This window comes from Pseudomonas morbosilactucae, from assembly GCF_023241665.1.
GTDB classification, from domain to species: Bacteria; Pseudomonadota; Gammaproteobacteria; order Pseudomonadales; family Pseudomonadaceae; genus Aquipseudomonas; species Aquipseudomonas morbosilactucae.
Window position 1 is genome coordinate 509,121 of sequence record NZ_JALQCX010000011.1, and the last position, 56,806, is coordinate 565,926.

The window sequence follows — 56,806 nt, forward strand, 5'->3', positions numbered from 1 at the left end:
GCCCAGAACGCCTTGGGGGATGTGGTGTTTGTGCAACTGCCTGAACTGCAACGCTACGAAAAGGGCGCAGAAGCCGCCACTGTGGAGTCAGTGAAAGCCGCCAGCGGTGTGTACATGCCTTTGGACGGCGAAGTGGTCGCCACCAACCCGGCCCTGGAAGACAGCCCCGAGCTGGTCAATGAAGCACCACTGGGGGAAGGCTGGTTCTTCCGCTTCATCCCTGCGGACGCCGCCGCTGTCGGCCAACTGCTGGATCAAGACGCCTACGACCGTCTGATCAAAGCCAACGCCGACGCCTGAGGAGCCGCCATGACGATTAATCTGAGCACCGCCAACGAATTCATCGCACGCCACATCGGCCCGCGCCAGGGCGACGAGCAGGCCATGCTCAACAGCCTCGGCTTCGACTCCCTGGAAGCCTTGAGCGCCAGCGTCATCCCCGAGAGCATCAAGGGCACCAGCGTGCTGGAGCTGGGTGCCGGGCAGAGCGAAGCCGATGCCCTGGCCGCGATCAAAGCCATCGCCGCCCACAACCAACTGTTCAAGACCTACATCGGCCAGGGCTACTACAGTTGCCACACGCCGTCGCCGATTCTGCGCAACCTCCTGGAAAACCCGGCCTGGTACACCGCCTACACCCCTTACCAGCCCGAAATTTCCCAAGGCCGCCTGGAAGCCCTGCTGAACTTCCAGACCCTGATCAGCGACCTCTCCGGCCTGCCGATTGCCAACGCTTCCCTGCTCGACGAGGCCACCGCGGCCGCCGAAGCCATGACGTTCTGCAAGCGCCTGAGCAAGAACAAAGGCAGCCACGCCTTCTTCGCTTCTGTGCATTGCCACCCGCAAACCCTGGACGTACTGCGTACCCGTGCCGAGCCTTTGGGCATTGATGTGGTGGTGGGCGATGAGCGTCAACTGACCGATGTCAGCCCGTTCTTCGGCGCCCTGCTGCAGTACCCGGCGAGTAACGGTGACCTGTTCGACTACCGCGAGCTGACGGAGCGCTTCCACACCGCCAACGCCTTGGTCGCGGTGGCCGCCGACCTGCTGGCCCTGACCCTGCTGACCCCACCGGGCGAGTTCGGCGCCGACGTGGCCATCGGCAGCGCACAACGCTTTGGTGTGCCCCTGGGCTTTGGCGGCCCGCACGCGGCGTACTTCTCTACCCGCGACGCCTTCAAGCGCGACATGCCCGGCCGCCTGGTAGGCGTCTCGGTGGACCGTTTCGGCAAGCCGGCCCTGCGCCTGGCCATGCAGACCCGCGAGCAGCACATCCGCCGCGAGAAGGCCACCAGCAACATCTGCACCGCCCAGGTCCTGCTGGCCAACATCGCCAGCATGTACGCCGTGTATCACGGTCCCAAGGGCCTGACCCAGATTGCCCAGCGCATTCATCACCTGACCGCGATCCTGGCCAAGGGCTTGAAGGACCTGGGGCTTTCGGTGGAACAGGCACACTTCTTCGACACCCTGAGCCTGTACACCGGTGCCCGCACCGCCACGCTGCACGACAAGGCTCGTGCCCAACGCATCAACCTGCGGGTCATCAACGCTGAGCGTCTGGGCCTGTCCCTGGACGAGACCAGCAGCCAGGCCGATGTTGAAGCCCTGTGGGGCTTGTTGACCGACGGCCAGGCGCTGCCGGATTTCGCCGCCCTCGCCGCCTCCGTGGCCAGCAGCATTCCGGCCACCCTGGTGCGTCAGTCGCCGATCCTCAGCCACCCGGTGTTCAATCGCTATCACTCGGAAACCGAGCTGATGCGCTACCTGCGCAAGCTGGCGGACAAGGATCTGGCCCTGGATCGCACCATGATCCCGCTGGGCTCCTGCACCATGAAACTCAACGCCGCCAGCGAAATGATCCCGGTGACCTGGGCCGAGTTCGGTGCCCTGCACCCGTTCGCGCCAGCCGAGCAAAGCGCCGGCTACCAGCAACTGACCGATGAACTGGAGGCGATGCTTTGCGCTGCCACCGGCTACGACGCCGTGTCACTGCAGCCCAACGCGGGCTCCCAGGGCGAATACGCCGGCCTGCTAGCCATCCGTGCCTATCACCAGAGCCGTGGCGATGACCGTCGCGACATTTGCCTGATCCCCTCCTCCGCCCACGGCACCAACCCGGCCACCGCCAACATGGCCGGCATGCGCGTGGTGGTCACTGCGTGCGACGCCCGTGGCAACGTGGATATCGAAGACCTGCGCGCCAAGGCCATCGAGCATCGCGAACACCTCGCCGCTCTGATGATCACCTACCCCTCGACCCATGGCGTGTTCGAAGAAGGCATCCGCGAAATCTGCGGGATCATTCACGACAACGGCGGCCAGGTGTACATCGATGGCGCCAACATGAACGCCATGGTCGGCCTCTGCGCCCCGGGCAAGTTCGGCGGCGACGTGTCCCACCTGAACCTGCACAAGACCTTCTGCATTCCCCACGGCGGTGGCGGTCCGGGCGTTGGCCCGATCGGTGTCAAATCCCACCTGGCGCCCTTCCTTCCTGGCCACGCGGCCATGGGACGCAAGGAAGGCGCGGTGTGTGCGGCACCGTTCGGCAGCGCGAGCATCTTGCCGATCACCTGGATGTACATCCGCATGATGGGCGGCGCCGGCCTCAAACGCGCCTCGCAGTTGGCAATCCTGAATGCCAACTACATTTCCCGGCGCCTGGAAGAGCACTACCCAGTGCTCTACAGCGGCAGCAACGGCCTGGTGGCCCACGAATGCATCCTCGACCTGCGTCCCCTGAAGGACAGCAGCGGCATCAGCGTTGATGACGTGGCCAAGCGCCTGATCGACTTTGGCTTCCACGCACCGACCATGTCATTCCCGGTGGCCGGCACCTTGATGATCGAGCCGACCGAGAGTGAGTCCAAAGAAGAACTGGATCGCTTCTGCGACGCCATGATTCGCATCCGCGAAGAAATCCGCGCGGTGGAAAGCGGCGCTCTGGACAAGGACGACAACCCACTGAAAAACGCGCCACACACGGCCGCCGAACTGGTGGGCGAATGGTCCCATCCGTACAGCCGCGAGCAGGCCGTCTACCCTGTGGCATCGCTGATCGAAGGCAAATACTGGCCGCCGGTTGGCCGGGTCGACAACGTGTTCGGCGACCGCAACCTGGTGTGTGCGTGCCCGTCGATCGAGAGTTACGTGTAAAGCAGTTGCAAGGGGCAAGTTTCAAGCTGCAAGTTAGAAGCCCAATGGCGCTTTCTTGCAGCTTGTCGCTTGCTGCCGCCCGCATAACAAGAAACCGGAGAACTCCCATGTCCCTGAGTGTGTTCGACCTGTTCAAGATTGGCATCGGCCCCTCCAGTTCCCACACCGTTGGCCCGATGCGCGCGGCGGCACGCTTTGCTGAAGGCTTGCCCCGGGACGGGCTGCTGGCCAGTACTCAGTGCATCAAAGTCGAGCTGTACGGCTCACTGGGCGCCACGGGCAAAGGCCACGGCAGCGACAAGGCCGTGCTGCTGGGGTTGGAAGGTGAACACCCGGACACCGTGAACACCGAAAACGTCGCCACCCGCCTGCTGGATATCCGCAGCAGCGGCCGCCTTAACCTGCTTGGTGAACACACCATTGTGTTCAACGAGAAAGAACATCTGGCAATGATCCGCAAGCCGCTGGCCTATCACCCCAACGGCATGATCTTTCGCGCTTTCGACGCCGCCGGCATCCAGGTCCGCAGCCGCGAGTACTACTCGGTTGGTGGCGGTTTTGTCGTGGATGAAGACGCCGCCGGCGCCGACCGCATCGTCGAAGACGCCACGCCCCTGACCTTCCCGTTCAAAAGCGCCAAGGACCTGTTGTTGCATTGCAGCACCTACGGGCTGTCCATCAGCCAGGTGATGCTGACCAATGAAAGTGCCTGGCGCCCGGAAGCACAAACCCGCGCCGGCCTGCTGCATATCTGGCAAGTCATGCAGGACTGTGTGGATGCAGGTTGTCGCAACGAGGGGATCCTGCCCGGTGGCCTCAAGGTCAAACGCCGCGCCGCAGCCCTGCACCGGCAATTGTGCAAGAACCCCGAGGCGGCGCTGCGCGATGCCTTGTCGGTGCTGGATTGGGTCAACCTCTATGCGCTGGCGGTCAATGAAGAAAACGCCAACGGCGGGCGCGTGGTCACCGCGCCCACCAATGGTGCAGCCGGCATCGTCCCGGCGGTGCTGCATTACTACATGCGTTTTATTCCCGGTGCCAATGAAGACGGTGTGGTGCGGTTTCTGCTCACCGCGGCCGCCATCGGGATTCTCTACAAGGAAAACGCCTCGATCTCCGGCGCCGAGGTCGGCTGCCAAGGGGAAGTGGGCGTTGCCTGTTCCATGGCCGCAGGCGCCCTTTGCGAAGTTCTGGGCGGCACTGTGCAACAAGTGGAAAACGCTGCCGAAATCGGCATGGAACACAACCTGGGCCTGACCTGCGACCCGATTGGCGGGCTGGTGCAGGTACCGTGCATCGAGCGCAACGCCATGGGCTCGGTCAAGGCGATCAACGCCGTGCGCATGGCATTGCGGGGCGACGGGCAGCATTTCGTCTCCCTGGACAAAGTCATCCGCACCATGCGCCAGACCGGCGCCGACATGAAAAGCAAATACAAGGAAACCGCCCGCGGCGGTTTGGCCGTCAACATTATCGAGTGCTGATGCGGGTAACGCCGGATCGCGCCTATTTTCAGGAGCTGAACATGTCCACCGAATCACTGTTGAAAACTCCGCTGCACGCCCTGCACCTTGAGCTGGGCGCCCGCATGGTGCCGTTCGCCGGCTACGACATGCCGGTGCAGTACCCACTGGGCGTGATGAAAGAACACCAGCACACCCGCGAGCACGCCGGGCTCTTCGACGTGTCCCACATGGGGCAGATCCGCCTGAGCGGCGCCAACGCCGCCCAGGCCCTGGAAACCCTTGTGCCGGTGGACATCATCGACCTGCCCGTGGGCATGCAGCGCTACGCCATGTTCACCAACGACCAGGGCGGCATTCTCGATGACCTGATGGTCGCCAACCTGGGGGACGATCAGCTGTTTTTGGTGGTCAACGCCGCCTGCAAGGATCAAGACCTGGCCCACCTGCGCCAGCACATCGGCGAGCAATGCGAGATTCAGCCACTGTTCGAAGAACGCGCCCTGCTGGCTCTGCAAGGCCCGGCAGCGGTCACGGTGCTGGCGCGCCTTGCCCCTGAAGTGGCAAGCATGACCTTTATGCAGTTCAAGCCGGTCAAGCTCCAGGGCATCGACTGTTTCGTCAGCCGTTCGGGCTACACCGGCGAAGATGGATTCGAAATCTCCGTACCCGCGGCCGCTGCCGAAGCCCTGGCCCGCACCCTGTTGGCTGAGCCGGAAGTCGCGGCCATTGGCCTGGGCGCCCGCGACTCCCTACGCCTGGAGGCCGGCCTATGCCTCTATGGCCACGATATGAATAGCGACACCACGCCGATCCAGGCCAGCCTGCTTTGGGCCATCTCCAAGGCACGTCGCGCCGATGGCACACGGGCAGGTGGCTTCCCTGGCGCCGAGACGATCTTTGCCCAGCAGCAAGCTGGCGTGGACCACAAACGTGTCGGCCTGTTGCCACAGGAGCGCACACCTGTGCGTGAAGGCGCAGAGATCGTCAACGAAGCAGGAACGGTGATTGGCCGTGTTTGCAGCGGCGGTTTCGGGCCGACACTGGGCAGCCCGTTGGCCATGGGTTACGTCGACAGCCAATACTCGGCACTTGATACGCCGGTTTGGGCAATTGTTCGTGGGAAAAAGGTATCAATGCTTGTAAGTAAAATGCCATTTGTAGCTCAACGCTACTATCGAGGCTGACGGACTGTTTCTATAAGTAACGCGACTGCGTTAAAAGTGCACTAATCTGTAACGCGGCCGCCATAAAACAGTGCATATTTTCACAATCGAACTGTACTTATAACAGTCCTATACAATTGAACGACGCTATCGAATAAGCCCCGCCCTCCAGCCCCGGCAAACCTCATCAAGCTGAGTAAAACCGGGGGGTTCGCGGGGCTTGTTTTTTCTCCTGTAGTTGGCGTAGAGTTTCCCCACTGTGTTTGCATGGGTCGCTTGGAATCGTGACCTGGGCAGTAGCCAACAAGTTTGCTACAACCCGTTCGACGTCTCTTACTTTCCTGCAACCCAGCCCAGTACTCTTTCATGAGAAAGAGACTGTCATTAATTTTTAGTGTCAAAGGAAATAAGAAATGTCCCAACGTCAGAGCGGTACCGTCAAGTGGTTTAACGACGAGAAAGGTTTTGGTTTTATCACTCCAGAAAGCGGTCCGGATCTGTTCGTGCACTTCCGCGCCATTCAGGGCAACGGCTTCAAAAGTCTGAAAGAAGGCCAGAAAGTGACCTTCATCGCTGTGCAGGGCCAAAAAGGCATGCAAGCAGACGAAGTACAAGCTGAAGCTTAATCGTCTGTAACGAAAAAGCCCCTGATGCTGACATCAGGGGCTTTTTTGTGCGCGCAATTCCGTAAAATGGCTTCTTTTTTCTCGAGAGCCCGTCATGCCGAAACCTCTGCTAAGCCCCCAAGGCGAGTTTCCTGCCGCCGGCCTGGGCCGTCGCCTGGCAGCGATGTTCTATGATTTTCTGCTGTGCACGGCCCTGCTGATCGTCACAGGCGGCGTCTACAAGCTGATTCAGATGCAGATCATCGGCGAAAGCAAAATGCGCGCACTGACCGAATCCGGCGCCCTGGACGGCGATCCGCTCTACTCCACCGTGCTACTGCTGGTGCTCTTTGGTTTTTTCGCCAAGTTCTGGACCCATTCCGGGCAGACCCTGGGCATGCAGGTCTGGGGCATTCGCGTACAGAACACCGATGGCAGCCCTATCAGCCTGTGGCAGGCGCTGCTGCGCTTTATGGTGTCGATGGCGTCGTGGCTGTGCGCGGGGCTGGGATTCTTCTGGGTCTTGGTGGACAAGCAACAGCGCGCCTGGCACGACATCTATTCCGACAGTCGAATCGTGCGTATCCCCAAACAGAAAAAATAACCCGCCGCTTACAAAAAACGCCCCGAACTGTCGGGGCGTTTTCATTGGTGCGGACAAAAACCGATCAGGCGTTGCCGGCCAGCTTCATCCGCGCGGCCTGAGTGAAGTCCAGCATGCGTTTGAGCGGGCGAATCGCCTGGGGAATCAGCGCCGGGTCGACGAAGATTTCATTGCTACCCTCACGCAGGCACTGCAGGGTGCGCTCCAGGGTGTTCATGGCCATCCAAGGGCAGTGGGCACAGCTACGGCACGCTGCGCCGTTACCCGCTGTAGGGGCCTCGATAAACACCTTGTCGGGGCACAGCTGCTGCATCTTGTAGAAAATGCCGCGGTCGGTGGCCACGATAAAGGTCTTGTTCGGCAGGCGTTGTGCCGCTGCGATCAATTGGCTGGTGGAACCCACCGCATCCGCCAATTCGATCACCGAAGTCGGAGACTCCGGGTGCACCAGAATCGCCGCATCCGGATAGAGCGCCTTCATGTCTTCCAATTGCTTGGACTTGAACTCCTCGTGAACGATGCAGGCACCGTCCCAGAGCAGCATGTCGGCGCCGGTCTGGCGCTGAATATAGGTGCCTAGGTGCTTGTCAGGGCCCCAGATGATGGTTTCGCCGTTATCCATCAGGCTTTCGACGATTTCCAGGGCACAGCTGGAGGTCACGACCCAATCGGCCCGCGCCTTGACCGCTGCGGAGGTGTTGGCATACACCACCACCGTGCGCTCGGGATGCTGGTCACAAAACGCCGAGAAGTCCTCCACCGGGCAACCCAGGTCCAGCGAACAGGTGGCCTCCAGCGTCGGCATCAACACACGCTTTTCCGGGTTGAGGATCTTGGCGGTCTCGCCCATGAAACGTACGCCGGCCACCACCACGGTCTTGGCCGGATGAGCGTTGCCGAAGCGGGCCATTTCCAGGGAATCGGAAACACAGCCACCGGTTTCTTCGGCCAGGGCCTGAATCACCGGATCGCAGTAGAAATGGGCAACCAGCACCGCATCCTGAGCCTTGAGCTCAGCAGCGATAGCCGCGCGTAAATGGGATTCTTCGGCCGCAGTCAGTGGTTTGGGCTGCTTGGCGTCGAGGTGGGCTTGAACCAGAAGGCGTTCAGAAATTTGCGTCATGTTCGCAAGACCTGCAGGCGCTAGGGGCGCGAAAGTCGAGTGTACCACCGGCTCCGGACCGTTCAGAGGCCCCGCCGGGAGAGTGAGTTCATCAGGCACGGACAGCATTGAAGCTGGGCAAGGCTACAGAATATACCCGTTAGGCAACAGTGCATTCTAAGCAGTACCCGCGGCACAGGCCCCCGAGTGAGACGCTACAAAAACTCGGGGCAAAAAAAAATCCGGAAATCCGCATTTTCATGGGCCTTCCAGACTTTTAAAACAGCTAAAAATGGTGGGTCGTGTGGGATTCGAACCTACGACCAATTGGTTAAAAGCCAACTGCTCTACCAACTGAGCTAACGACCCGCTGTGTGGTGGCGCGTATAATACTGATTTCTAACGGGAATTCAACACCCAATATGAAAAAAATCAGAAATAACGTGTTGGGTCACTGATTCCGGCCGCAGCGAAGCCTTCAGCACGCAGGCGGCAGCTGTCGCATTTACGGCACGCACGCCCTTGATCGTCCGCCTGATAGCAGGAAACTGTCAGGGCGTAATTGACCCCCAACCCTACCCCTGCCTTGACGATGTCGGCCTTGCTGAGGTTCTGCAGCGGTGCCTGAATGCGGAACCCCTGCCCTTCTACACCGGCCTTGGTCGCGAGGTTAGCCATACGCTCGAACGCCTCGACAAACTCAGGACGGCAATCCGGGTAGCCGGAATAATCCACGGCGTTCACGCCGATAAAGATGTCACGAGCCCCCAGGACCTCCGCCCAGCCCAGGGCCAGGGACAGGAACACGGTATTGCGAGCCGGTACATAAGTGACGGGAATGCCTTCGCTGGGCGCCTCAGGCACATCAATGGAGCTGTCCGTCAGGGCTGAACCGCCGATACCGTCCAGATTGAGACCAATGACCTTATGCTCGATCACGCCCAAATTTCGCGCTACACGCTCAGCAGCCTGCAACTCGGCACGATGGCGCTGACCGTAGTCAAAACTCATGGTGTAGCAGCTGAAGCCTTTGGCTCGGGCCATTGCAACCACCGTCGCCGAATCAAGGCCGCCAGATAGCAGGATCACTGCACGCTTTTCGCTCGTAGCTTGATGTGGTTGTTGATCTGTCATTTCAGCGCCCCGGCTCATCATTCCAAAGGTATTTATGCAGCTGCAATTGCAAGCGTACTGGCAAGTTGTCAGCGACCACCCAATCAGCCAGGTCACGAGCATTCAAGTCGTGATGGCTAGGCGAAAACAACACTTCGCCAGCCCGTTGCTCGAGGCCGAACTGGATCAGCTTGGAAACGGCCCAGTCATAGTCCTCACGGGAGCAGATCACAAACTTGACCTGGTCATTGGGCGTCAACAGCTCGATGTTCTCGTAGCGGTTGCGGTGCGCCTCTTTCGAACCCGGCGTCTTGAGATCCAGCACGCGGCTCACGCGAGGGTCCACCGCTGCAATATCCAGGGCGCCACTGGTCTCCAGCGACACCTCATAACCGGCATCACAGAGTTGTTTGAGCAAAGGAATGGCATTGGGTTGCGCCAGTGGCTCGCCACCGGTCACGCAAACGTAGCGCGGGCGGAAGCCGGCAACCTGCTCAAGGATGTCCTCAAGGGTACGGATAGTGCCGCCGCTGAACGCATAGGCACTGTCGCAGTATTGGCAACGCAACGGGCAACCGGTCAGGCGCACAAATACAGTGGGCAGGCCAGCGGTCCGAGTTTCACCCTGCAACGAGTAAAAAACTTCGGTAATTCTCAATGTGTCTTGCATAGTCGCCACGGGCGTAACAGCTAAACAGGCTGTCCGCCTCCGTCAGGCACTTCAAGAAACCCCGCCAACGCGCAGATCTCAGGAAGCGTGTTTCATAAAAAGGGCGTGGATTCTAACGAAAAAACCCGCGACAAGCGCAGGTTTCTTCAAAACGGCTCAAGCTCGGTTACATGCGTTGTAAATCGCGCTGAGCCAACTGAGCTGCGGAAGTACCCGGATATTGGGCTACCACCTGCTGCAGAATGCCTTTGACCCGGTCGGCATGACCCAGCCGGCGCTCTACATCAGCCAATTTGTACAGCGAGTCCGGCACCTTGGCGTGCTTAGGGTAAAGCTGGGAGACTTTGGCAAAGGCCTGGCCAGCACCTTGCAAGTCACCCTTGGCCAAGTTCACCTCACCCAACCAGTACTGGGCATTGCCCGCGTATTGGCTGTTGGGGTACTTGCGCAGGAAGGCCGAGAAAGCCTGGCTGGCCTTGTCGAAATCCTTGGCTTTGATCAGGTCGAAGGCAGCATCGTAATAGAGCTTTTCCTTCGCCGGGTCAGCCGGCTCGCTGCTCGCCGCTGGAGCCTGAGCAGGGGCTCCGGCAGCAGCACCGGCGGCGCTCATGTCGCCACCGGTTGAAGAATTATCAGGAGTGGCGGCAGGTGCAACACCGCTTCCAATGCGCCGATCAAGATCCTGGTAACGCTCCAGGTTTTCTTGCTTCATGCGCGAAACATCATTTTGCAGTACTTCGATCACACCTTGTTGCCGTGCGATTTGCTCCTGCATCTGCTGCAGTTGCTGGAACAGCTCGCCCTGTGCCGAGACAGGGGTCGAAACCCCTCCCCCGGCATAGGCGCCGTTCGTGCCATAACCCGCTGGCGGATAACTGCTCCCGCTATTGTTATAGCCGGAGTTGTTATCGACCACAGGAACCGCAGCCTGCGCCGCAAGCGGCGCGAGGCTGAGAGCCAAAATAGTTACAGCACGACGGCACGTTCGCATGACGAATTACTTACGCAGTTCGACGCGACGGTTTTGAGCCCAGGACTGCTCGTCGTTGCCGGTAGCAACTGGACGCTCTTCGCCGTAGGAAACCAGTTCCAGCTGAGCTGGGGAAACACCTTGCAGTACCAGGTAGCGCTGAACGGCTTTCGCACGACGCTCGCCCAGTGCCATGTTGTACTCACGAGTACCACGTTCGTCGGTGTTGCCTTCCAGAACAACGCGAGCGCCGTTTGCTTTCAGGTCTTTGGCGTGAACGTCCAGAGCGCGCATGGCTTCTGGCTTCAGGTCCGAGCTGTCGTATTCGAAGTAGAAAGTGGTGATAGCGCGCAGAGCAGCTTCTTCGCTCAGGGAGCCGTCAACAGCACCAGTGTTAGCGCCGTAACCGGCGTTTGGATCAACAGCGCCTTCGCCAGCGTTGTCGCCGCCTTTGGACGAGCAACCTACAGCTACAGCCATGGCCAGAGCCAGAGCAGCGAACTTACCAAACTTCAGCATTTCCATCGTGAAACTCCTAATGAACCCCAGTGTGTTAAGTAAAACGTGTAGCGCCGCCGCGTCAGTTCAGGTAAGGGGACCAGGAAGGTTCTCTGACTTCGCCTTGAGCGGTAGGAAGTGGGAGTCTCACTCGTCCATTGATAGAGACGAGCATCAAGACTCCCCGGCCTTGCTGGCGGGTGGCGTAGATTACCATGGTGCCGTTGGGCGCAACAGTAGGCGACTCATCAAGTGTGCTATCTGTAAGGATTTTTACGCTTCCACGTTGCAAATCCTGAGCCGCCACCTTGAAGTTAGTGAAGCCATCCTGCCGGTGAATCATCACCAAGGTCTTCTCGTCCGCCGAAAGTTTCGGGTTGGCGTTGTAGTTACCGATAAAGGTCACACGCTCCGCACCGCCGCCACCTGCGCTGGTTTTGTAGATCTGTGGCTTACCGCCACGGTCCGATGTGAAGTAGATGGTCGAGCCATCCTTGCCCCAGAACGGTTCGGTATTGATGCCCGGGCCGCTGGTCACGCGATTGATCTGGCGCGAACCTAGATTCATCACATAAATATCCGGATTACCGTCTTTGGACAGTACAAATGCCAGGCGCTGGCCATCTGGAGACCAGGCCGGAGCACCGTTCAGGCCTTCAAAGTTAGTGATCTGCTCACGACGACCAGTGTCGATGTGTTGAACGAAGATCCGCGGACGCTTCTGCTCGAACGACACATAGGCGATGCGCTTGCCATCCGGCGCGAAGCGCGGCGACAGGATCGGCTCACGGGATTGCAGCAGGGTCACGGCACGCGCACCGTCATAATCCGAACGCTGCAGGGTGTAACGAGTGTTTTTCTCGGAAAAACGCTCAGCCGTCACGTACAGCATGCGCGTCGAGAAGGCACCCTTGATGCCGGTGAGTTTCTCGAACGACTGGTCGGCAATGTAGTGCGACATGTCACGCAGTTGATCGGTGGTGCCCGACACGCTGCCGGTCAGCACTTGCTGCTCGGTGGCGACGTTGAACAGCGCGTATTGCACCTGCAGGCGACCGCCCGCTGGCACGATGCTGCCGACCATCACGTATTGCGCGCCCAAGGCCTTCCAGTCACGGAAAATGACTTCGCTGGCCTGAGTCGGCAGGCTGATCATGTTCTGCTTCGGAATCGGCGCGTAGTAGCCGGAGTTGCGCAGGTCATCACCGATGATCTGTGCCATGTCGTCTGGCAGCACGCTGCCGCCCTGCCAGCCGAAAGGCACAACGGCAATAGGCGTGGCTCGGTCACTGCCACTGGTGACCATAATGTTCTTTTCATCCGCTGCCGCTATCCCTGCCATACAGCAAATAACGACAAGCATTCCTCGAAGAAGGTTTCTCACAAGGCTAGATCCTCAGGTGTGAATGTCATCTTGAATGAACGATAGGGAGCGAAATCACTCGGTTTCATTCCCTGCATTTCTGTCAAACGCCCAATGTTCTTGACTGCCGCCACCGCCGAAGCGTCGAACGGACCATCACCACTAGGCTTGGCCACGGACACCGAAGTCACCGTGCCATCGGGCAACATGCCGATTTGCAACACGACCGTCATGCCTTTGCGTGCCGAAGGAGGACGTGCCCACCCTTCTGCCGCACGAGCACGAATCAGATCATCGAAACTGCCCGCGACTTCATCGCCCTGCTCATCGGCCAAGGCCTGCTGGCGCTGCGGCGTGTCGGAAAGCAAGTCAGCCAAGGCCTGGGCCTTTTTCTCTTCGGCTGATTTACGCGCGGCTTCCTGCGATTTTTTCTTCGCAGCATCGGCAGCGGCTTTCTTCTTCGCGTCTTCGGCGACTTTCTTCTTCGCCTCGTCAGCTTCAGCTTTCTTCTTGGCGTCTTCCGCGGCTTTTTTTCTTCGCGTCTTCTACGATCTTTTTCTTCGCGTCTTCAGCGGCCTTTTTCTTGGCCTCTTCTTCAGCGGCTTTCTTGGCTTCTTCTTCGGCCTTCTTCTTGGCTATATCAGCCAATTGTTTCTCTTCGGCCTTTTTCGCTTCCGCGGTCTTCTTGGCGTCCTCGGCTTTCTTGGCTTCATCAGCCTTTTTCGCTTCGTCCGCTTTCTTGGCCTCGTCAGCCTTTTTCGCTTCCTCGGCCTTTTGAGCCGACTCTTCTTTCTTTTGTTCCGCGGCCTTTATCGCTTCCTGCTCGACCTTCTTCTGCTCCATCTGCTCGACTTCGGTCTGGCGCGCGGCGGATTTCTTCGCCTCACCCGCAATCTTCTGATTGGTCTGGGTAGTCGCCTGACTTTTCGATTTCAGCTGATACAGGGTCGCCTGGACGATCGGCTTGGCCGGCGGCAACTCCGGGGTCATGGCAAAACTGACGAACAGCATGCCAAACACCAGGATGTGCAACGCTATCGCCCAGACACTAGGCCAGAAGTAGCTTTCCGAGGCGGACGGCTCTCGCTGTTGGTGCATCAGGGCGCCTCGGTAATCAGGCCAACGTTACCAACGCCGGCTTTCTGCAGGCCGCCCATGGCACCCATCACGGAGCCGTAGTCGACGGATTTGTCACCGCGAATGAACACCTGGGTGTGCTTGCCGCCTTCGTTACCGGCGCGAATGATCTTGGTCACCGCGTCAGTCATCTGGGGCAAGGTCATCGCCTTGTCCTGTTGCTTCTCGGTATCGACTTCGCTGCCAAGGTTCCAGTAATAGGTTTTGTCAGACTTGATCGAAATGGTCAGGACCTGGGTGTTGTTGTCCTGCGGCAAGGCTTCGCTGGAAACCTTGGGCAGATCGACTTTCACGCCCTGATTGAGCATCGGCGCGGTCACCATGAAGATAACCAGCAGTACCAACATCACGTCGATGTAGGGCACCACGTTCATCTCGGCAACCGGCTTGCGTTTTTGGCGAACTCGGGCCATGGGGTTTACCTGCTCACTCTTCGCTGGTGTGCACTTTACGGTGCAGGATCGCCTGGAACTCGTCGGCGAAGGTGTAGTAACGGCTGATCAGGGTCTCGCCACGCGCGGCAAAGCGGTTGTAGGCGATAACCGCAGGGATAGCGGCGAACAGGCCGATCGCCGTGGCGATCAGGGCTTCGGCGATACCCGGGGCCACGGTGGCCAGGGTGGCTTGTTGCGCCTGGGCCAGGCCGCGGAAGGAGTTCATGATCCCCCATACGGTACCGAACAGGCCGATGTACGGGCTGACCGAACCGACGGTGGCAAGGAATGGCAGGCTCTGCTCGAGCTTCTCTTCCTCGCGGGAGATGGCCACGCGCATGGCACGGGCCACGCCTTCCATGACCGCTTCCGGATCAACACCCGGCTGCTGGCGCAGGCGGGAGAATTCCTTGAAGCCGGCACGGAAGATCTGCTCTACGCCGGAATCCGGATCAGGGTTGCTGCCAGCCTGACGATAAAGCTTGGACAGGTCGATGCCGGACCAGAAGCGCTCTTCAAAGCTCTCCAGGGCACGTCGACCGGCACGCAGCAGGTTGCTGCGCTGAAAGATCATGATCCATGAAGTCACCGATGCGGCTACCAGGGTCAGCATTACCAACTGCACAACGACGCTGGCATTGCTGACCAAGCTCCACATGGAGGAATGGTCGACGACGTTAGCTTCCACGCTTTATCTCCTGCTCTGAGTGTGTACCCGCGTCGCTCTCGCCGGCAAAGGCCGTACGTAGAGCTTCTGGAATGGCGCGGGGTTTGAAATTGTCGGCGCGCACACAGGCCACCAAAAACTGCCCTTCGCAGAGCAGTGCATTGTCTGTCGAACGCCTGACCTGCTGGGTGAAACGCAGGCTGACGCGATTCAATTCGGTGACCTGGGCACTGACCAAAAGCTCGTCGTCCAGTCGCGCCGGCGCGTGGTAGCGCGCTTCGCTGGAATGCACGACGAACAACAGGTTCTCCCCTGCCAGCTGCGATTGGGCAAAGCCCAGGTCTCGTAGCCGCTCGGTTCGAGCCCGCTCCATAAACTTAAGGTAATTAACGTAATACACGATGCCGCCGGCATCGGTGTCCTCGTAATAAACGCGACAACGATGTGCGAACGACTCAAGCCCGTTTTGCGCGCGCATACTCTAGTGCTTACTCCTCAGGTTGCCAATCCAGCCAGGCAACTGTTTTTTCATTCTGGAACGACTTTCTTGCGAAACCTTGGCCATGCCAGCCCTAGGACAGCACAAACCGCGAATAAATCGGTTCAACAACAGGTCATTAATCGTCCACGGCATCAAGGAATTCGTCTACCACGGGCATCTCTCCCAATCGTGACGGGATGTTAAGACCGAAGTGCAGGTAAGCATGGCGGGTGACCACACGCCCGCGAGGCGTGCGCATGATGTAACCCTGCTGGATCAGGTAAGGCTCAAGCACGTCCTCGATGGTGTGACGCTCCTCACTGATGGCCGCCGCCAGGCTGTCCACGCCCACCGGGCCACCGTCGAATTTCTCGATCATGGTCAGCAGCAAGCGCCGGTCCTGATGGTCAAAACCCCGCTCATCCACATCCAGCAGGTTCAACGCCAGGTCGGCAATCGGCTTGGTGATATGGCCCTTGGCCCGGACTTCGGCGAAGTCCCTTACACGGCGCAACAGGCGATTGGCGATCCGAGGGGTGCCACGGGCACGCCGCGCCACTTCGAACGCGCCTTCAGGGTCCAGGGGCAGGCCGAGAATCGCCGCAGAACGACTGACGATCGTGGCCAGGTCTGCGGTGCTGTAGAACTCCAACCGCTGGACAATGCCGAAGCGGTCACGCAACGGATTGGTCAGCATGCCCGCGCGGGTGGTGGCGCCCACCAGGGTAAAGGGCGGAAGGTCGAGCTTGATCGAGCGCGCCGCCGGACCTTCGCCAATCATGATATCGAGCTGAAAGTCTTCCATCGCCGGGTACAACACTTCCTCGACGATCGGCGACAGCCGATGGATCTCGTCGATAAACAGCACATCATGGGGCTCGAGATTGGTCAGCAACGCCGCCAGGTCACCGGGGCGTTCCAGCACTGGGCCCGAGGTGCTCTTGATCGACACGCCCATTTCCTGAGCGATGATGTTGGCCAGGGTGGTCTTGCCCAGCCCCGGCGGGCCAAAGATCAGGGTGTGATCCAGGGACTCGTTACGCCCACGGGCAGCCTGGATAAACAGCTCCATCTGCTCACGCACGGTCGGCTGGCCAATGTATTCGGCCAGGCTGACGGGACGAATTGCCCGATCCTGGACTTCTTCGCGGTCACGGGGGCCCGTGGCGGCGATCAGACGATCAGCTTCAATCACTTAAATCATTCCCTTCAGGGCACGGCGGATCATGTCTTCGCTGCTCAAACCTTTTTCCTTGATGGCCGACACGGCTTTGCTGGCTTCCTGAGGCTTGTAGCCCAGGGAAATCAGCGCGCTGACCGCGTCCGACTCGGCACTGGCCACCGGCGCCGGTGCATCCGGCTGGTTTGGCACCAGGGCGAACATGCTCGGCACGGCTTCCCAGGCCTTGAAGCGGTCCTTGAGTTCTACCAACAGACGTTCGGCGGTCTTCTTGCCCACGCCCGGCACCTTGGTCAGGGCCGACGTATCCTGGGCCTGCACACAACGCACCAACTCATCCACCTCAAGACTCGACATCAGCGCCAGGGCCAACTTGGGCCCTACACCATTGAGACGGATCAACTCGCGAAAAAAGTCTCGCTCGCGCTTGGTGCTGAAGCCGTACAACAATTGGGCGTCTTCGCGCACCACCAAATGGGTGTGCAAGGTCAGGGGCTCGCCGACTGACGGCAAGCGATAAAGGGTGGTCATCGGCACTTCCACCTCATAACCCAGACCGTTTACATCAAGAATCAGGTGCGGCGGCTGTTTCTCAGCCAAGTTGCCGCGCAAGCGTCCAATCACGTTTCAGATCCTTAAACCTTGGCCAGATCAGGGCTGGCGGGTAACGGAGCGAGCGCGGCCGCGGACAAACAAGGCCAAAACGCTCAACTCGAAAAAAGACTGCGCTGATGCTATCAGAGACGCAGGCGACCGCCACGACTGCGTGCCGTGCCCAGGCCGTGGGGCAACAGGCTGGAGCGTGTATGTGCATGGCAAATGGCGATGGCCAGGGCATCGGAGGCGTCGATTTGCGGTTTGGCAGTGAGCCTGAGCATGTGCATGACCATCATCTGCACCTGCTCCTTGTTGGCTGCACCGGTGCCGACCACGGCCTGCTTGACTTGGGTGGCGGTGTATTCGGCGATCTCCAAGCCTTCCTCGGCGCCGGCAACGATCGCCGCGCCACGGGCCTGGCCCAGCTTGAGGGCCGAATCGGCGTTTTTCGCCATAAACACCTTTTCAATGCCCATGGTCACCGGACCGTAGGTCTGGATCACCTCACGCACGCCGCGGTAGACAATCTGCAGCCGCTCGGCCAACTCGCCGGCACCGGTACGGATGCAACCCGAGGCCACGTAGACACAGCCACGCGGGGTCTGTTGCACCACGCCAAAGCCGGTGATGCGCGAACCGGGGTCGATACCTAGGATTAAAGTCATAACGCCTGCAAGTAGGTGAAGAAGAGCCAGCATAAAACATGCAGGGCAACATGAACCCCTGTAGGAGCCGGGGTTGCCGGCGATGAGGCCCTAGAGGTCGCCATCGCCGGCAAGCCGGCTCTTACAGTGGGGCGGTGCTCTACTTAGGAGAGCTGTGCGGCTACGTCTTCTGGGATGTCAGCGTTCGAGTAAACGTTCTGCACATCGTCCAGGTCTTCCAGCATATCCAGCATCTTCAGCACCTTCTGCGCACCGTCCAGGTCCAGCTCCGCGCTGGTGGTCGGCAGCATGACGATTTCCGCGTCGATGCCCTTGAAGCCCGCAGCTTCCAGCGCGTTACGCACGGCATAGAACCCGGCGAACGAAGTAAACACGTCAATGGAGCCGTCTTCGTTGGTCACTACGTCGTCGGCATCCGCCTCCATCGCCGCTTCCATCAAGGCGTCTTCATCCACGCCCGGAGCAAAGGAAATCTGCCCCTTGCGCTCGAACAGATAGGCCACCGAACCGTCGGTCCCCAGGTTGCCACCGCACTTGCTGAACGCGTGGCGCACTGCTGCCGCCGTACGGTTGCGGTTGTCGGTCATGCACTCGACCATCACCGCCACGCCGCCCGGGCCATAGCCTTCGTAGGTCAGTTCGACCATGTCGTCGGTATCAGCCGCACCGGCTCCGCGGGCCACGGCCCGGTCGATGATGTCGCGGCTCATGTTGGCGCCCAGGGCCTTGTCCAGCGCCAGGCGCAGGCGCGGGTTGGAGCCCGGATCACCGCCACCCTGGCGAGCCGCAACCGTTAGCTCACGAATCCACTTGGTGAAAATCTTGCCTTTCTTGGCATCCTGACGCTCTTTGCGGTGCTTGATGTTCGCCCACTTGGAATGGCCAGCCATAACACAACTCCGAAATTCTTATAGAAACCTTTCAATCCCGCCCCAGGCAGGACTTCTCTCTTTAACACAACACCCTTGTTGAAACGCAAAGGCGCATCCGAAGATGCGCCTTTTAGACTGCGTACAACCTTAACGCGCTTTCACGCAGCAGCCTTACTCAGCCTTCGGCGTCTCGCGCAGACGGATGTGCAGCTCGCGCAGGGCCTTGGCATCCACCACACCTGGAGCCTGGGTCATGACGTCCGCAGCACTCTGGGTTTTTGGGAAGGCAATCACTTCACGGATCGATTGGGCACCGGTCATCAGCATCACCAGACGGTCAAGGCCGAAGGCCAGGCCACCGTGGGGCGGCGCGCCGTATTTCAGGGCGTCGAGCAGGAAGCCGAATTTCTCTTCCTGTTCCGCTTCGTTGATACCCAACAGGCGGAATACCGCTTGCTGCATTTCCTTGCGGTGGATACGGATCGAACCGCCACCCAGTTCAGTGCCGTTCAGCACCATGTCGTAGGCACGGGACAGAGCGCCAGCCGGGTTGGCTTCCAGCTCTTCGGGGGAGCACTTCGGCGCGGTGAACGGGTGGTGCAGCGCGGAGAAGCTACCGTCGTCATTCTCTTCGAACATCGGGAAGTCGACGACCCACATCGGCGCCCACTTGCAGGTCAGCAGGTTCAGGTCGTGGCCGAGCTTGATACGCAGCGCGCCCAAGGCTTCGCTGACGATCTTGGCTTTGTCTGCGCCGAAGAACACGATGTCGCCGTCAACTGCACCGACGCGATCAAGGATCACGTTCAGGTTGGCTTCCGGGATGTTCTTCACGATCGGCGATTGCAGACCGTCAACACCGGCAGCGCGCTCGTTGACCTTGATGTACGCCAGGCCCTTGGCACCGTAAATGCCGACGAACTTGGTGTAGTCGTCGATCTGCTTGCGCGGCATGCTCGCCCCGCCTGGAACGCGCAGAGCGGCGATACGGCATTTAGGGTCGTTGGCCGGGCCGCTGAACACCTTGAAATCAACTTCTTTCAGTTGGTCGGCAACGTCCACCAGTTCCAGCGGAATACGCAGGTCTGGCTTGTCGGAACCGTAGCGGCGCATGGCTTCTTCGAAAGTCATGTGGGGGAATTCGCCGAATTCCAGATCCAGCACTTCCTTGAACAGATTGCGGATCATTTGCTCGGTGAGGCCCATGATCTCTTTTTCATCGAGGAAGCTGGTCTCGATGTCGATCTGGGTGAATTCCGGCTGGCGGTCGGCGCGCAGGTCTTCGTCACGGAAGCACTTGGCGATCTGGTAGTAACGGTCGAAGCCGGCCACCATCAGCAGTTGCTTGAACAGCTGCGGCGATTGCGGCAGGGCAAAGAAGCTACCGGCGTGGGTGCGGCTAGGCACCAGGTAGTCACGGGCACCTTCCGGCGTGGCACGGGTCAGGATCGGCGTTTCAACGTCGAGGAAGCCGTTCTCGTCGAGGAAGCGACGGATGCTGGTGGTCATGCGCGAACGCAGACGCAGCTTCTCGGCCATTTCCGGGCGACGCAGGTCAAGGAAGCGATAACGCAGGCGGGTTTCTTCGCCAACGTCAGAGAACTCGTTGAGTGGGAACGGCGGGGTTTCCGACTCGTTCAGCACTTCGAGCTCGTAACCCAGCACTTCGATCATGCCCGACGCCATGTTGGCGTTGGTGGCACCGGCCGGACGCAGGCGAACCTTGCCAGTGATCTTCACGACGTACTCGCTACGCACGCGATCGGCGGCGGCGAAGCTCTCGGCACGGTCCGGATCGAACACCACCTGGGCCAGACCATCACGATCACGGATATCGAGGAAGATCACCCCGCCGTGGTCGCGGCGACGGTGAACCCATCCGCAAAGGGTGATTTCCTGACCTTCCAGGGTCTCGTTCAGTTGGCCGCAATAATGGCTGCGCATCATGGTAGTGGTTTCACTTCTCGTAATTCGAAATTCGATTGGAGGCCTTGCGCACCTCGAGGTGCCGGATAGTGCAAGAACTCGCGCGTGTCGTTCAACTTAGTCAGCTTTGTCGCCACCGGCCAAATTCTTCTTGGAGCCGGTCTTGAAGTCGGTCTCGTACCAACCGGTGCCGCTGAGGCGGAAACCCGGCATCGAGAGCATTTTTTTCAATTCAGGCGCCTGGCAGGCAGGGCAGTCGACCAGCGGCGCGGCGCTGATCTTTTGAATGGCTTCCAACTGATGACCACAGGAAGCGCATTGGTAGTCGTACATGGGCATGGTGGGGCGTCTCGGCGATCAGATTACTGCTTTAACTAAAGCCAGAGCCCACGCCAAAGCTCGGGCTACCTAGCAAAGAGCGGGATTATATCCATTAAATCGGCCCTGTGCAGCCGTATGACTCTATAGAAGAGGTTCGCCAGCAACAGGTCGCGATTCGGCCCATGCGCTGACGCTGCGCCGCAAGCACCGGGGCGCTTGCGGCGAACGATGGACCACGGAGGTGATAGCTTTCAGCGATCAGCGATTGTCCAGCAAGGAACGCAGCATCCAGGCGGTTTTTTCGTGGACTTGCATACGCTGGGTCAGCAGGTCGGCGGTCGGCTCGTCACTGACCTTGTCCAGCAGCGGGAATATGCCCCGGGCAGTGCGCGTCACGGCTTCCTGGCCACTGACCAATTGCTTGATCATTTCCTCAGCGCTGGGCACGCCCTCCTCTTCCTTGATCGAAGACAGACGGGCGTAGATGGAATAGGCGCCCGGCGCGGGGAAACCCAGGGCACGAATACGCTCAGCAATCAGATCAACGGCCAAGGCCAGCTCGTTGTATTGTTCCTCGAACATCAAATGCAGGGTACGAAACTGAGGACCGGTGACGTTCCAATGGAAGTTGTGGGTTTTCAGATACAGCACGTAGGTGTCCGAAAGCAGGCGAGAAAGGCCGTCTACGATGGATTTGCGGTCTTCTTCGCTGATACCGATATCAATAGCCATGTCTATCTCCATTAGCAGAATGAATTCACCCAACCCGGGCACTCTAGCAAGACTCCGGGGAGCTCGCTGCAACGAACACACGGGGGCACTGCGGTCGATTGTCCAACCCTACCCGCCCTCGCCACCCTGCCCGGGAGAGTTCTGACCTCACTGAAAAACAGGCGTTCCCATACAAAACCGGCGCCATCCGTCTAGATCAAGCCTTTGCACGATTCTCCGAAATTCCGCCACAACACCCGCTACTTTCCCTACGCAATCCAACACAGCGCTTGATTTGAGAAGGCTTGGGCTTTGCTGTTAAATAGAGCCCGTGTCGTTGTTGCCTATTTCTCGGTGACCGCGCATAGGCTGATACCGCGTACGTGCCTACCGCCTCACATTGTTCAGAAGCGAACCGTGCGTCATCAGCTCCTCCTTGTGATCCTTCTTAACGTGAGTTACTCAAAATGTTGAAAATCGTCCACCTGCTAACAGGCGCCGCAGCGTTGCTGCTGTCCTTTATCCCCAGTCTGAGATCCGAAGCCATCCCCTACCTGCAACAACCTGACGCGCTGTTCCTGGCATTTTTCGGCCTGCTCAACCTGATCCTGGCTCCGGTCATCCCCTACTGGAACAAAGGCCCGCGTCATCAACTGCAGAACTTGGTCAGTGCCCTGCTGGTACTGGCGGTGGTCTTGCAAACCCTCACCCTGCTTGCCCCCATGCCAGTGATTGGCGGCCAACCTGCGGTCTTGCTCAGCTTGCTGACGGCCATCCTTGCGGTTGCCCTGCACTTGGTCATCAACCTGTACAAGTCCTCACCCAACAGCTCGCCGTCGCAAAACTACGACATGAGCAACCGCGATACCGGCACCGTGAAGTGGTTCAACACCTCGAAAGGCTTCGGCTTTATTTCCCGTGATTCCGGCGACGACATTTTCGTGCACTTTCGTGCAATTCGCGGAGAAGGCCATCGCGTGCTGGTGGAAGGCCAACGTGTCGAGTTCTCGGTGATGAACCGCGACAAGGGCCTGCAAGCTGAAGACGTGATCGCCGCCCTGCCGCGCCGCTGATTCAGCCAAAAAAAAAACCGCGCCACGGCGCGGTTTTTTATTGTCCAGGAATAAGCAAACTCAGGCTCACCCTCAGTAATGGGGCGGTGGTGCCTCTTCCTCAAAAGACTCGAACTGCCCCACCATCTCTTCCTGACGCTTAAGCAGCGCCGCCATCTGCAGCTGCAGGCGATCGACGACCTTCTGCTGCGACACCAGCACATCGTTCAAGGCTTGAATGGTGTCGTCCTGAAAGGCCAGGCGGCTCTCCAGATCGGTCACACGCTCATCCAGACTCATGATTCAACCCTCCAGAAACTTGAAGTCATCGGCCAGTACCAGGCGCAGCCTTTCGCGAATGGCGGCAACTTGCTCGGCACTGTAAGGCTTCGCCGGATGTTTACCCCAAACCGGTGCGGGCCATGCAGCATCGTCGCGCTTACGCACAATGACGTGCATGTGCAATTGACTCACCACGTTGCCCAGAGTTGCCACGTTCAACTTGTCGGCGTCAAAGGAGTCCTTGAGCAACTCGGCAAGTGCCGTGGTCTCAAGCCACAACTGTTGTTGATCCGCCGCGTCCAGCTGGAAGAGTTCGCTTATATCCTCCCGCCGTGGCACGAGGATGAACCATGGATAGTTCGCATCATTGGATAGGAGTAACCGGCACAGTGGAAAATCACCGATGGGCAATGTGTCTTGTTGAAGCCGTGAATCTAAAGTGAACACCGCGTGCACTCCCCCTCAGTTCATCACATTTCAGCTTGGCGCCCAGCGCAACAGGCAATGGGCCAAACGACAGACGCGCAGCATACCTGCGAATGCCCGGCGGTTCATGACCCATGACCCTGCGTCGCACCGCTCGCAGAACGGGCGTACTGACAAGGGCCGGATGGCGCACCGCAAAAAACGCCCCACACACGGACATTTTCCAATGCGACGCACTGTTTACGGGCGCGCAACTCTCACCCCCTCAGAAACTGACCGGTCGACCGCTCAGCGATCAGTTCCCTGCTGGCCGGCCGCTGTGCGGAAACCGCACAGTGCTGCATTTTTTCTGCACCAAAACCGCACAGTAGGTCTACGCTAAGCACCTTAAGCATCCGTGCACTACTCACTGCAGGGTGTTAACCGGTAACGTTTTTGACCACAGGGGACGGATCGCCCCACGCACAACACGAGGGATACCGTGACGTCAAGCCAATCAAAACGCACTTAAAACTCAAGCCTTATGCGGTTTTTGCAGGCCCATAGGGTCGTCGAGAAAAAATATTCGGTTTTTTTCGATTTGTGCACGCTTGTTGCATTCTCCCCAACATCGTCTAAAAGACCCTCGTCGAAAGTGAGCGTCTTGAAGACAAATAATAATAGTGGCAAGGCTGCCCTTGGGTGATTTGAGTGCTTGTGTAGAGGTTGTTTCTACCTTTCTCGCACCGTCAAAGACAGCACTGAAGTTGTCGGGCGCGTTACAACCCGACTGCAAAATAGCGACATGAATCAAGCCATTTGCGACATGGTCGTAAAGAAGCTGAAAGGATAGATACTCAAGTATCGCCAACATTGTCAGCGTGATATAAGTTTGCGCCGACACAAAAAGAAAGAGCCGCCCAGATAATAAAACAGGTGGGACGGCAGTACTCTTCTAAAAACCAAAGGAGCAAATCACGATGCGCGTGATGAAGTGGAGCATGATCGCCCTGGCTGTTTCTGCAGGCACCTCGCAGTTCGCAATCGCGTCCTCTCAGGACGACGCAAAGGGCTTTATCGAAGACAGTACCCTGACCGCGAAAACCCGCGCGATGTACATGAACCGTGATTACAAAAGCGGTGCCGGCAACGTCGCTAAGAAAGATGGTAGCCCAGGCTTCGAAAGCGGCTATCGCCAAGACACCGGTGTCAGCGAACTGCTGAACTACCAGTCGGGCTTCACTCAAGGCACCGTTGGCTTCGGTATCGATGCCATGGCCATGGGTAGCGTCAAACTTGACGGTGGCTCGGGTCGTGCTGGCAACGGTCTGTTCGCTAAAGACTCGTCTGGTGATCCTGAAAAAACCCAATCCAAAGCGGCAGCCGCAGTCAAACTGCGCGTTTCCGACACCGTACTGAAGTACGGTAACCAATTCGTATCCAGCCCGGTTTTCACCACCGACGACGGCCGTCTGTTGCCTGAAGTCGCCACCGGCACCTTGATCACCAGCAACGAGATCAAAGGCCTGGAACTGACCGGCGGTCGCTTCACCGCAGTGAGCGGTCAGACCTCCATGGGTCGCGACACCATCAACGGCACAGGCCTGACTTCGGTGAACCTCGCCGGCGCCACCTACTCTGGCCTTGAGAACTTCGTATTCGCTTTCCACGCTTCCGACGTTGAAGACTACTGGAAGAAGCAATACGCCAACGTGAACTACACCCTGCCGTTGAGCGAGAAACAATCGCTGAACTTTGACTTCAACGCCTATCGCAGCAACGACGAGGGTAAAAAACTCGGCGGCGATCTGGATAACCGCGTATGGAGCCTGGCAGCAGCGTACAGCATCGACGCGCACAAATTCACCGTGGCGTACCAGCAGTCCTCGGGCGACACCGGCTACAAATACGGTGTTGACGGCGGCGGTACCGTTTACCTGGCCAACTCCGTGCAAATCTCCGACTTCGTCGGCGAAGACGAGAAGTCCTGGCAAGCTCGCTACGACATCAACATGGCCTCCTTCGGCGTACCAGGTCTGAGCTTCATGACCCGTTACACCTACGGTACCGACGCCACTGTTCGTAATGCCCTCGGCGCAATCACCACCGACGGCACCGAGCGCGAGTGGGACTTGGAAGCCAAGTACGTGCTGCAAGAAGGCCCGGCCAAAGACCTGTCCTTCCGTCTGCGTAACGCCATCTACCGTGGCAGCAACGCCGACTACCGTGCAACCAACTACGACAACCTGAACGACCTGCGTCTGATCGTGGAATACCCACTGAGCATCTTGTAATTCAGTGGTTGTCCGCAGGTAGAGCATTGCTCTAAAACAAAACCGCTCACCCTAATCCGGTGAGCGGTTTTTTTATGGGCGCCTTACAGCAATACAAAGGCAACGACTAATTAGGAAGCTAACAACTTAGCCAAACCGTCAGTTCTCGATGTAATAACTAACAACATCGGCTCCGGCAAAGATTCGGTATTTATTGAAAGTGACAGAAATAAAACAAGGGGCCTAAGCCCCCTGAATGAATCCCCCATACTTGACCGCTAGGGCAAGTTATTAGAGCGACTTACTGCGGTGCAGCTTCCTGGACAACACGGATGACCCGTTGTGGAAACGGGATATCAATTCCTGCAGCCCGCAGTCGATCACGGGACAGCTCGTTGAAGCGGAACATCACGTCCCAGTAGTCCGCAGTCTTTACCCAAACCCGCAGCGACAAGGTGATCGCACTGTCACCCAGGGTCGAGACCACTGCCACGGGCGCCGGATCGGCCAGTACTCGCTCATCCTGAGCCAGCTCCAGCAGGACTTCCCGAGCCTTTTGCAGGTCGGCGTCGTAATCCACGCCCACATCAAACACCACCTTGCGCGTCGGCTGACGGTTGTAGTTGGTGATGATGCCGTTGGACAGGTTGCCGTTAGGCACGATCACCGTCTTGTTGTCGCCGGTGCGCAACACAGTGTGGAAAATTTGAATGCTGTCGACCGTACCGCTGATGCCCTGGGCTTCGATCCAGTCACCGATACGGAACGGACGGAACAACAGAATCAGTACCCCGCCGGCGAAATTCGCCAGGCTACCTTGCAGGGCCAAGCCAATGGCCAGGCCTGCCGCACCGATTGCGGCCACAAAGGAGGTGGTCTCTACACCGATCATCGAGGCGACGCTGACAATCAGCAGCACCTTGAGAATGATGTTGGCCAGGCTGCTGATAAACCCCTGCAGGGCCAGGTCGGCATTGCGCAGCGCCAGCAACTGACCGACTTTATGGGTCAGCTTGTTGATCAGCCACCAACCGATGGCCAGGGTAATGACCGCCAGCAACACACGGCTGCCGTACTCCATGATCATTGGAATCCAGGCTTGGGAAGCCTTGACCAGGTGATCCACTTCAGCGTTCAAATCCATCTATTTCTCCTGATTCCCGGGGGCCCGGCGATATGTCTGATCGACAGAACGATCAAGTTCCAGGGAGCTTGATCGTTTCTGCCACTGCTCGGGCCTCGGACGCCAATAAGCCCTGGAGGTTCCCGCAAGCAGCCAATCAGTCGCGGAAGTTATTGAATTGCAGGGGCATACCAAACTCTTTGGCCCGCAGCGCCGCAATGGCCTCTTGCAGGTCATCGCGCTTCTTGCCGGTGACTCGGACCTGCTCGCCCTGGATCGCGGCCTGGACCTTGAGCTTGGCGTCCTTGATATGGGCGACGATTTTCTTCGCCAGCTCTTTATCGATGCCTTCCTTGAGGGTCGCCTCTTGCTTCATCAGCTTGCCCGAGGCGTAGGCGTCTTTGACTTCAAGGCACTGCACATCGATCTTGCGCTTGACCAGGGACAGCTTGAGGATCTCGATCATCGCCTCCAGCTGGAACTCGGCTTCGGCGGTGAGGTTGACGGTCAGTTCCTTTTCCTTGAACTCGAAGCTGCCTTTGCCCTTCAAGTCATAACGACGGTCCAGTTCCTTGACGGCGTTTTCCACCGCGTTGGTGACTTCGTGTTTGTCCAGTTCGGATACCACGTCGAACGACGGCATGTACTCTCTCCAAATAAAAAGGGGCGCTGCTCATGACATCGAGCACGCCCGGCTTGCGGTTAAAATCCGCGCTCATTATAACGGGTCTTTCCCCTCCTTCACTGCGAGCCGCCGATGCGCCTGCCAAACCGAGTAAAAAGCTGATGTCGACCACCTGGCACGTACTCGGCGCCGGCTGCCTTGGAACCCTATGGGCAACCCGCCTGGCCCGCGCCGGCCTGCCGGTGCGGCTGATCCTGCGCGACAGTAGCCGCCTGCTGGCCTATGAACACGCCGGCGGCCTGACCCTGGTGGAACAAGGTCGCGCCAGCCAGTACCCGATTCCCGGCACCACCCTGGACAGCCACGAGCCGATCAGCCGCCTGCTGGTGGCCTGCAAGGCCTATGACGCCCAGGCGGCGGTGGCGCAACTGGCCCCGCGACTTGTCCCTAATGCGGAAGTGATCCTGTTGCAAAACGGCCTCGGCAGCCAGGACGCCGTCGCGACCACCGTGCCTCAGGCTAGATGCATTGCCGCCTCCAGCACTGAAGGGGCCTTTCGTGAGGGCGATTGGCGAGTGGTCTTTGCCGGGCACGGTTACACCTGGCTCGGTGACGCCGCCCACCCCACCCCACCGATCTGGCTGGATGACCTCACTGCCGCCGGTATTCCCCATGAGTGGAGCACCGACATCCTCACCCGCCTGTGGCGCAAACTGGCGCTCAATTGCGCGATCAACCCCCTGACCGTGCTGTACCACTGCCGTAACGGGGAGCTGCAGCAGCATCACTGCGAGGTCGCCACCCTGTGCGCCGAACTCACGGAGTTGCTGGAATGCTGCGGCCAGCCTGCCGCCGCAGAGCAGTTGCAACAGGAGGTCGAACGGGTGATCCAGGCCACTGCGGCCAATTACTCCTCGATGTACCAGGATGTGGCCAATCAGCGCCGCACCGAAATCAGCTACCTGTTGGGCCACGCCTGCCAGAGCGCCGACCGTCATCAGTTGCAACTGCCCCATTTGCAGCAACTGCGACTGCGCCTGGTGCAGCACCTGCAACAGTGCGGATTGCCCAGCGACTGAGCAGCGGCTACGCTGCCCACTTGCTCCTTTCCTGCGATATAGCCGATGCCATTGCGCCAGCGTCTCGAAAATCTGCCGGTCGGCCAAAAACTCTTGGCCGCCCTGCTTGTTCTGCTGACCACCGTGCTGTTGGTCGCCAACCTGACCTTTATCAGCGCCGCTTACTGGATCTCCCAGGAAAGCATGGCCCCCCAGGCCTTGCAGACCATTGGCCGCCTCGTATCGAACCCAACCCTGGCCATCGAAGCCCTGGACTCGCCGCAGAACGCGGAAAAACTCCTCGATGAGCTCGACAGTTACACACCCCTGCGCGCCGCTGCCCTGTATGACGGCAAAGGCCTGCGCCTGGCTCAACTGCAACACGGCGAACACCTGAAGCTGCCGGAGCGCTACCGGCACATCGAAGCCTGGCAGTTGACCGAGTTTCGCAGCAACCAGGTGATTACCCTGCCCCGCCCCGGCCAGGCGCCGGGGCATCTGTTGCTGGTGGCCACCAGCGAGCTGCCCATGGCCTTCTACACCGGGACCCTCACTGCCAGCCTGGGCATCCTGATCTTCAGCGTACTGCTGTGGCTGCTGATCGCCCGCCAGATCAAACGCCTGATCACCCAGCCGATCCACCAGCTCGAAGTGTTGTCCCGGCAAGTGACCCGGGAAGAGAACTACGCGCTACGTGCATCGCGGGGCAACCATGACGAAATCGGCAGCCTGGCCGAGGCCTTCAACACCATGCTGTCGCGGATCGAAGCCCGAGAACAGCAGCTCAAACGCGCCCGTGACGATTCCCAGGCCGCGTATGACCAGGCCCAAGGGCTGGCGGAAGAAACGCGCCACACCAACCGCAAGCTGGAGCTGGAAGTTCAGGTGCGGAGCAAAATCGAGAAAAAACTCACCGGCTTTCAGAACTACCTCAACAGCATCATCGACTCCATGCCGTCGGCCCTGATCGCCCTGGATGAGCAGCTTTACGTCACCCAGTGGAACCAGGAAGCCAGCGCCCTGTCCGGCACCCGCCTCGACGAAGCCCTGAACCAGCCGATCTTCCTTGCCTTTGAACCGCTCAAGCCGTTCCTGCCCCAACTCAAGGAAACCGTGGAGCAGCACACCGTGACCAAGGTCGAGCGCGTGACCTGGTTCAAGGACGAAGAAGCCAAGCACTACGCCCTGACCTTCTACCCCTTGATGGGCGGCGCAGGGCGTGGGGTGGTGATCCGTATCGACGACATCACCCAACGCCTGTCCCTGGAAGAAATGATGGTGCAGTCAGAGAAAATGCTTTCGGTGGGTGGCCTGGCCGCTGGCATGGCCCATGAGATCAACAACCCCCTGGGCGCGATCCTGCACAACGTGCAGAACATTCGCCGACGCTTGTCACCAGAACTGCCGAAAAACCTCGAACATGCCGAACTGGTCGGCATCGAACTGGACAGCGTCAACCGCTACCTGGAGAGCCGGGAAGTGCCACAACTGCTCGACGGCATTCAGCAGGCCGGCGCTCGGGCAGCGAAGATCGTCACCCACATGCTCAGTTTCAGCCGGCGCAGCAATCGGCAAATGGCCCCTTGCGACCTGCCGGCGCTGATTGACCAGGCGGTGGAAATCGCCGGCAACGACTTCGACCTGGCCATCGGTTTCGACTTCAAGGGCCAAGCCATCGTGCGCCAGTTCGACCCACAACTGGGACCGGTGCCAGGAACGGCCAACGAACTGGAGCAGGTGCTGCTCAACCTGCTGAAAAACGCGGCCCAGGCCATTCACCAGCGCGAAGACGATCGCGAGCCCGGGCGCATCATCCTGCGCACCCGCCTGAACCCGCCCTGGGCGGAAATCCAGGTCGAGGACAACGGCATCGGCATGAATGAGAACGTGCGCAAACGCACCTTCGAACCCTTTTTCACCACCAAGGAAATCGGCCAGGGCACCGGCCTTGGCCTGTCCGTGTCCTACTTCATCATTACCAATAACCATAAGGGACAGATGGAAGTGCAATCGACTCGCGGCCAGGGCACCTGCTTCACTTTGCGCCTGCCGCTGGCCGGCGCCCATCCGCTGCCCCAAGCACCGCAACCACTGGAGGGCTAAACATGGGCTTTCGCTTGTCGAAAATTTATACCCGCACCGGCGACCAAGGCGAAACCGGGCTGGGCGACGGCCGCCGTGTGCCCAAGGACCACCCGCGGATCGAAGCCATTGGCGAGGTCGATACGCTGAACAGCCAGCTCGGGTTGTTGCTGGCAGGCCTGGCCGAACACAGCCGCGCTGCGGGTGATCTGGACGAAGTACTGGAGGTGTTGAGCCCTTGCCAGCACCGGCTGTTCGACCTGGGTGGCGAGTTGGCGATGCCGGAGTATCAGGCACTCAACGGAGCAGAAGTGGAACGACTGGAAGCGGCCATTGACCGCTGGAACGAGGAATTGGGGCCACTGGAAAACTTCATCCTGCCCGGCGGTTCGACGCTGATTGCCCAGGCCCACGTCTGCCGCAGCCTGGCTCGCAGTGCTGAACGCCGCTGCCAGCATTTGAATGCGCTGGAGCCTTTGCAAGGGGTTGGGCTGGCTTACATCAATCGCCTGTCGGACCTGCTGTTTGTCGCGGCACGCATGATCGCCAAGCGCCAGGGCATTGCCGAAATCCTCTGGCAAGCCGCCGCCAAACCCTAACCCCCGCCCTGTCGGACCTGCGGTGTGCCGCAGCACGCCTGATTGCCTGTAGAAGCCAGCGCAGTCAAAGCCAGCGCCGACAACATCAGTCTCGACGTTTTCTTCAGTCCTGGGGCCAGAAGGCGCGGATTCCGGCTACGCCTTGAGCGCCGGCTGCCCAGGCCTGCTGGCACTCGGCAGGTCCCACGCCGCCCAGCAGATACACCGGCTTGTTGAAGCCACTGATCAACTGTTCAGCCTGCTCCCAACCCAGGGGCTGGGCATCTGGGTGGGTCTGGGTCGGTTGCACGGGTGACAGGGTGACGAAGTCCACGTCCATCTGCTGCGCCAGGGCCAACTCCTCAGCGTTATGGCAGGAAGCCGCCAACCAGCGATCCTTGCCAAAGGGCCGGCCCGCGCTGGCGTACTTGCGCAACTGGGCGGAGGTGATGTGCCAGCCCGCCGACGGAAAATCCCCCAGCCACTCGAACGGCCCCTTGAGCATCAACTGCGCCTTCCCGGCGCACAGGCCCACGGCATCCACCGCCAAGTCACGGTACTTCGGGTCATAACCACCGGGAGCACGCAACTGAATCAGCTTGCTGCCCTGGGCAATGGCCTTCTGCATACCGCGCAACAAGGTCGGGGTTTCCAGGCCTTCCGGGGTAATCAGGTAATGCGCGGGTAAACGCGCGGCGGCGACAATCGGTTGATTGGCCGCTGGGAATTCATAGTCGGCCAGTTCACGAGGGCTGATCCAAGCCAGGGGTTGCCCCTCTGCGCCGTGGGGCTCGCCACTGAACGCCGAGACTTCCCAGACATCCAGCAACACCTGTTTGTCTGGGTAATCGTGTTGCACCTTAATCAGCGGGCGCGCCGTCTGCACGGCAATGCCCAACTCTTCCTGCAGCTCACGGGCGAGCGCCGCTTGTACCGCTTCTCCGGCCTCTACCTTGCCCCCGGGGAATTCCCACAGGCCACCTTGATGCTGGGTATCGGCACGCCGGGCAATCAGGATATTGCCGCTGGCGTCACGGATAACGGCCGCAGCCACATGTACTCGTTTCACCGCACTGTTTCCTCTGATCCGGCATGGGGCCCAGCCCTCACGGGCCAGGCGTTGATAGGTGCGCCTCGCCGGCAAGCCGGCTCCTACAGGGGTGGAGCGGCGTTGCCGGGGAGAGGCTTAAGTGCGGTATTCGGCGTTGATTTTCACGTATTCGTGGGACAGGTCGGTGGTCCAGATGGTTTCGCTGCATGCGCCACGACCGAGTTCGATACGAATGGTGATCTCTTCCTGCTGCATCACTGCCGCCCCTTGGGCTTCCGTGTAGCTGGCCGCTCGGGCACCGCGGCTGGCGATGCACACTTCACCAAGGAACACGTCGATCTTGCTCACGTCCAGGTCGGCCACGCCGGCACGACCAACGGCTGCCAGGATGCGCCCCCAGTTCGGGTCGGAGGCAAACAGCGCGGTCTTGATCAAGGGCGAGTGAGCCACGGTGTAACCCACGTCCAGGCATTCCTGGTGAGTGCCGCCGCCATTGACTTCAACGGTGACGAATTTGGTCGCGCCTTCGCCGTCGCGAACGATGGCCTGAGCCACTTCCATGCACACTTCGAACACCGCTTGTTTCAACGCAGCGAACAGCGGGCCGCTGGCTTCGGTGATTTCCGGCAACGCGGCCTGACCGGTGGCGATCAGCATGCAGCAATCGTTGGTGGAGGTGTCACCGTCGATGGTGATGCGGTTGAAGGACTTGTTGGCACCGTCCAGCAGCAGGTTCTGCAAGACATCACGGGAGACTTTGGCGTCGGTGGCGATATAGCCGAGCATGGTGGCCATGTTCGGACGGATCATGCCCGCGCCCTTGCTGATGCCGGTCACGGTGATGGTCACACCCTCCTGCTGGAACTGACGGCTGGCGCCCTTGGGTAGGGTGTCGGTGGTCATGATCCCGGTGGCCGCAGCCGCCCAGTTGTCCACGGACAGGTCGTCCAGCGCGGCTTGCAGGGCGCCTTCGATTTTCTCGACCGGCAGTGGCTCGCCGATCACACCCGTGGAGTAAGGCAGCACAGCGCTGGCGTCGACACCGGTCAGCTCGGCCAGCTTGGCGCAGGTGCGGGTGGCAGCAGCCAGGCCTGGCTCGCCGGTACCGGCGTTGGCATTGCCGGTGTTGGTCAGCAGGTAACGCACCGGACCTTGCACTCGTTGCTTGGCCAGGATCACCGGCGCGGCGCAGAACGCGTTGAGGGTGAACACGCCCGCCACGGTGGAGCCTTCGGCGCAGCGCATGACCACCACATCCTTGCGACCTGGGCGCTTGATGCCCGCCGAGGCGATACCGAGTTCAAAACCGGCAACCGGGTGCAACGTTGGCAAAGGACCAAGACCAACAGCCATGAATGCGCTCCTCTTAACGTGATGTCAGCACCGTCGTCACAAAAGACGGTGTCTGGAATGGAAAAACGCCGCGACGGCTTAAGCCGGTCGCGGCGCGGGTGTTTCAATGTCTGGCAGAAATCTTAGCTGATCTGACCGTGACAGTGTTTGTACTTCTTGCCCGAACCGCAGTAGCACAGTTCGTTGCGGCCCAGTTTCTGTTCATTGCGCACCGGTGCGGTAGCCAGGGCTACATCCACATCAACGCCTTCTTCCAAGGCTTGCGGCTGATCGAGGCTCGGCGCCTCGGCGTGCTCGAACTGCATGCGAGCGGCCAGGGCTTCAGCTTCCTGGCGCAGGCGCGCCTCTTCTTCGATCGGATCTTCGCGGCGTACCTGAACATGGGACAGCACACGGATCGAATCGCGCTTGATGGAATCCAGCAGCTCGGAGAACAGGGTGAAGGACTCGCGCTTGTACTCCTGCTTCGGGTTCTTCTGCGCGTAACCCCGCAGGTGAATACCGTGACGCAGGTGGTCCATGGTCGACAGGTGGTCTTTCCACAAGTCGTCCAGTACGCGCAGTACGATCTGCTTCTCGAAGGAGCGCAGCGCTTCAGCACCGGCCTGGTCTTCTTTCTCGTTGTACGCGGCGATCAGCTCGTTGAGCAGCTTCTCACGCAGGGTTTCTTCGTAAAGGTGATCGTCTTCATCAAGCCATTGCTGGATCGGCAAGCTGACACCGAAGTCGCTCTGGATGGTGGCTTCCAGACCGGCGACATCCCACTGCTCTGGCAGCGATTGCGGCGGAATGTGCGCACTGATGGTGGCGTTGAGCACGTCCTGGCGGAAGTCAGCGATGGTTTCGCCAATGTTGTCCGCAGCCAGCAACGTGTTGCGCATGTGATAGATCACTTTACGCTGCTCGTTGTTGACGTCGTCGAACTCCAGCAATTGCTTGCGGATGTCGAAGTTGCGCCCTTCTACCTTGCGCTGAGCCTTCTCGATGGCGTTGGTCACCATGCGGTGCTCGATCGCCTCGCCGGACTGCATGCCCAGGGCCTTCATGAAGTTCTTCACCCGGTCAGAGGCGAAGATGCGCATCAGGCTGTCTTCCAGGGACAGGTAGAAACGGCTGGAACCGGCGTCGCCTTGGCGACCGGCACGGCCACGCAGTTGGTTGTCGATACGACGGGATTCATGACGCTCGGAAGCAATCACCTGCAGGCCGCCCGATTCGAGCACTTGCTGGTGGCGCTTCTGCCAATCGGCCTTGATCTGGGCGATCTGCTCCGGAGTCGGGTCTTCCAGGGAAGCCACTTCCACTTCCCAGTTGCCGCCCAAGAGAATGTCCGTACCACGACCGGCCATGTTGGTGGCGATGGTCAGGGCGCCCGGACGACCGGCCTGGGCAATGATTTCAGCTTCTTTTTCGTGGAACTTGGCGTTCAGGACCTTGTGCTCGATGCCTTCCTGATTGAGCAGGTTGGACATGTGCTCGGAGGTTTCGATGGTCGCGGTGCCGACCAGCACCGGACGGCCCTGGGTCATGCATTCCTTGATGTCGTTGATGATCGCGGCGTATTTCTCGTCGGCGGTCAGGAACACCAGATCGTTGTAGTCCTTACGCGCCAACGGCTTGTTCGGCGGAATCACCATCACTTGCAGACCGTAGATCTGATGGAATTCGAAGGCTTCGGTGTCCGCAGTACCGGTCATGCCGGACAGCTTGGTGTAAAGACGGAAATAGTTCTGGAACGTGGTCGACGCCAAGGTCTGGCTTTCGGCCTGGATGTTCAGGTTTTCCTTGGCTTCGATGGCCTGGTGCAGGCCCTCGGACAAGCGACGACCCGGCATGGTACGACCGGTGTGTTCGTCCACCAGGACCACTTGGCCATCCTGCACGATGTATTCGACGTTGCGATGGAACAGCTTGTGGGCACGCAGGCCGGCATAAACGTGGGTCAGCAGGCCCAAGTTATGCGCCGAGTACAGGCTCTCGCCCTCGGCCAGCAGACCGACCTGGGTCAGCATCTCTTCGATGTACTGGTGACCGGCTTCGTTGAGTTCGACCTGGCGGGTCTTCTCGTCAACGCTGAAATGACCTTCTTTGGTCACAACGCCTTCCACTTCCTCGATGTGTTGCTCGAGGCGCGGGATCAGTTTGTTGATTTCGATGTACAGGCGCGAGCTGTCCTCGGCCTGGCCGGAAATAATCAGTGGCGTACGGGCTTCGTCGATCAGGATGGAGTCGACTTCGTCGATCACGGCGAAATTCAGTTCACGCTGGAATTTTTCTTCCATGCTGAACGCCATGTTGTCGCGCAGGTAGTCGAAACCGAATTCGTTGTTGGTGCCGTAGGTGATGTCGGCAGCATAGGCCGCGCGTTTTTCTTCCGGCGGCTGGAACGGCGTGACCACGCCGACCGTCAGGCCGAGGAATTCGTACAGTGGACGCATCCAGTTGGCGTCGCGGCGCGCCAGGTAGTCGTTCACGGTCACAACGTGCACGCCCTTGCCGGACAATGCGTTGAGGTAAACGCCCAGGGTGGCTACCAGCGTCTTGCCTTCACCGGTACGCATCTCGGCGATCTTGCCTTCGTGCAAGGTCATGCCACCGATCAGCTGTACGTCGAAGTGGCGCATACCCATGACGCGCTTACCGGCTTCGCGGGCAACCGCAAAGGCTTCGGGAAGCAGCTTGTCGAGGGTTTCACCTTTGGCTATGCGGTCCTTGAACTCTTGGGTCTTGGCACGCAATTGATCGTCCGAAAGGGCCACCATTTGCTCTTCGAAGGCATTGACGATCTGTACCGTCTTGAGCATGCGTTTGACTTCACGCTCGTTCTTGCTTCCAAAAAGTTTCTTTAACAAAGGCGCAAACATATCGGCAGGATCTTCCACACATAGGGTTGGAGGGCGGCCCCGTGAGTCGCCCGAGCAGCCCTCATGGCCGCATGCGAACGAGCATTCTACCCGGAAACGATGGTGAGGAAAGTGGCGTTATTCCACGATGCTGGCACAGCGCTGTGACGGGGCTCACCTAAAATAAGGTCTTTTGGCTGAACTTCAACCCCAACTTCCCTAGAAGTTGTGTATTGCCGCGCCCCTCAAGGTTCGACGCAAAAGCGATGGGCAAGGTGCAGCAGGCGCTTTCTGCTACCATGCGCGCTCTGTAACTTCAGGTTTCTGACTATGGCATTTCGCCCTCTTACGGCACGCGCACCCGCCGTTCTCCTTCGCGAAGCCAAGCCTCTTAAAGCCATACTCGGCCATGCCCAGCGCCTGGCGCATTTGCAGCGCTTGCTGGAAAGCCAGTTGCAACCGGCAGCTCGTGAGCATTGCCATGTAGCGTCCTGGCGTGAAGGCAGCCTGCTGCTGATCGTCACCGACGGCCATTGGGCGACCCGTCTGCGCTACCAGCAAAAACGCCTGCAACGGCAACTGGTGGAGTTTCAGGAGTTCGCCAGCCTGACCCGCATTCTGTTCAAGGTGCAACCGCCCACGGTGCAGCATGGCGCTGCCAGCCACACCATGGACTTGTCGAGTAGCGCCGCGCAAACCATCCAGGCCACCGCCGACGGCATCAGCGACCCCAACCTGCGGGCCGCGCTGGAACGACTGGCCAGCCACGCCAAGTCCAAAGCCTGAGGCCGCTGGCTCAGCGACGCTTACTGCCGCCCAATAAAGAGCCCATCAAGCCCCGCACCAATTGCCGCCCCAGTTGATTGGCGGCCTGGCGCATGGCCGACTTCAGCGCCTGGCCGGCGGCGGTGCCGAGAAACTCTCCGGCACGGTCAGCCAGGCTCGGCTCCTCGGCGACGGGCGTGCCCGGCTTGGCCTGCGCCTCGGCGTTCGGCGCCAGGTCCTTGCGCCCCATCAGCACTTCATAGGCAGACTCGCGGTCGATCGGCTTGTCATAACGCCCGAGCAATGGCGAACCCGCGATCAGCGCCGCCCGTTCAGCCTCGCTCAGCGGCCCGATCCGTGATTGCGGCGGTGCCACCAGCACCCGCTGCACCATCGCCGGCGTACCCTTGTCCTGCAACGTGCCCACCAGGGCCTCGCCGATCCCCAACTCGGTCAACACCGACAGGGCATCGAAGTCCGGATTGGGCCTGAAGCCATCGGCCACGGCCCGCAGGGATTTCTGCTCCTTGGCAGTGAATGCGCGCAAACCGTGCTGGACGCGCAAGCCCAACTGCGCCAGGACGTCGTCCGGCAAATCCCCCGGAGACTGAGTGACGAAATACACCCCGACGCCCTTGGAACGAATCAAACGCACCACTTGCTCCAGGCGCTCTTGCAGGGCTTTGGGCGTTCCAGCAAATAAAAGGTGGGCTTCGTCAAAAAACAATGCCAGCAAGGGCTTTTGTGCGTCGCCGCGCTCGGGCAACTGTTCGAACAGTTCAGCCAGCAGCCACAGCAGGAAGGTCGCGTACACCTTCGGTGCCTCATGCACCAGGCGGCTGGCATCAAGCAGATGGATCCGGCCACGGCCATCGGCCGCCGGTTGCAGGATGTCTTCCAATTGCAGGGCCGGCTCGCCGAACAGGGCTTCGGCGCCCTGCTGTTCGAGAATCGCCAGGCGCCGCAACAACGCCTGGCTGGAGCCAGTGGTCATCAAGGCCGCGTCATCGCCCAACAACTCGGGCTGCTCCTTGAGATGGTTGAGCAACGCCTTGAGGTCTTTCAGGTCCAGCAGCAACAGCCCTTCACGGTCCGCCACCTTGAACGCGGCATACAGCGCCGATTGCTGGCTGTCGGTCAGTTCCAGCAGGCTGCCCAGCAACAACGGCCCCATTTCACTCAAGGTGGTGCGCAACGGATGGCCGGATTGCCCATGGATATCCCACAGCGTCACCGGATACGCCTGGGGTTTGTGATTGAGCCAGGGCATGCCGGCAATCCGCTCGGCGATCTTGCCCTGGGGATTCCCTGCTGCCCCCAACCCGCACAGGTCGCCCTTGATATCTGCCGCGAACACCGCCACGCCGGCATCGCTGAAGGCCTCCGCCAGGCGTTGCAGGGTAACGGTCTTACCGGTCCCCGTAGCACCGGCCACCAGGCCATGGCGATTGGCCAGGCTCATGGCCTGGGCGATAGGTTGCCCCGCGAGGTCGGCACCAATAACGAGTTGAAATGAATCAGGCATTTTGTCACCCATGGTTAATCTTTAGCCCTGCACGGTCGATATGGATAAGCGATGGACCAGATATATCTGAACTCAAGGTCGGACAATCCTCTAGGGAAAGATGGAAATATCAGAGTACTTTCACCGGCGCCTATTTTGCGCGCTTTTCAGCCTTGCGCACCTTGGACCTTCAAGACCTTAGCGGACACCCCAAGCCATGAACAAGAATTTGCGTTTCAGTCACAAGATCCTGCTTGCCGCCTCGCTGATCGTCATCGCTGCTTTTGCCCTGTTCACGCTCTACAACGATTACCTGCAGCGCAACGCCATCCATAAAAACCTGGATAACTACCTGCAGGAAATGGGCGACGTCACAGCGAAGAACATCCAGACCTGGCTCGCCGGCCGCGGCCTGCTGGTGGAGAACCTGGCCCAAGCCGTTGCCCTGAATTCCGAGCCTGGCAACGTCAGCCAGTTGTTGGTGCAAAAAGCCATCAGCTCGACTTTTATGGGTGCCTACCTGGGCAGTCAGGACGGCAGCTTTATCATGCGTCCGGAAAGCAAGATGCCGGATGGCTATGATCCCCGTGCACGCGCCTGGTACAAGACCGCCGAAAGCACCAACGGCTCGGCCCTGACCGAACCCTATATCGACCTGGCCACCGGCCAGTTGGTGATTTCCATCGTCGACAGCGTGCTCAAGGGCGGGCAGAGAATCGGCGTGGTAGGGGGCGACCTGAGCCTGCAAGTGATCGCCGAAACCATCAATGCCCTGAACTTCAACGGCATGGGCTATGCGTTTCTGGTCAGCGCGGACGGCAAGATCCTGGTGCACCCGGACAAGAACCTGGTGATGAAAACCCTCAAGGACGTCTACCCCCAGGACACCCCACGCATCAGCAGCGATCTCAGTGAAATCCAGGTCGACGGCCAGTCGCGCATTGTCACCTTCACCCAGATCAAAGGCCTGTCCTCGGTCAACTGGTACATCGGCCTCTCCGTGGACAAGGACAAAGCCTACGCGGCGCTCAGCGAGTTCCGCACCTCAGCCATTATTGCCACCCTGATTGCAGTGGCCATCATCATTGCCCTGCTCGGCATGCTGATCCGCGTATTGATGCAGCCCCTGCACGTCATGACCCGCGCCATGCAGGACATCGCCGACGGCGAAGGCGACCTGACCCGGCGCCTGAGTATCCACAACCAAGACGAATTCGGCACCCTGGGTAACGCATTCAACCGCTTTGTCGAGCGCATCCACGGCTCGATCCGCGAAGTGTCTTCAGCCACCGAGCAGGTCAATGAAGTCGCCTTGCGGGTGGTCAGCGCCTCCAACTCCTCGATGCTCAACTCCGATGAGCAGGCCAGCCGCACCAACAGCGTGGCCGCCGCGATCAATCAACTGGGTGCCGCCGCCCAGGAAATTGCCCGCAACGCCGCCCAGGCCTCGCAACAGGCCAGCGACGCACGCAACCTCGCCGAAGATGGCCAGCAAGTGGTGGACCGCAGTATCCAGGCGATGCACCAGCTGTCGGAGATGATCAGTGCCTCCAGCAGCAATATCGAAACCCTGAACAGCAAAACGGTGAACATCGGGCAGATCCTCGAAGTGATCACCAGCATCTCCCAGCAAACCAACCTGCTGGCCCTCAACGCCGCGATCGAAGCGGCCCGGGCCGGTGAGGCCGGACGTGGCTTTGCGGTGGTGGCCGATGAAGTACGCAACCTGGCGCACCGCACCCAGGAATCGGCGCAGCAGGTGCAGACCATGATCGAAGAGTTGCAGGTCGGGGCTCGGGAATCGGTGGGCACCATGAGCACCAGCCAGCGCCACAGCCTGGACAGCGTAGAGATTGCCAATCAGGCGGGAGAGCGGTTGAACAGCGTGACCCAGCGCATTGGCGAGATCGACGGCATGAACCAATCGGTCGCGACGCCACCGAGGAACAGACCTCGGTGGTGGAATCCATCAACATGGACATCACCGAGATCAACACCCTCAACCAGGAAGGCGTGGAAAACCTGCAGTCCACCCTGCGGGCGTGCTCCGACCTGGAGCAGCAAGCATCGCGCTTGAAGCAACTGGTGGGCAGTTTCAGGATTTGAAGGAAGGGCCTCAGGGCCCTTTCGGCGGCAAGCCGGCTCCTACTGGCGGGGGCTCTTGCTGCAACTGCTCCCACAACTCGGCGGCGCCAGGAAACTCGGTGCCGTCGTCAGCATTCAGCTCATCCGGATCGTAACGGCTCAGGCAGCCCTCGCCGAGGGTGGCCGGGGCCTGGGAAGTGGCTTTATCCAATGGATCGGTCATAGGGCTGACCTCGTGACGTAAAAAACCAGGAACGGGATATTGAACCCCGCTCCTGGTTTTTTTCAATCAGAACACCTTCAATCAGAACACTACGGTCTTGTTGCCGTGTACCAGCACTCGGTCTTCCAGGTGATAACGCAGGCCGCGAGCCAGCACCATCTTCTCGACGTCACGGCCAAAACGCACCATGTCCTCGATGCTGTCGCTGTGGCTGACACGCACCACGTCCTGCTCGATGATCGGGCCGGCATCCAGCTCTTCCGTGACGTAGTGGCAAGTGGCGCCAATCAACTTCACGCCGCGCAACGATGCTTGGTGATAAGGCTTGGCACCGACGAACGACGGCAGGAAGCTGTGGTGGATGTTGATGACCTTGTGCGCGTACTCGCTGCACAGTTCCGGCGGCAGAATTTGCATGTAGCGGGCCAGGACCACCACCTCAGCATCGTGCTGCTTGACCAGGCGCGAGACTTCGGCGAACGCCGGCTCTTTGTCCTGTGGATTGACCGGCACGTGGTAGTACGGAATACCGTGCCACTCAACCATGCTGCGCAGATCGTTGTGGTTGGAAATCACACAGGAAATTTCGCAATCCAGTTCATCGCTGTGCCAACGGTGCAACAAGTCGGCCAGGCAATGGGATTCGCGGCTGGCCATCAACACCACGCGTTTTTTCTCGGCGGTGTCGGTAATACGCCAATCCATCGAAAACTCTTCGGCAATCGGCGCGAAGGCCTCGCGAAACGCTTCCAGACCGAACGGCAACGAATCGGCACGAATCTCGTGGCGCATGAAGAACCAACCACTGAGGTTGTCCGAGTGGTGGCTCGCTTCGGTGATCCAACCGTTGTGGGAGGCCAGAAAGTTACTGACTTTGGCAACGATGCCAACGCGGTCAGGGCAAGAAATCACCAACCGGAAAGTGCGCATGAGGGGGAAACTCCAGAACTTCGCAAAGGCCGCCATTCTAGCCATTACGCGAAGAATCTGCAGTATTCATTGCGTCCGATTGCAAGCGCCTCCTTCACACCCAGGCTTTATCCGCCGTGGCGTGCACCCCTTTCGAGGGCACATAAAGCCACTTATAAATAGTGGACAACTAATGCTTGATTATCTGTTCGGAATGCACCCGACTATTAAATTTCGATCTGCGTTTACGCCTAAACACTCTAAATGTGGCAAATAAAAACGCTGTTAAATGTTTACTTGCTGAAACCGCCTGACTATTATTGCCCATTATGTTTCAGTCACCCTGCGCCCAATAAGGTAGCCATCCATGTCCCTGATCAACGAATACCGCGCCACAGAAGAAGCTATCAAAGAGCTGCAAGCCCGCCTGAAGAATCTGTCGCAAGACGACAAATTGAAAACCGAGCTGGAATTCGAAGGCAAACTGCGCACCCTGATGGGCGAGTATTCCAAATCCCTGCGCGACATCATCGCCCTGCTGGATCCGGACTCCAAAGTTAAAGCGCCACGCGCTCCGGTAAAAACCACCGGCACCAAACGCGCTCGTAAAGTTAAGCAATACAAGAACCCGCACAATGGCGAAGTGATTGAAACCAAAGGTGGCAACCACAAGACTCTGAAAGAGTGGAAAGCCAAGTGGGGCGGTGACGTCGTTGAAGGCTGGGCAACCCTGCTGGACTAAGCCTCGACAGCGTCACCCGCGGTCCAGTGATCGCAGAAAAAACGCCAGCCAGCTGGCGTTTTTTTATGCCTGGCGTTCAGCCACAAAGACCGTTCAAAGCCCCAGGCGCTGGCTGAGTGAGCGGGCGTAGTTGTCCCACTCATCCAGCACCTGACGCTGGCTGTCAGTCGCACTTGAAGCCCACTGCGAAGATGCCTGGTTAAAACTTTCCAGGGTATTGGGTGCACCGTATTGGGGATCGAGCAATCGCTGCTGGCAAAATGCCTTCCAGCGCTCTTGCTCTTCGTCACTCAATGTCCCTGGGAAGTTACGAGCGCGGTAACGGAACAGTAATTCAGGCAAACGTGGATCATCGAAAGGCCATTGAGACTGGCGCAATTGATCAGGTTCTGCCTGGCGCACTTGTTCACACAGGCGTCGATCACGGTCGCCAATAAAACCGTCGTATAACTGCTGCTCCGGATCTTCGCTGCCGGCAAAATCTTCCGTGGCGTAGATGGCCTGAAGTTTATCTTGCCAAACTTCCCGAGCCTCGCTCAGACGCAGGGCCCGGTCCTGATAAAGCGCCATGTCCAAGTGCAATCGTTGCTGATCTTGCTCACGCAATACATTCAACGGCGCAACCACAGGGCAACGATTGATATGAATTAGTTTGAGCGGCACCGGCAGTTCGCCGTCAGCCAGTTCCTCGCGTCGGGTATATAAACGCTGACGCAAGGCCTCGGCATGCTGGTCCAGCAACCCCTGGGGATCCAGATGCAGATCGCAGACAATCAAGGCATTGCGATTGCGTGGGTGCCAGGCCAGGGGCAAAACCACCCCCACATAATGCCGCGCCGCAGAGAACCGACCGGAGATATGCACCATCGGCTGCAACAGGCGGATCTGGTCCATGACCTTCTGTTTGCTGCGCAACTGGAACAGCCAGTCATAGAGCTTCGGCTGCTTCTCGCGGATCAGCCGCGCCAGGGCGATGGTGGCGCGCACATCGGACAGGGCATCGTGGGCCTGGCCATGATCGATGCCGTTGGCCGCGGTCAGGCGCTCCAGCTTGAGGGTTACCTGGCCCTCTTCCTCGGGCCAGACCAGGCCCTGGGGGCGCAACGCATAGGCGGCACGCACCACGTCGATCAAGTCCCAGCGGCTGTTGCCGCCCTGCCACTCGCGGGCGTAGGGGTCGAAAAAGTTGCGGTAGAGGCTGTAGCGGGTCATCTCATCGTCGAAACGCAGAGTGTTGTAACCCGCGCCACAGGTGCCCGGGTGCGCCAACTGGGCGTGGACCCGGGTCATGAAGTCGGCTTCGCTCAATCCCTGCTTGGCCAGACGGGTCGGGGTAATCCCGGTGATCACGCAGGCCGCTGGGTGCGGCAGGATGTCGTCGCTGGGCTGGCAGTAGAGGTTGACCGGCTCGCCAATCTCGTTGAGGTCGAAGTCGGTGCGAATGCCAGCCACTTGCAGCGGTCGATCGCAACGCGGATTGATGCCAGTGGTTTCGTAGTCGTACCAGAAGATGGAAGTCACGGTGCGTTCCTGAACTGAAGACCGGCAAAGTCTAGGCGCTCAGGCGCCGCCAGGGCCAGCCATGTTGCCGTCAATCAGCCGCCCGGTGCAGACAGCGCGAAGTTATTGATGTCGTTTGCCCCTCTGAGGCTGCTAGCATCGGCGCTGGATTTTTTCTCAACCAGGCCAGCCATTACGTTGCCCATGCTCGAGACGACAGCACTGCCAGGGAATGCAACGCTGCACCCGCCACTGGATACGCGGTATCAGGTCGAAACGCCGGAAGGCATCGACCTGCCGCTGCGTCCGGCCGGGCTGATGGTGCGCGCCCTCGCGTTTGCCCTGGACCTGGGCATTCGCGGGCTGATCCTTGGCCTGCTGTTTTTGCTCCTGGGGTTCTTCGACAAGATCGGCACCGGCCTGGGCTCGATCCTGCTGTTCCTGATCAGTTGGTGGTACATGGTGCTGTTCGAAGTGCTGAACCAGGGCCGCTCCCCCGGCAAACAGATGATGGGCCTCAGGGTGGTGCAGGACGACGGCACGCCGATTGGCTGGGCCGCCTCGCTGACCCGCAACCTGCTGCGCTTTGCCGACATGCTGCCGTTCGGCTATTTCCTCGGTGCCCTCAGTTGCCTGCAGCACCCGAATTTCAAGCGCCTTGGCGACCTGGCGGCCGGCACCCTGGTGATCTACCGCGAACAGGCGGTGCAGCGCCCACCGCTGCCCGAAGCCCAGGCCCGGCATGCGCCCTTCCCCCTGCATCTGAACGAACAGCGGGCGATCCTCAGCTTCGCCGAGCGCCAGGGGCAACTGTCCCGCGAGCGTACCGTGGAGCTGGCGCAGATTCTCGCCGAACCACTGCAAGTGCCCGCCGCCCAAGCCCCTGCCGAACTCAACGGAATCGCCCGTGGCTTCCTGGGGCCAACATGAAACAGAGCCTGTTTGAAAGCCGTCATCAACCCGAATGGCAGCGCCTGAGGGAACAACTGGACCTGCTGGAACGCGGCAAGGCCAAACCCGAGGACTGCCAGGGTTTCCCACGGGCCTACCGGCGCCTGTGCCAACACCTGGCCCTGGCCCAGGAACGGGGTTACAGCAGCTACCTGATCGACCCTCTGCAACAACTGGCCTTGCGCGGCCATCAGCAGTTGTACCGGCAACGCAGCCCCCTGAGCGCCCACGTCCTGGGGTTCATGCTCGCTGGCTTTCCGCGCCTGGTGCGCGAGCAGTGGCGCTTTGTGCTGACCGCCAGCCTGCTGTTCTTCGGCAGCCTGCTGGGCATCGGCCTGCTGATGTACCTGTTCCCGGACCTGATCTACAGCGTGGTCAGCACCCAGCAAGTGGCCGAGATGCAGAGCATGTACGACCCCACCTCAGGGCGCCTGGGCCGCGCCGCCGAACGGGCCGCCAGCGACGACTGGGTGATGTTCGGCTACTACATCATGCACAACATCGGCATCGCCTTTCAGACCTTCGCCAGCGGTTTGCTGCTGGGCGTGGGCAGCGTGTTTTTCCTGTTTTTCAACGGCCTGATGATCGGCGCCATCGCCGGCCACCTGACCCAAATCGGCTCAGGCCCGGTGTTCTGGCCCTTCGTCATCGGCCACGGCGCCTTTGAGCTCACGGCCATCGTGCTGTCTGGCGCCGCCGGGCTGAAACTGGGCTGGGCGCTGATCGCCCCCGGGCGCCTGACCCGGGGTGAAGCCCTGCTGCGCGCCGCGCGCAAAAGCGTGCAATTGGTGGGCGGGGTCATTGTGTTCCTGCTGATCGCGGCCTTTATCGAAGCCTATTGGTCGTCGCTGACCTGGCCGGCGCCCTGGATCAAATACTTGGTGGGCGCCGGGCTTTGGACCCTGGTGGGGCTGTACCTGATCTACGCCGGACGAGAACCCCATGCGCCTGAGTGATGCCAGCGTAGTGATCCGCCCGCGCAATACCTGGGAAGCCATGGACCTGGGCGTGCTCCTGAACCAGCGTCATCGCGGCCTGCTAATGGGCAGTTGGGCGCTGATCAGTCTGCCGGTGTTCATGCTACTCAGCCTGCTGTTCTGGGAATCGCCCTCGGTGGCCCTGCTGCTGTTCTGGTGGCTCAAGCCGGCCTTCGAGCGTTTGCCGCTGTTCATTCTGTCCAAGGCCCTGTTCGGAGAGGCGCCCAGCCTGCGCCAGGCCGTGCGCCAATGGCCGCGGTTGCTCAAGCCGCAACTGCTCGCCAGCCTGACCTGGCGACGCCTGAGCATGAGCCGTAGCTTCACGATGCCGGTGGTGCAACTTGAAGGTCTGGCGGGCGAGGCCCGGCAACAACGCCTGGGGGTCCTGCTACAGCAGCAACCCGGCGCGGCGCGCTGGCTGACCTTGATCGGCATGTGCCTGGAATGTGCGCTGTGGATGGGACTCATGGCGCTGTTCTACCTACTGCTGCCACAACAGATCGAGTTGGACTGGAGCTGGCAGGAGTTGATCACCGCCAGCGAGCAGGACTGGCTGTGGCTGGAACACCTGACCAACGCTTTTTATGCGCTGGTGCTGATTGTCTGGGAACCGATTTACGTGGCCTGTGGCTTCAGCCTTTACCTCAATCGGCGCACCGAGCTGGAGGCCTGGGACATCGAACTGGTGTTCCGCCGCCTGCGCCAGCGCCTCGCCGGGATCGCCGGCCTATGGCTGGTGTGCGGGCTGATCCTGTTGTCCCCCGTGTCGACGGTTTGGGCCGCCGAGCCGGTGCCAGGGCCGAAAAGTCCGCGTCTGCTGGGGCAAGCCCTGACCAGCCAGGCCTCCAAGGACAGCATCAAGGCCATCCTCGAGCAGCCACCGTTCAAAAACCCGGAGTCGGTCACGCGCTATCGCTTCGGCGACGAACCGCCGGCAAAAACCGCGGAGCAAAAAGACGCCGCGTCCAAGGATTGGCTCAAGGACTTGCTGGACAGCGTCTCGCCTGAACGCTTCGCCGGCATCGCACAGGCCCTGAAGATCCTGCTCTGGGCCCTGCTAGTGGCGGCCGTCGCCTGGCTGATCTGGCGCTACAGCGACTGGCTGCGCGCCTTTGTCAGCCGCCGCCCGACGCAACGGCGCCCAGTGGTGCCTGCCGCGCCGACCCAGCTGTTCGGCCTGCAAGTCAGCAACGAAAGCCTGCCCGAGGATGTTGCCGCGCGTGCCGCCGAGCTCTGGTCCGAACACCCCCGGGAAGCCCTCGGCCTGCTCTATCGCGCGCTGCTCAGCCGCCTGCTCCACGACCTGCAATTGCCCCTCAAGGCCGCCGACACCGAAGGCCAGGTACTGGAGCGGATCGAGCGCCTGCAACAACCCGCCCTGCAAGCCTTCAGCACGCAACTGACGCACCATTGGCTCAACCTGGCCTACGGTCACCGGGTGCCTGACGCCCAAGTGCAACAACAGCTTTGCGACGGTTGGCGCGCGCTGTTCGGACCGGGAGCGAAGCCATGAGGCGTCCACTGCTGATCCTCTTGTCCTTGCTCTTGTGCACACTGCTGGGGGCCCTGGGTTATTACCTTTACCTGAATGCCACGCCCTATCAGGAAATCATCGATCACGGCCCCTCCCCTGAAGCCCAGGCCAACCCGTACCTGGCCGCTGAGCTGTTTCTGCGTCAACGCGGGCTGCAGGTGGAGCACGCCAACGGCCTGGATCGGCTGGCCAGCTTGCCCCCCGAGCAGCACAGTCTGCTCCTGCTGGGCGAGCGTTCGAACATGACCTCGCGCCAGGTCGATCAGCTCCTGGACTGGGCCAAGGCTGGCGGCCACTTGCTTATGGTCGCCGAGGCCCTGTGGGATGAGGAAAGCGGCGAGAGCGGGGACCTGCTGCTCGATCGCCTGGGGCTGCAGCAGTCCATGAGCGAGGAGATGACCGGGCCGCCGCAAGCGAAAGACCAGGACGCCTACCCGAGGTTGACCAAGCTTTATCTGGAAGATGAAAAGGCCCCGGCTTACATCGGCTTTGACACCGCCTTCCATCTTGAGGACCCGGACAACCTCGCCCAGTCCTGGGCCAACAGCGGGGTGGCGACCCACCTGATGCGGCTCGATTATGGCCAGGGATCAGTGACCGTGCTGACCGATGCCGACATCTGGAAAAACCAGCACATCGGGCGCTATGACAATGCCTGGCTGCTCTGGTACCTGAATGCCGATACCGCCGTGACCCTGCTGTTCAACACCGACCACGACAACCTCTGGCAACTCTTGCTGCGCTACTTTCCCCAGGCCCTGGTAGCCCTCGCGGTGCTGGCCGGCCTGTGGGTGTGGCAGGCAGCGGTGCGCCAAGGCCCGTTGCAGGCACCACCGGCCAAGGCACGTCGCCAGTTGCGCGAACACCTGCAGGCCAGTGCCGATTTCCTCCTGCGCCACAGTGGCCAACCCGCCCTGTTGCAGGCCCTGCACCTGGACATCCAGCGCCGGGCCCGCCGGCGCCACCCCGGCTTTGAGCACCTGCCCCAGACAGAACAGTGGCAGGCCCTGGCCCGCCTGACCCAGCAACCCCTCGACGTCGTCAGCCAAGCGCTGCAGCAGCCGGGACAGCGTCTGTCCAGCGCTGACTTCAGCCAGCGGGTGACCCAGTTGCAAACCCTCAGGAATGCCCTATGAGCGAATTTCCAGACGATTCCGTGACCGCCAGCGAACCGGCCACCCCGCAAGATGCGGCCACGTCCCAACGCCTGCAAGCCAGCCAGTTGGCCCAGGCCCTGCGCGTGGAATTGCGCAAGGCGCTGATCGGCCAGGACGCGGTCATCGACGACGTGCTCACGGCGCTGATCGCCGGCGGCCATGTGCTGCTCGAAGGCGTCCCGGGCCTGGGCAAGACCCTGCTGGTGCGGGCTTTGGCCCGGTGCTTCGGTGGCGACTTCGCGCGGATCCAGTTCACCCCTGACTTGATGCCCAGCGATGTCACCGGCCACGCGGTCTACGACTTGCAGACCGAGCAATTCAAGCTGCGCAAAGGCCCACTGTTCACCAACCTGTTGCTGGCCGACGAGATCAACCGGGCACCGGCCAAAACCCAGGCGGCGCTGCTGGAAGCCATGCAGGAACGCCAAGTGACCCTGGAAGGCCAGGCCTTGCCGATTGCCCAGCCGTTCATGGTCCTGGCCACCCAGAACCCCATCGAACAGGAAGGCACCTACCCGCTGCCGGAGGCCGAACTCGACCGCTTCATGCTCAAGCTGCGCATGGATTACCCCGATGCCGAGCAAGAGCTGAGCATGGTGCGCCAAGTGGCGCGCTCCACCCGTGCCGACATGCTCGACGTGCAGCCCTTGCGCACCGTGCTGCAAGCCAAGGACGTGCTGGCCCTGCAACGCATTGCCAGTGAGCTGCCGCTGGACGATCAAGTGCTCGACTACGCCGTGCGCCTGGCTCGGGCCACCCGCAGTTGGCCCGGCCTGGCCCTCGGTGCCGGGCCGCGCGCGTCCATCGCCCTGGTGCGTGGCGCCCGCGCCCGAGCACTGTTGCGCGGCGGCGAGTTTGTCATCCCCGATGACATCAAGGGCTGTGCCATGGCGGTGTTGCGCCATCGGGTGCGCATCGCCCCGGAACTGGACATTGAAGGCCTGTCGGTGGAGCACGTGCTCACTCAACTACTCGAACAGATTGCCGCGCCTCGCCTATGAATCGGTCACAGCCATGAAACCCTCGCGCCTGCTCCTGATCTGGCTCGCCAGCCTGGCCCTGCTGGACATCGTGCTGGGGGCAACCCGGGCCCTGGGGCTGGCCGTGCCCGACAGCCTGCAGTCGATCGCCTGGGCCCTGCTGCTGGCGCTGCTGATCCTGGCGCTGCTGGACGCCCTGCGCCTGCACCGCCTGCCCTCGCCGCAACTGCGCCGACAACTGCCCGGCAGCCTGCCGTTGGGGCGTTGGAGCGAGGTGCGCCTGGAGCTGCTGCCCAGCGCTGACCAGCCTCTGGTGATCGAGGTGTTTGACCACGCGCCCAATGGCCTGAGCTTCGAGCACCTGCCACAGCGCGTGGTACTGGAACCGGGCCAGGGCAGCCAGCTCAGCTACCGGGTGCGCCCCCTCAAGCGCGGCCATTTCAGCTTCCTGCACTGCGAAATCAACCTGCCCAGCCCCCTCGGCCTGTGGTCAGCCAAACGCCTGCTGGCAGTGGCCGACAGCACCCGCGTCTACCCGGACTTCGCCCGCCTCTACGGCGGCCAACTGCAAGCGGTGGACAACTGGATCAGCCAGCTTGGGGTGCGTCAGTTGCAACGCCGGGGCCTGGGTCTGGAGTTCAATCAGTTGCGGGAGTTTCGCGAGGGCGACAGCCTGCGGCAGATCGACTGGAAAGCCACGGCCCGGCAACGCACGCCGATTGCCCGGGAATACCAGGACGAACGGGACCAGCAAATCATTTTCATGCTCGATTGCGGCCGGCGCATGCGCAGCCAGGACGGCGAGCTGGCGCACTTCGACCACGCCCTCAACGCCTGCCTGCTGCTCAGCTATGTGGCGTTGCGCCAGGGCGATGCCGTGGGCCTGAGCACCTTTGCCGGTGCCCAGCCGCGCTACCTGGCCCCGGTCAAAGGGGCAGCGCAACTCAACGTACTGCTCAACGGTGTCTACGACCTCGACAGCAGCCAGCGCCCCGCCGACTACCAGGCCGCGGCCAGCGAGTTGCTGGCCCGGCAGAAACGCCGAGCACTGGTGGTGCTGGTCACTAACCTGCGGGACGAGGACGACGAAGAGTTGCTCACGGCAGTCAAACGCCTGGGGCGCCAGCATCGCGTGCTGGTGGCCAGCCTGCGCGAAGAAGTGCTCGACGAACTGCGCCAGTCTCCAGTGCAGACCCTGCCCGAAGCCCTGGCCTACTGTGGCACCCTCAACTACCTGAATGCCCGCTCGGAACTGCATGAGCGCCTGCAAGCCCAGGGCGTGCCGCTGCTCGACACCCGTCCCGGCGAACTGGGGCCGCAACTGGTGAGCCGCTACCTGAGCTGGAAGAAAGCCGGAACCCTGTAGCCGGACGACGGATCAGGCCGACGTCTGCACCGGATAGAAACTGAAGTAGTGACGCAACGACTGCACCAGTTGCAGGTACTCCAGCGGGCTGCGCAACAGGCTGAAACCGGCGTCGTAGGAATGGGGCGTGACGTCTTCGTGGCACCACAGGCAGCAGGCAGTGAAATCGACCATCTGCAGGTGGCCATCCGTGGACGGGATTTTCAGGCGCAAATCGAAATCGGCACCAATCAGCATCGGCAGTTGGCTGATCAGCATCAACCCGTCCTCAGAAACATTGCCCAGGTAACCCACAGGCTTGTCCGTGAAGCGGTTGAACACCTTTAAAAAATACGGCAACTGGTGCCGCTCGATACGACGTTCGGTGAACATGCTGGGTATCGCTATGGAAAGGTCATTAAGCATGACCGCACTAGTGCTTCGAAACAGGCCTGGCACGCAGGCTCATTCTCCCGGGGCCCGGCGACCGGAGTGCGCTCGGCACAAGGCCTGAGCGGCTGGAACCCCTGCCGCGGTGTTTAGAGAAAAGGCTCTAAACCCATCTGAAAAATCTTAGCTCAACGCCGCCACGAGGCCAGCGTCGTGATGCTGACCAACCTTACAACGCGGTCGGTCTTACCTGGGCACCTGTGCGGGCCGGGTAGTAACCCAACTGCTGCAAGGTTTCCAGTCGGGCGCGGGCACGGTAAGCGTACTCGCTGCTGGGGTACTGGGTAATGATGAATTGGTAGGTCTGGGCCGCATCGACGAAGAGTTTCTGCCGTTCCAGGCACTGCCCGCGCAACATCGACACTTCCGGCTTGATATAGCCACGGGTGCGACTGGTGCGATCGACCTGGCTCAGCTCGAGCATCACGCTTTCGCAATTGCCACGGTCGTAGGCGCGGTAGGCATTGTTCAAATGGTGGTCCATGGACCAGCGGGTACAGCCGACAACACTGACGGCCAGGGCAGCAATGAGTACGAATCGCATGGGGTATCTCCTGTCTTGTGCAGTGTATCGACTCATCGGCGAAAATCTTCAAGGTTGTTGCTTTAAACAAACAAACGAATAAGTAGTGCAAACGAACAATGACTACAACTTCGGACCATAGTAGCCTCTCGTTGCGCTTGAACTCAGGAGTCTGTGCATGTCCGTTCGTCGTACTAAAATCGTCGCCACCCTTGGCCCGGCCAGTAATTCGCCGGAAGTTCTGGAACAGTTGATTCTCGCGGGCCTCGATGTCGCCCGTCTGAACTTCTCCCACGGCACCCCGGACGAGCACAAGGCTCGCGCCAAACTGGTTCGCGACCTCGCCGCCAAGCACGGGCGTTTCGTCGCGCTGCTGGGTGACCTGCAAGGCCCGAAAATCCGTATCGCCAAATTCGCTAATAAGCGTATCGAACTGAAGATCGGTGACAAGTTCACCTTCTCCACCAGTCATGCGCTGACCGAAGGCAACCAGGACATCGTCGGCATCGACTATCCGGACCTGGTCAAAGACTGCGGCGTGGGCGACGAACTGCTGCTGGACGACGGTCGTGTGGTGATGCGCGTCGAAACCGCCACTGCCACCGAACTGAATTGCGTCGTGACCATCGGCGGCCCGCTGTCGGACCACAAAGGCATCAACCGTCGCGGCGGCGGCCTGACTGCACCGGCCCTGACCGAGAAAGACAAGGCCGACATCAAGCTCGCAGCCGAGATGGAAGTCGACTACCTGGCGGTGTCCTTCCCCCGTGACGCAGCCGACATGGAATACGCTCGCAAACTGCGCGACGAAGCCGGCGGCACCGCCTGGCTGGTGGCGAAGATCGAACGTGCCGAAGCCGTGGCTGACGACGAAACCCTCGACGCCTGATCAAGGCCAGCGACGCGGTGATGGTTGCTCGTGGTGACCTGGGTGTGGAAATCGGCGACGCCGAACTGGTGGGCATCCAGAAGAAAATCATTCTGCATGCACGTCGTCACAACAAAGCGGTGATCGTTGCGACCCAGATGATGGAGTCGATGATCCAGAACCCGATGCCGACCCGCGCTGAAGTCTCCGACGTAGCCAACGCCGTGCTCGACTACACCGACGCCGTCATGCTCTCGGCAGAAAGCGCCGCCGGTGCCTACCCGCTGGAAGCGGTCCAGGCCATGGCGCGTATCTGCGTCGGTGCCGAAAAGCACCCGACCAGCAAAAGCTCCAGCCACCGTCTGGGCAAGGTGTTCGAAAGCTGCGACCAGAGCATCGCCCTGGCCGCCATGTACACCGCCAACCACTTCCCCGGTGTGAAGGCGATCATCGCCCTGACCGAGAGTGGCTACACGCCGTTGATCATGTCGCGTATCCGTTCCTCGGTGCCGATCTACGCCTACTCCCCGCACCGCGAAACCCAGGCCCGCGCGGCCATGTTCCGTGGCGTCTACACCGTGCCGTTCGACCCTGCGTCCTTGCCACCCGAGCAAGTCAGCCAGGCCGCGATCGACGAGTTGCTCAAGCGCGGCGTTGTGGAAAAAGGCGACTGGGTCATCCTCACCAAGGGCGACAGCTACCACACCACCGGCGGCACCAACGGCATGAAGATCCTGCACGTTGGCGACCCGATGGTTTAAGCAGCCAATGCTTTAACTGGCTAAGCGCTGTACGAAGAAGCCTCGCTGGTGAATGCCAGCGAGGCTTTTTCATGCCCGGAAGAAAGCGGCTGCGGGCGCTGGTTTTCAGCCTTTGGCCAGAAATGCCGAGAGCGCCGCAATGGCCTCCGGCGTCTGCAAGCGCTGGGAAAACAAGCGACCCTCTTCCTCGATCACCTGGCGCAAGGGTTGCCGATCCGCGGCCCTCATCAATTGCTTGCTGAGCTGCACCGCCGTTGGCGGCAGTTGGCTGAAACGCCGGGCGGCCTCATGGGCACAGGCCAGTGTCGCCTCGCCATCGGCCAAGGTTGGGTCGCCAGGCCCCAGGCGGCTGCCTGCTCGCCACTGAAGGCCTCGCCCAGCAGCAACAGTTGCGCCGCCCTGGCATGGCCCAGCAGGCGCGGAAGAATCAGGCTGGAGCCAAACTCCGGGCACAGCCCGAGGTTGACGAAGGGCATGCGTAACCGGGCATCGGCGCTGACATAAACCAGATCGCAGTGCAGCAACAAGGTGGTGCCGATTCCCACCGCCGGGCCGGCGACCGCCGCTACCACTGGCTTGCGGCACTCGAACAGGCTGCGCATAAAGTGGAACACCGGGCTGTCGAGGCCACTGGGAGGCTGTTCGAGGAAGTCGGCAATGTCGTTGCCGGCGGTAAAACATTGGCTGCTGCCGCTGATCAACAAGGCATTGATGTCAGGGTCGGCGTCGGCCTGTTCCAGCACCTCGGCCAGGCGGCTGTACATGGCCCGGGTCAGGGCATTTTTCTTTTCAGGGCGGTTCAGGCGAACGCTCAGCAGCCCGCTCTCGCGCTCCACCAACAGGGTATCGGTCATGGCTATCTCACTCTGGGCAGTCAGCGCACTCAACCCCGGGGCAGGAAGACGTCGGCCAGCAGTTGATTACGCGGCAACCCCGCCAGGTACAAACGTCGGGCGAAGGCGTCGACGTTGTCGGGGTGACCGCAGAGTAAGGCCAGGGTTTGCCGCGAAACAAGCCGCAGCTGGGCCAACGCTGCCGGCAGTTCCGCCGCCGTCAGTAGCTCGACACTGAGGTTTTGCCGCTGGGCCGCCAGCGCTGCCAGGGGTTTGGCCAGATAGTGCTCGCTGGCGTCATGGGCCAAGTGAATGACGCGGATGGCGCCTTGGTGATCCTGGCGCAAGGCCTCGCGCAAGACCCCGAACAACGGCGCCAGCCCGGTGCCTGCCGCCAACAGCCAGAGCGGGCGCGCCTGCCAGTCGGGATCGTAGTGCAGCGCCCCGCCGCGCAATTCGCCCAGGCGCAGCCCATCCCCCGGCTTGAGATGGCGTGCGCCATCACTGAACGCACCGGGGTGACGGCAGTCCAGATGGAATTCGAGAAATGGGTCTTCCTGGGGCAGGCTGGCCAGGGAATACGGACGGGCGACGTTCGCCGCGTTCCACAACACCAAGTGCTGACCTGCCTGGTAACGCAAGGGACGTTCCGGCTGCAAGCGCAGGCGCAGGACGCTGGACGACAGCCAATCGGCCGCCACCACCGTTGCCGGTAAACCGTCACGCGCAGGGTCGAAGGCTTCGACCTGCAAGTCCTCGACCACCTGGCACTGGCAGGCCAGGCGCCAGCCCATTGCACGCTGCTCATCGCTCAAGGCATCCGGGCGGCTGTCGCTGGGCAGGCCTTTTACACAATGCACCAGGCAGGCATGGCAACTGCCGGCTCGGCAACTGTAGGGCACCGCCACCCCCGCCTGATTCAGCGCATCCAGCAGGTTGCTGCCAAGGGCGACCGACCATTGCTGTAACCCCACGCGCAACTCAGGCATCGACTGCTTCCCAAGCCGCTGCGCAGCGATTGCGGCCATCGCGCTTGGCGCGATACAACGCCTGGTCGGCGCGGTGCAGGGCATCGTCCAAGTCATCACCGCACTGCAACAGGGTCATGCCCGCCGACAGGCTCAGGTCGTCGACCCGCAGGCCCACCAGTTGCACCTCCATAAAGGCCAGGCGCAGGCGTTCGCAGCAGGACGTCAGGCGCTCAGCGCTGCATTCGGGGATCAGCACCACGAACTCCTCGCCGCCATAACGCGCCAGCACATCGCCATCACGCAGGCAGGCACTGGCCACCCCGGCGAACGCCTGCAACACCTGATCGCCGGCGGCGTGGCCATGCATATCGTTGATGCGTTTGAAATGGTCGAGGTCGATCAACGCCAGGCCGTGGACCTGGTCGTTATCCATGGCATGCAGCTCCCGGGAAGCCAGGCGCAGGAAATGACGACGGTTGAAGAGGCCAGTCAGTTCATCAGTGGCGACCAGGTCTTCCAACTGCCGCATCATGCCGCGCAGGGTGTCCTGGTGGGCCTGCAACGCAAAGCGCCGCTGGCGCATGCGCAAGCGCGACGCCTGGACGTAGCTGGCGTACAGGCACAACCACAAGAGGATCACGAACAGCACACAGACTTGCAGCACCGCCAGTTGCGGATCTGCCAGCTTGAAGTGATAGGCGTCCCAGAGGTTGATGCCGGCGAAGCTGAAGAAGATCAACGCCGCACACCGCACAAAGGCCCGGCGTGACAAGTGAAACAAACCGAACAGCAGCGGCAGGACGTAGAACACCAGGAAGGTTCCGCGGGCGCCGTCGAGATGGGCGATCATCCAGGACTGCCAGGCGATGCCCAGCAGCACCTGCGCCTGGGTCAGGCTGGGGTCGTTGAAACGCAGGTTGCGGCCACTGAGGAAGAGCCACAGGAACACCGCTTGGGTGGCGATTACCAGCAGCGTGTCGAACAACGCGCCAGTCGCCGAGGCCGAATAGTAGCCACCAAGAATGGCCAGCCATAGCAGCAGCAACATCAGCGCATAAGTGCCCGCGGCAATAGCAAAGCGCTTGAGCAATAGGCTCTGGATGGCTTTATGGGTCAATCGTTGACTCACCGTGCAAAAGGGGGCTTTAAAGAGTTTCCTACCCTACAGGCCACTAGCCACTTTAGTGCCGTGGCCCAAAAATAACTATTCAAATTTTCAGCGGTTGTACAGCTATTGGCAGCTGATCCACGCAAGAACAGTGCCCGCTCGCCGCCCGACTTTCGTTTGGCGCCTGGCGG

At 60.5% G+C, this 56,806-nt stretch carries 50 protein-coding genes, 1 tRNA gene and 4 pseudogenes (1 of these 55 running past the window's edge); 21 read left to right on the forward strand and 34 right to left on the reverse strand.

What is annotated here, in order from left to right:
• The 6 genes from gcvH to M1B35_RS09005 form a co-directional block, all read left to right on the forward strand.
• Window positions 1–300: the 3' portion of a glycine cleavage system protein GcvH gene (gene gcvH, locus M1B35_RS08980; RefSeq protein ID WP_123328575.1), read on the forward strand. Its footprint begins 84 nt before the window's first position; 300 of the gene's 384 nt are visible here — the last part of the coding sequence; the start codon falls outside the window, past its left edge; the stop codon is at window positions 298–300.
• A 9-nt stretch (window positions 301–309) separates the two neighbouring features.
• Window positions 310–3,159: an aminomethyl-transferring glycine dehydrogenase gene (gene gcvP, locus M1B35_RS08985; protein WP_268261721.1), complete on the forward strand. Its 2,850-nt coding sequence runs from the start codon at window positions 310–312 to the stop codon at window positions 3,157–3,159.
• Window positions 3,160–3,266: 107 nt separating this feature from the next.
• Complete coding sequence (locus M1B35_RS08990; RefSeq protein WP_268261722.1) at window positions 3,267–4,643, forward strand: L-serine ammonia-lyase; 1,377 nt, start codon at window positions 3,267–3,269, stop codon at window positions 4,641–4,643.
• 41 nt (window positions 4,644–4,684) lie between these two features.
• Window positions 4,685–5,809 carry a glycine cleavage system aminomethyltransferase GcvT gene (gene gcvT, locus M1B35_RS08995; protein WP_123328812.1) on the forward strand — a complete coding sequence of 375 codons (1,125 nt, stop codon included), beginning with the start codon at window positions 4,685–4,687 and terminating at the stop codon, window positions 5,807–5,809.
• Window positions 5,810–6,201: 392 nt separating this feature from the next.
• Window positions 6,202–6,414, forward strand: coding sequence for a cold-shock protein (locus tag M1B35_RS09000; protein WP_007977299.1), 213 nt, complete (start codon window positions 6,202–6,204; stop codon window positions 6,412–6,414).
• Between the two features lie 94 nt (window positions 6,415–6,508).
• The gene (locus tag M1B35_RS09005) at window positions 6,509–6,997 is read left to right on the forward strand and encodes an RDD family protein (RefSeq protein ID WP_123328578.1); all 489 of its coding nucleotides are present in this window, start codon (window positions 6,509–6,511) and stop codon (window positions 6,995–6,997) included.
• A 64-nt stretch (window positions 6,998–7,061) separates the two neighbouring features.
• Here the strand turns inward: M1B35_RS09005 and nadA are convergent, their stop codons facing one another.
• From nadA to M1B35_RS09095, 18 genes and pseudogenes are all read right to left on the reverse strand, one after another.
• Complete coding sequence (nadA, locus tag M1B35_RS09010; protein WP_268261723.1) at window positions 7,062–8,120, reverse strand: quinolinate synthase NadA; 1,059 nt, start codon at window positions 8,118–8,120, stop codon at window positions 7,062–7,064.
• A gap of 272 nt (window positions 8,121–8,392) precedes the next feature.
• A tRNA-Lys gene (locus M1B35_RS09015) sits at window positions 8,393–8,468 on the reverse strand.
• Window positions 8,469–8,531: 63 nt separating this feature from the next.
• The gene (gene queC / locus M1B35_RS09020) at window positions 8,532–9,233 is read right to left on the reverse strand and encodes a 7-cyano-7-deazaguanine synthase QueC (RefSeq protein WP_268261724.1); all 702 of its coding nucleotides are present in this window, start codon (window positions 9,231–9,233) and stop codon (window positions 8,532–8,534) included.
• Between the two features lies 1 nt (window position 9,234).
• Window positions 9,235–9,882, reverse strand: a complete 648-nt coding sequence (gene queE / locus M1B35_RS09025) for a 7-carboxy-7-deazaguanine synthase QueE (protein WP_123328581.1) — start codon at window positions 9,880–9,882, stop codon at window positions 9,235–9,237.
• 166 nt (window positions 9,883–10,048) lie between these two features.
• Window positions 10,049–10,873: a tol-pal system protein YbgF gene (gene ybgF / locus M1B35_RS09030; protein WP_123328582.1), complete on the reverse strand. Its 825-nt coding sequence runs from the start codon at window positions 10,871–10,873 to the stop codon at window positions 10,049–10,051.
• Window positions 10,874–10,879: 6 nt separating this feature from the next.
• Window positions 10,880–11,377, reverse strand: coding sequence for a peptidoglycan-associated lipoprotein Pal (gene pal, locus M1B35_RS09035; protein ID WP_003178634.1), 498 nt, complete (start codon window positions 11,375–11,377; stop codon window positions 10,880–10,882).
• 55 nt (window positions 11,378–11,432) lie between these two features.
• Complete coding sequence (gene tolB, locus M1B35_RS09040) at window positions 11,433–12,713, reverse strand: Tol-Pal system beta propeller repeat protein TolB (RefSeq protein WP_185039096.1); 1,281 nt, start codon at window positions 12,711–12,713, stop codon at window positions 11,433–11,435.
• Between the two features lie 17 nt (window positions 12,714–12,730).
• Window positions 12,731–13,811: pseudogene (gene tolA / locus M1B35_RS09045) on the reverse strand (cell envelope integrity protein TolA).
• Window positions 13,811–14,263 carry a protein TolR gene (tolR, locus tag M1B35_RS09050; protein ID WP_123328585.1) on the reverse strand — a complete coding sequence of 151 codons (453 nt, stop codon included), beginning with the start codon at window positions 14,261–14,263 and terminating at the stop codon, window positions 13,811–13,813. The pseudogene tolA and the gene tolR overlap by 1 nt, the downstream one beginning before the upstream one ends.
• Before the next feature lie 13 nt (window positions 14,264–14,276).
• Window positions 14,277–14,972: a protein TolQ gene (gene tolQ / locus M1B35_RS09055; protein WP_011063016.1), complete on the reverse strand. Its 696-nt coding sequence runs from the start codon at window positions 14,970–14,972 to the stop codon at window positions 14,277–14,279.
• A complete protein-coding gene (ybgC, locus tag M1B35_RS09060; RefSeq protein ID WP_123328586.1) occupies window positions 14,962–15,429 on the reverse strand; it encodes a tol-pal system-associated acyl-CoA thioesterase in 468 nt (155 codons plus the stop codon). Before ybgC ends, tolQ begins: the two co-directional genes overlap by 11 nt.
• A gap of 139 nt (window positions 15,430–15,568) precedes the next feature.
• Window positions 15,569–16,627, reverse strand: coding sequence for a Holliday junction branch migration DNA helicase RuvB (gene ruvB, locus M1B35_RS09065; protein WP_123328587.1), 1,059 nt, complete (start codon window positions 16,625–16,627; stop codon window positions 15,569–15,571).
• A complete protein-coding gene (gene ruvA / locus M1B35_RS09070; protein ID WP_123328588.1) occupies window positions 16,628–17,236 on the reverse strand; it encodes a Holliday junction branch migration protein RuvA in 609 nt (202 codons plus the stop codon).
• 113 nt (window positions 17,237–17,349) lie between these two features.
• A complete protein-coding gene (ruvC, locus tag M1B35_RS09075; protein WP_123328589.1) occupies window positions 17,350–17,874 on the reverse strand; it encodes a crossover junction endodeoxyribonuclease RuvC in 525 nt (174 codons plus the stop codon).
• 143 nt (window positions 17,875–18,017) lie between these two features.
• Window positions 18,018–18,764, reverse strand: coding sequence for a YebC/PmpR family DNA-binding transcriptional regulator (locus M1B35_RS09080; RefSeq protein WP_123328590.1), 747 nt, complete (start codon window positions 18,762–18,764; stop codon window positions 18,018–18,020).
• Window positions 18,765–18,917: 153 nt separating this feature from the next.
• Window positions 18,918–20,693 carry an aspartate--tRNA ligase gene (aspS, locus tag M1B35_RS09085; RefSeq protein WP_123328591.1) on the reverse strand — a complete coding sequence of 592 codons (1,776 nt, stop codon included), beginning with the start codon at window positions 20,691–20,693 and terminating at the stop codon, window positions 18,918–18,920.
• 96 nt (window positions 20,694–20,789) lie between these two features.
• A complete protein-coding gene (locus M1B35_RS09090) occupies window positions 20,790–21,011 on the reverse strand; it encodes an FmdB family zinc ribbon protein (RefSeq protein WP_010457489.1) in 222 nt (73 codons plus the stop codon).
• 240 nt (window positions 21,012–21,251) lie between these two features.
• Window positions 21,252–21,725, reverse strand: a complete 474-nt coding sequence (locus M1B35_RS09095) for a Dps family protein (RefSeq protein WP_123328592.1) — start codon at window positions 21,723–21,725, stop codon at window positions 21,252–21,254.
• Between the two features lie 446 nt (window positions 21,726–22,171).
• On the opposite strand from M1B35_RS09095, the gene M1B35_RS31950 reads away from it, so the two are divergent.
• On the forward strand, window positions 22,172–22,777 hold the full coding sequence (locus M1B35_RS31950) for a cold-shock protein (protein WP_123328593.1): 606 nt from the start codon (window positions 22,172–22,174) through the stop codon (window positions 22,775–22,777).
• Between the two features lie 72 nt (window positions 22,778–22,849).
• Here M1B35_RS31950 and M1B35_RS09105 read toward each other — a convergent pair whose 3' ends face one another.
• Both M1B35_RS09105 and M1B35_RS09110 read right to left on the reverse strand, forming a co-directional pair.
• Window positions 22,850–23,056 (reverse strand): SlyX family protein, encoded by a 207-nt coding sequence (locus tag M1B35_RS09105; RefSeq protein ID WP_123328594.1) that lies wholly within the window; start codon window positions 23,054–23,056, stop codon window positions 22,850–22,852.
• Between the two features lie 3 nt (window positions 23,057–23,059).
• Window positions 23,060–23,485 (reverse strand): HIT domain-containing protein, encoded by a 426-nt coding sequence (locus tag M1B35_RS09110; RefSeq protein ID WP_123328813.1) that lies wholly within the window; start codon window positions 23,483–23,485, stop codon window positions 23,060–23,062.
• A gap of 938 nt (window positions 23,486–24,423) precedes the next feature.
• Here M1B35_RS09110 and M1B35_RS09115 point away from each other — a divergent pair.
• Window positions 24,424–25,737, forward strand: a complete 1,314-nt coding sequence (locus M1B35_RS09115; protein WP_123328595.1) for an OprD family porin — start codon at window positions 24,424–24,426, stop codon at window positions 25,735–25,737.
• 280 nt (window positions 25,738–26,017) lie between these two features.
• On the opposite strand, the gene M1B35_RS09120 is transcribed toward M1B35_RS09115, so the two are convergent.
• Together M1B35_RS09120 and M1B35_RS09125 are read right to left on the reverse strand one after the other, a co-directional pair.
• Complete coding sequence (locus tag M1B35_RS09120; protein ID WP_123328596.1) at window positions 26,018–26,860, reverse strand: mechanosensitive ion channel family protein; 843 nt, start codon at window positions 26,858–26,860, stop codon at window positions 26,018–26,020.
• A gap of 136 nt (window positions 26,861–26,996) precedes the next feature.
• Window positions 26,997–27,482: a YajQ family cyclic di-GMP-binding protein gene (locus M1B35_RS09125; protein ID WP_123328597.1), complete on the reverse strand. Its 486-nt coding sequence runs from the start codon at window positions 27,480–27,482 to the stop codon at window positions 26,997–26,999.
• 143 nt (window positions 27,483–27,625) lie between these two features.
• On the opposite strand from M1B35_RS09125, the gene M1B35_RS09130 reads away from it, so the two are divergent.
• The 3 genes from M1B35_RS09130 to M1B35_RS09140 are packed head-to-tail and all read left to right on the forward strand — an operon-like array spanning window position 27,626 to window position 31,203.
• Complete coding sequence (locus M1B35_RS09130; protein WP_268261725.1) at window positions 27,626–28,543, forward strand: putative 2-dehydropantoate 2-reductase; 918 nt, start codon at window positions 27,626–27,628, stop codon at window positions 28,541–28,543.
• Between the two features lie 45 nt (window positions 28,544–28,588).
• Window positions 28,589–30,625 carry a sensor histidine kinase gene (locus M1B35_RS09135; protein ID WP_123328599.1) on the forward strand — a complete coding sequence of 679 codons (2,037 nt, stop codon included), beginning with the start codon at window positions 28,589–28,591 and terminating at the stop codon, window positions 30,623–30,625.
• Window positions 30,626–30,627: 2 nt separating this feature from the next.
• On the forward strand, window positions 30,628–31,203 hold the full coding sequence (locus M1B35_RS09140; RefSeq protein ID WP_268261726.1) for a cob(I)yrinic acid a,c-diamide adenosyltransferase: 576 nt from the start codon (window positions 30,628–30,630) through the stop codon (window positions 31,201–31,203).
• Window positions 31,204–31,306: 103 nt separating this feature from the next.
• Here the strand turns inward: M1B35_RS09140 and M1B35_RS09145 are convergent, their stop codons facing one another.
• The 3 genes from M1B35_RS09145 to secA all read right to left on the reverse strand — a co-directional run bounded on the left by M1B35_RS09145 (window position 31,307) and on the right by secA (window position 36,450).
• The gene (locus M1B35_RS09145) at window positions 31,307–32,251 is read right to left on the reverse strand and encodes a Nudix family hydrolase (protein WP_268261727.1); all 945 of its coding nucleotides are present in this window, start codon (window positions 32,249–32,251) and stop codon (window positions 31,307–31,309) included.
• 117 nt (window positions 32,252–32,368) lie between these two features.
• Complete coding sequence (gene argJ, locus M1B35_RS09150; RefSeq protein ID WP_123328602.1) at window positions 32,369–33,586, reverse strand: bifunctional glutamate N-acetyltransferase/amino-acid acetyltransferase ArgJ; 1,218 nt, start codon at window positions 33,584–33,586, stop codon at window positions 32,369–32,371.
• A 122-nt stretch (window positions 33,587–33,708) separates the two neighbouring features.
• Window positions 33,709–36,450: a preprotein translocase subunit SecA gene (secA, locus tag M1B35_RS09155; RefSeq protein WP_268261728.1), complete on the reverse strand. Its 2,742-nt coding sequence runs from the start codon at window positions 36,448–36,450 to the stop codon at window positions 33,709–33,711.
• Window positions 36,451–36,759: 309 nt separating this feature from the next.
• Here secA and M1B35_RS09160 point away from each other — a divergent pair, with 309 nt between their 5' ends.
• On the forward strand, window positions 36,760–37,215 hold the full coding sequence (locus tag M1B35_RS09160; RefSeq protein ID WP_123328604.1) for a DUF721 domain-containing protein: 456 nt from the start codon (window positions 36,760–36,762) through the stop codon (window positions 37,213–37,215).
• Window positions 37,216–37,225: 10 nt separating this feature from the next.
• On the opposite strand, the gene M1B35_RS09165 is transcribed toward M1B35_RS09160, so the two are convergent.
• Window positions 37,226–38,719, reverse strand: a complete 1,494-nt coding sequence (locus tag M1B35_RS09165; RefSeq protein ID WP_268261729.1) for a helicase HerA-like domain-containing protein — start codon at window positions 38,717–38,719, stop codon at window positions 37,226–37,228.
• A 196-nt stretch (window positions 38,720–38,915) separates the two neighbouring features.
• Between M1B35_RS09165 and M1B35_RS09170 the strand changes: the two are divergent.
• Window positions 38,916–40,804: pseudogene (locus M1B35_RS09170) on the forward strand (methyl-accepting chemotaxis protein).
• Between the two features lie 10 nt (window positions 40,805–40,814).
• Here M1B35_RS09170 and M1B35_RS09175 read toward each other — a convergent pair.
• Both M1B35_RS09175 and purU read right to left on the reverse strand, forming a co-directional pair.
• Complete coding sequence (locus M1B35_RS09175; RefSeq protein WP_123328606.1) at window positions 40,815–41,006, reverse strand: hypothetical protein; 192 nt, start codon at window positions 41,004–41,006, stop codon at window positions 40,815–40,817.
• A gap of 81 nt (window positions 41,007–41,087) precedes the next feature.
• Window positions 41,088–41,936 carry a formyltetrahydrofolate deformylase gene (purU, locus tag M1B35_RS09180; RefSeq protein WP_123328607.1) on the reverse strand — a complete coding sequence of 283 codons (849 nt, stop codon included), beginning with the start codon at window positions 41,934–41,936 and terminating at the stop codon, window positions 41,088–41,090.
• Window positions 41,937–42,282: 346 nt separating this feature from the next.
• On the opposite strand from purU, the gene mvaT reads away from it, so the two are divergent.
• Window positions 42,283–42,657, forward strand: a complete 375-nt coding sequence (gene mvaT / locus M1B35_RS09185) for a histone-like nucleoid-structuring protein MvaT (protein ID WP_123328609.1) — start codon at window positions 42,283–42,285, stop codon at window positions 42,655–42,657.
• 93 nt (window positions 42,658–42,750) lie between these two features.
• On the opposite strand, the gene sbcB is transcribed toward mvaT, so the two are convergent.
• On the reverse strand, window positions 42,751–44,178 hold the full coding sequence (gene sbcB / locus M1B35_RS09190) for an exodeoxyribonuclease I (RefSeq protein WP_268261730.1): 1,428 nt from the start codon (window positions 44,176–44,178) through the stop codon (window positions 42,751–42,753).
• A gap of 183 nt (window positions 44,179–44,361) precedes the next feature.
• Between sbcB and M1B35_RS09195 the strand changes: the two genes are divergently transcribed.
• From M1B35_RS09195 to M1B35_RS09220, 6 genes are read left to right on the forward strand one after another with little or no spacing between them, the layout of a single operon-like run.
• Window positions 44,362–45,087, forward strand: coding sequence for an RDD family protein (locus M1B35_RS09195; protein WP_268261731.1), 726 nt, complete (start codon window positions 44,362–44,364; stop codon window positions 45,085–45,087).
• Window positions 45,084–46,064, forward strand: coding sequence for a stage II sporulation protein M (locus tag M1B35_RS09200; protein ID WP_123328815.1), 981 nt, complete (start codon window positions 45,084–45,086; stop codon window positions 46,062–46,064). The genes M1B35_RS09195 and M1B35_RS09200 overlap by 4 nt, the downstream gene beginning before the upstream one ends.
• A complete protein-coding gene (locus tag M1B35_RS09205; protein ID WP_268261732.1) occupies window positions 46,051–47,598 on the forward strand; it encodes a DUF4129 domain-containing protein in 1,548 nt (515 codons plus the stop codon). Before M1B35_RS09200 ends, M1B35_RS09205 begins: the two co-directional genes overlap by 14 nt.
• On the forward strand, window positions 47,595–48,755 hold the full coding sequence (locus tag M1B35_RS09210) for a DUF4350 domain-containing protein (protein WP_123328613.1): 1,161 nt from the start codon (window positions 47,595–47,597) through the stop codon (window positions 48,753–48,755). Before M1B35_RS09205 ends, M1B35_RS09210 begins: the two co-directional genes overlap by 4 nt.
• On the forward strand, window positions 48,752–49,777 hold the full coding sequence (locus tag M1B35_RS09215) for an AAA family ATPase (RefSeq protein WP_268261733.1): 1,026 nt from the start codon (window positions 48,752–48,754) through the stop codon (window positions 49,775–49,777). Before M1B35_RS09210 ends, M1B35_RS09215 begins: the two co-directional genes overlap by 4 nt.
• Window positions 49,778–49,790: 13 nt before the next feature.
• Window positions 49,791–51,122 carry a DUF58 domain-containing protein gene (locus M1B35_RS09220; RefSeq protein ID WP_268261734.1) on the forward strand — a complete coding sequence of 444 codons (1,332 nt, stop codon included), beginning with the start codon at window positions 49,791–49,793 and terminating at the stop codon, window positions 51,120–51,122.
• A 12-nt stretch (window positions 51,123–51,134) separates the two neighbouring features.
• On the opposite strand, the gene M1B35_RS09225 is transcribed toward M1B35_RS09220, so the two are convergent.
• On the reverse strand, window positions 51,135–51,494 hold the full coding sequence (locus tag M1B35_RS09225; RefSeq protein WP_123328615.1) for a PilZ domain-containing protein: 360 nt from the start codon (window positions 51,492–51,494) through the stop codon (window positions 51,135–51,137).
• Between the two features lie 226 nt (window positions 51,495–51,720).
• Window positions 51,721–52,095, reverse strand: a complete 375-nt coding sequence (locus M1B35_RS09230) for a tetratricopeptide repeat protein (RefSeq protein ID WP_123328616.1) — start codon at window positions 52,093–52,095, stop codon at window positions 51,721–51,723.
• 157 nt (window positions 52,096–52,252) lie between these two features.
• On the opposite strand from M1B35_RS09230, the pseudogene pyk reads away from it, so the two are divergent.
• Window positions 52,253–53,703: pseudogene (gene pyk / locus M1B35_RS09235) on the forward strand (pyruvate kinase).
• Window positions 53,704–53,808: 105 nt separating this feature from the next.
• On the opposite strand, the pseudogene M1B35_RS09240 reads toward pyk, so the two are convergent.
• The 3 genes and pseudogenes from M1B35_RS09240 to M1B35_RS09250 all read right to left on the reverse strand — a co-directional run bounded on the left by M1B35_RS09240 (window position 53,809) and on the right by M1B35_RS09250 (window position 56,624).
• A pseudogene (locus M1B35_RS09240) lies at window positions 53,809–54,557 on the reverse strand (enoyl-CoA hydratase-related protein).
• A 29-nt stretch (window positions 54,558–54,586) separates the two neighbouring features.
• A complete protein-coding gene (locus tag M1B35_RS09245) occupies window positions 54,587–55,525 on the reverse strand; it encodes an iron-sulfur-binding ferredoxin reductase (RefSeq protein ID WP_268261735.1) in 939 nt (312 codons plus the stop codon).
• Window positions 55,518–56,624, reverse strand: coding sequence for a GGDEF domain-containing protein (locus M1B35_RS09250; protein WP_268261736.1), 1,107 nt, complete (start codon window positions 56,622–56,624; stop codon window positions 55,518–55,520). The genes M1B35_RS09245 and M1B35_RS09250 overlap by 8 nt, the downstream gene beginning before the upstream one ends.
• Between the last annotated feature and the right edge of the window lie 182 nt (window positions 56,625–56,806).

Excerpts from the sequence above, each read along its gene's own strand:
- M1B35_RS09000 (WP_007977299.1), top strand. The coding sequence starts at position 6,202 with ATGTCCCAACGTCAGAGCGGTACCGTCAAGTGGTTTAACGACGAGAAA.
- argJ (WP_123328602.1), bottom strand. The coding sequence starts at position 33,586 with ATGGCTGTTGGTCTTGGTCCTTTGCCAACGTTGCACCCGGTTGCCGGT.
- M1B35_RS31950 (WP_123328593.1), top strand. The coding sequence starts at position 22,172 with ATGTTGAAAATCGTCCACCTGCTAACAGGCGCCGCAGCGTTGCTGCTG.
- M1B35_RS09105 (WP_123328594.1), bottom strand. The coding sequence starts at position 23,056 with ATGAGTCTGGATGAGCGTGTGACCGATCTGGAGAGCCGCCTGGCCTTT.
- secA (WP_268261728.1), bottom strand. The coding sequence starts at position 36,450 with ATGTTTGCGCCTTTGTTAAAGAAACTTTTTGGAAGCAAGAACGAGCGT.
- M1B35_RS09245 (WP_268261735.1), bottom strand. The coding sequence starts at position 55,525 with ATGCCTGAGTTGCGCGTGGGGTTACAGCAATGGTCGGTCGCCCTTGGC.
- M1B35_RS09095 (WP_123328592.1), bottom strand. The coding sequence starts at position 21,725 with ATGGCTATTGATATCGGTATCAGCGAAGAAGACCGCAAATCCATCGTA.
- M1B35_RS09215 (WP_268261733.1), top strand. The coding sequence starts at position 48,752 with ATGAGCGAATTTCCAGACGATTCCGTGACCGCCAGCGAACCGGCCACC.
- tolR (WP_123328585.1), bottom strand. The coding sequence starts at position 14,263 with ATGGCCCGAGTTCGCCAAAAACGCAAGCCGGTTGCCGAGATGAACGTG.
- M1B35_RS09230 (WP_123328616.1), bottom strand. The coding sequence starts at position 52,095 with ATGCGATTCGTACTCATTGCTGCCCTGGCCGTCAGTGTTGTCGGCTGT.
- M1B35_RS09175 (WP_123328606.1), bottom strand. The coding sequence starts at position 41,006 with ATGACCGATCCATTGGATAAAGCCACTTCCCAGGCCCCGGCCACCCTC.
- M1B35_RS08990 (WP_268261722.1), top strand. The coding sequence starts at position 3,267 with ATGTCCCTGAGTGTGTTCGACCTGTTCAAGATTGGCATCGGCCCCTCC.
- M1B35_RS09120 (WP_123328596.1), bottom strand. The coding sequence starts at position 26,860 with ATGGATTTGAACGCTGAAGTGGATCACCTGGTCAAGGCTTCCCAAGCC.
- M1B35_RS09115 (WP_123328595.1), top strand. The coding sequence starts at position 24,424 with ATGCGCGTGATGAAGTGGAGCATGATCGCCCTGGCTGTTTCTGCAGGC.
- ybgF (WP_123328582.1), bottom strand. The coding sequence starts at position 10,873 with ATGCGAACGTGCCGTCGTGCTGTAACTATTTTGGCTCTCAGCCTCGCG.
- aspS (WP_123328591.1), bottom strand. The coding sequence starts at position 20,693 with ATGATGCGCAGCCATTATTGCGGCCAACTGAACGAGACCCTGGAAGGT.
- M1B35_RS09140 (WP_268261726.1), top strand. The coding sequence starts at position 30,628 with ATGGGCTTTCGCTTGTCGAAAATTTATACCCGCACCGGCGACCAAGGC.
- ruvC (WP_123328589.1), bottom strand. The coding sequence starts at position 17,874 with ATGACTTTAATCCTAGGTATCGACCCCGGTTCGCGCATCACCGGCTTT.
- M1B35_RS09160 (WP_123328604.1), top strand. The coding sequence starts at position 36,760 with ATGGCATTTCGCCCTCTTACGGCACGCGCACCCGCCGTTCTCCTTCGC.
- queC (WP_268261724.1), bottom strand. The coding sequence starts at position 9,233 with ATGACAGATCAACAACCACATCAAGCTACGAGCGAAAAGCGTGCAGTG.
- M1B35_RS09225 (WP_123328615.1), bottom strand. The coding sequence starts at position 51,494 with ATGTTCACCGAACGTCGTATCGAGCGGCACCAGTTGCCGTATTTTTTA.
- queE (WP_123328581.1), bottom strand. The coding sequence starts at position 9,882 with ATGCAAGACACATTGAGAATTACCGAAGTTTTTTACTCGTTGCAGGGT.
- M1B35_RS09200 (WP_123328815.1), top strand. The coding sequence starts at position 45,084 with ATGAAACAGAGCCTGTTTGAAAGCCGTCATCAACCCGAATGGCAGCGC.
- pal (WP_003178634.1), bottom strand. The coding sequence starts at position 11,377 with ATGGAAATGCTGAAGTTTGGTAAGTTCGCTGCTCTGGCTCTGGCCATG.
- gcvP (WP_268261721.1), top strand. The coding sequence starts at position 310 with ATGACGATTAATCTGAGCACCGCCAACGAATTCATCGCACGCCACATC.
- M1B35_RS09135 (WP_123328599.1), top strand. The coding sequence starts at position 28,589 with ATGCCATTGCGCCAGCGTCTCGAAAATCTGCCGGTCGGCCAAAAACTC.
- M1B35_RS09130 (WP_268261725.1), top strand. The coding sequence starts at position 27,626 with ATGTCGACCACCTGGCACGTACTCGGCGCCGGCTGCCTTGGAACCCTA.
- gcvT (WP_123328812.1), top strand. The coding sequence starts at position 4,685 with ATGTCCACCGAATCACTGTTGAAAACTCCGCTGCACGCCCTGCACCTT.
- nadA (WP_268261723.1), bottom strand. The coding sequence starts at position 8,120 with ATGACGCAAATTTCTGAACGCCTTCTGGTTCAAGCCCACCTCGACGCC.
- M1B35_RS09210 (WP_123328613.1), top strand. The coding sequence starts at position 47,595 with ATGAGGCGTCCACTGCTGATCCTCTTGTCCTTGCTCTTGTGCACACTG.
- M1B35_RS09165 (WP_268261729.1), bottom strand. The coding sequence starts at position 38,719 with ATGCCTGATTCATTTCAACTCGTTATTGGTGCCGACCTCGCGGGGCAA.
- M1B35_RS09125 (WP_123328597.1), bottom strand. The coding sequence starts at position 27,482 with ATGCCGTCGTTCGACGTGGTATCCGAACTGGACAAACACGAAGTCACC.
- tolB (WP_185039096.1), bottom strand. The coding sequence starts at position 12,713 with ATGCTTGTCGTTATTTGCTGTATGGCAGGGATAGCGGCAGCGGATGAA.
- M1B35_RS09005 (WP_123328578.1), top strand. The coding sequence starts at position 6,509 with ATGCCGAAACCTCTGCTAAGCCCCCAAGGCGAGTTTCCTGCCGCCGGC.
- ybgC (WP_123328586.1), bottom strand. The coding sequence starts at position 15,429 with ATGCGCGCGCAAAACGGGCTTGAGTCGTTCGCACATCGTTGTCGCGTT.
- M1B35_RS09195 (WP_268261731.1), top strand. The coding sequence starts at position 44,362 with ATGCTCGAGACGACAGCACTGCCAGGGAATGCAACGCTGCACCCGCCA.
- M1B35_RS09220 (WP_268261734.1), top strand. The coding sequence starts at position 49,791 with ATGAAACCCTCGCGCCTGCTCCTGATCTGGCTCGCCAGCCTGGCCCTG.
- M1B35_RS09205 (WP_268261732.1), top strand. The coding sequence starts at position 46,051 with ATGCGCCTGAGTGATGCCAGCGTAGTGATCCGCCCGCGCAATACCTGG.
- mvaT (WP_123328609.1), top strand. The coding sequence starts at position 42,283 with ATGTCCCTGATCAACGAATACCGCGCCACAGAAGAAGCTATCAAAGAG.
- purU (WP_123328607.1), bottom strand. The coding sequence starts at position 41,936 with ATGCGCACTTTCCGGTTGGTGATTTCTTGCCCTGACCGCGTTGGCATC.
- M1B35_RS09090 (WP_010457489.1), bottom strand. The coding sequence starts at position 21,011 with ATGCCCATGTACGACTACCAATGCGCTTCCTGTGGTCATCAGTTGGAA.
- M1B35_RS09080 (WP_123328590.1), bottom strand. The coding sequence starts at position 18,764 with ATGGCTGGCCATTCCAAGTGGGCGAACATCAAGCACCGCAAAGAGCGT.